General features: G+C 63.1%; 49 protein-coding genes (2 of these 49 running past the window's edge). 18 read left to right on the top strand and 31 right to left on the bottom strand.

Annotated elements, in window-relative coordinates:
- Positions 1–132, bottom strand: the 5' end (the start) of a protein-coding gene (locus tag LB520_RS05230; RefSeq protein ID WP_224636692.1) for a hypothetical protein. Its footprint begins 840 nt before the window's first position; 132 of the gene's 972 nt are visible here — the first part of the coding sequence; its start codon is at positions 130–132; its stop codon lies off the left edge, out of view.
- Positions 133–203: 71 nt separating this feature from the next.
- A complete protein-coding gene (locus LB520_RS05235) occupies positions 204–749 on the bottom strand; it encodes a DUF6650 family protein (RefSeq protein ID WP_224636693.1) in 546 nt (181 codons plus the stop codon).
- 274 nt (positions 750–1023) lie between these two features.
- On the opposite strand from LB520_RS05235, the gene LB520_RS05240 reads away from it, so the two are divergent.
- The 3 genes from LB520_RS05240 to LB520_RS05250 all read left to right on the top strand — a co-directional run bounded on the left by LB520_RS05240 (position 1024) and on the right by LB520_RS05250 (position 5795).
- Positions 1024–3786, top strand: coding sequence for a UvrD-helicase domain-containing protein (locus LB520_RS05240; protein ID WP_263483613.1), 2763 nt, complete (start codon positions 1024–1026; stop codon positions 3784–3786).
- A gap of 184 nt (positions 3787–3970) precedes the next feature.
- Positions 3971–4429, top strand: coding sequence for a MucR family transcriptional regulator (locus tag LB520_RS05245; protein ID WP_084025495.1), 459 nt, complete (start codon positions 3971–3973; stop codon positions 4427–4429).
- A 574-nt stretch (positions 4430–5003) separates the two neighbouring features.
- Positions 5004–5795, top strand: a complete 792-nt coding sequence (locus LB520_RS05250; RefSeq protein WP_224636694.1) for a hypothetical protein — start codon at positions 5004–5006, stop codon at positions 5793–5795.
- Positions 5796–5924: 129 nt separating this feature from the next.
- Here LB520_RS05250 and LB520_RS05255 read toward each other — a convergent pair whose 3' ends face one another.
- Positions 5925–7253: a hypothetical protein gene (locus LB520_RS05255; RefSeq protein ID WP_224636695.1), complete on the bottom strand. Its 1329-nt coding sequence runs from the start codon at positions 7251–7253 to the stop codon at positions 5925–5927.
- A 394-nt stretch (positions 7254–7647) separates the two neighbouring features.
- Between LB520_RS05255 and LB520_RS05260 the strand changes: the two genes are divergently transcribed.
- Positions 7648–8334 (top strand): hypothetical protein, encoded by a 687-nt coding sequence (locus LB520_RS05260; protein WP_224636696.1) that lies wholly within the window; start codon positions 7648–7650, stop codon positions 8332–8334.
- A 46-nt stretch (positions 8335–8380) separates the two neighbouring features.
- Here LB520_RS05260 and LB520_RS05265 read toward each other — a convergent pair whose 3' ends face one another.
- Together LB520_RS05265 and LB520_RS05270 are read right to left on the bottom strand one after the other, a co-directional pair.
- Entirely contained in the window at positions 8381–9679 is a 1299-nt protein-coding gene (locus LB520_RS05265) for an MBL fold metallo-hydrolase (RefSeq protein ID WP_224636697.1), read from the bottom strand.
- Positions 9680–9848: 169 nt separating this feature from the next.
- Positions 9849–10088, bottom strand: a complete 240-nt coding sequence (locus tag LB520_RS05270) for an RloB family protein (RefSeq protein ID WP_224636699.1) — start codon at positions 10086–10088, stop codon at positions 9849–9851.
- 171 nt (positions 10089–10259) lie between these two features.
- Here LB520_RS05270 and LB520_RS05275 point away from each other — a divergent pair, with 171 nt between their 5' ends.
- Positions 10260–10718, top strand: coding sequence for a hypothetical protein (locus LB520_RS05275; RefSeq protein ID WP_224636700.1), 459 nt, complete (start codon positions 10260–10262; stop codon positions 10716–10718).
- On the opposite strand, the gene LB520_RS05280 is transcribed toward LB520_RS05275, so the two are convergent.
- Both LB520_RS05280 and LB520_RS05285 read right to left on the bottom strand, forming a co-directional pair.
- The gene (locus tag LB520_RS05280) at positions 10699–11874 is read right to left on the bottom strand and encodes an acetate/propionate family kinase (RefSeq protein WP_224636701.1); all 1176 of its coding nucleotides are present in this window, start codon (positions 11872–11874) and stop codon (positions 10699–10701) included. The genes LB520_RS05275 and LB520_RS05280 overlap by 20 nt on opposite strands.
- A gap of 61 nt (positions 11875–11935) precedes the next feature.
- Positions 11936–14317 carry a phosphoketolase gene (locus LB520_RS05285; RefSeq protein WP_224636702.1) on the bottom strand — a complete coding sequence of 794 codons (2382 nt, stop codon included), beginning with the start codon at positions 14315–14317 and terminating at the stop codon, positions 11936–11938.
- Positions 14318–14490: 173 nt separating this feature from the next.
- On the opposite strand from LB520_RS05285, the gene LB520_RS05290 reads away from it, so the two are divergent.
- A complete protein-coding gene (locus LB520_RS05290) occupies positions 14491–14934 on the top strand; it encodes a divalent metal cation transporter (protein ID WP_224636703.1) in 444 nt (147 codons plus the stop codon).
- A gap of 40 nt (positions 14935–14974) precedes the next feature.
- Here LB520_RS05290 and LB520_RS05295 read toward each other — a convergent pair whose 3' ends face one another.
- The 3 genes from LB520_RS05295 to LB520_RS05305 all read right to left on the bottom strand — a co-directional run bounded on the left by LB520_RS05295 (position 14975) and on the right by LB520_RS05305 (position 17504).
- On the bottom strand, positions 14975–15730 hold the full coding sequence (locus LB520_RS05295) for an SDR family NAD(P)-dependent oxidoreductase (protein WP_224636704.1): 756 nt from the start codon (positions 15728–15730) through the stop codon (positions 14975–14977).
- A 74-nt stretch (positions 15731–15804) separates the two neighbouring features.
- Positions 15805–16575, bottom strand: coding sequence for an SDR family NAD(P)-dependent oxidoreductase (locus tag LB520_RS05300; RefSeq protein ID WP_224636705.1), 771 nt, complete (start codon positions 16573–16575; stop codon positions 15805–15807).
- 95 nt (positions 16576–16670) lie between these two features.
- Positions 16671–17504: a GNAT family N-acetyltransferase gene (locus LB520_RS05305; protein ID WP_224636706.1), complete on the bottom strand. Its 834-nt coding sequence runs from the start codon at positions 17502–17504 to the stop codon at positions 16671–16673.
- Positions 17505–17968: 464 nt separating this feature from the next.
- On the opposite strand from LB520_RS05305, the gene LB520_RS05310 reads away from it, so the two are divergent.
- Positions 17969–18835 carry a hypothetical protein gene (locus tag LB520_RS05310; RefSeq protein ID WP_224604026.1) on the top strand — a complete coding sequence of 289 codons (867 nt, stop codon included), beginning with the start codon at positions 17969–17971 and terminating at the stop codon, positions 18833–18835.
- A gap of 130 nt (positions 18836–18965) precedes the next feature.
- Here the strand turns inward: LB520_RS05310 and LB520_RS05315 are convergent, their stop codons facing one another.
- Entirely contained in the window at positions 18966–20168 is a 1203-nt protein-coding gene (locus LB520_RS05315) for an ROK family transcriptional regulator (RefSeq protein WP_224636707.1), read from the bottom strand.
- Between the two features lie 221 nt (positions 20169–20389).
- On the opposite strand from LB520_RS05315, the gene LB520_RS05320 reads away from it, so the two are divergent.
- From LB520_RS05320 to LB520_RS05345, 6 genes are all read left to right on the top strand, one after another.
- Positions 20390–21628, top strand: a complete 1239-nt coding sequence (locus tag LB520_RS05320) for an extracellular solute-binding protein (protein ID WP_224636708.1) — start codon at positions 20390–20392, stop codon at positions 21626–21628.
- A 186-nt stretch (positions 21629–21814) separates the two neighbouring features.
- The gene (locus LB520_RS05325; RefSeq protein WP_224626720.1) at positions 21815–22699 is read left to right on the top strand and encodes a carbohydrate ABC transporter permease; all 885 of its coding nucleotides are present in this window, start codon (positions 21815–21817) and stop codon (positions 22697–22699) included.
- Positions 22699–23544: a carbohydrate ABC transporter permease gene (locus tag LB520_RS05330; protein ID WP_224636710.1), complete on the top strand. Its 846-nt coding sequence runs from the start codon at positions 22699–22701 to the stop codon at positions 23542–23544. The genes LB520_RS05325 and LB520_RS05330 overlap by 1 nt, the downstream gene beginning before the upstream one ends.
- Before the next feature lie 2 nt (positions 23545–23546).
- Entirely contained in the window at positions 23547–24563 is a 1017-nt protein-coding gene (locus LB520_RS05335; RefSeq protein ID WP_224636711.1) for an SIS domain-containing protein, read from the top strand.
- Positions 24563–25501, top strand: coding sequence for a PfkB family carbohydrate kinase (locus LB520_RS05340; protein ID WP_095766418.1), 939 nt, complete (start codon positions 24563–24565; stop codon positions 25499–25501). Before LB520_RS05335 ends, LB520_RS05340 begins: the two co-directional genes overlap by 1 nt.
- A complete protein-coding gene (locus tag LB520_RS05345) occupies positions 25488–26564 on the top strand; it encodes an ABC transporter ATP-binding protein (protein WP_224636712.1) in 1077 nt (358 codons plus the stop codon). Before LB520_RS05340 ends, LB520_RS05345 begins: the two co-directional genes overlap by 14 nt.
- A gap of 80 nt (positions 26565–26644) precedes the next feature.
- Here LB520_RS05345 and LB520_RS05350 read toward each other — a convergent pair whose 3' ends face one another.
- From LB520_RS05350 to LB520_RS05405, 12 genes are all read right to left on the bottom strand, one after another.
- Positions 26645–28159 (bottom strand): aldehyde dehydrogenase family protein, encoded by a 1515-nt coding sequence (locus tag LB520_RS05350; protein ID WP_224636713.1) that lies wholly within the window; start codon positions 28157–28159, stop codon positions 26645–26647.
- 179 nt (positions 28160–28338) lie between these two features.
- Positions 28339–29613 carry an RNA polymerase sigma factor gene (locus tag LB520_RS05355; protein ID WP_224524412.1) on the bottom strand — a complete coding sequence of 425 codons (1275 nt, stop codon included), beginning with the start codon at positions 29611–29613 and terminating at the stop codon, positions 28339–28341.
- Positions 29610–29984: a YciI family protein gene (locus tag LB520_RS05360; protein ID WP_095766415.1), complete on the bottom strand. Its 375-nt coding sequence runs from the start codon at positions 29982–29984 to the stop codon at positions 29610–29612. Before LB520_RS05360 ends, LB520_RS05355 begins: the two co-directional genes overlap by 4 nt.
- A gap of 110 nt (positions 29985–30094) precedes the next feature.
- Positions 30095–31186, bottom strand: coding sequence for a DNA topoisomerase IB (locus tag LB520_RS05365; RefSeq protein ID WP_224636714.1), 1092 nt, complete (start codon positions 31184–31186; stop codon positions 30095–30097).
- A gap of 63 nt (positions 31187–31249) precedes the next feature.
- Entirely contained in the window at positions 31250–31993 is a 744-nt protein-coding gene (locus LB520_RS05370) for a hypothetical protein (RefSeq protein WP_095766413.1), read from the bottom strand.
- Positions 31990–32334, bottom strand: coding sequence for a hypothetical protein (locus LB520_RS05375; protein ID WP_224636715.1), 345 nt, complete (start codon positions 32332–32334; stop codon positions 31990–31992). Before LB520_RS05375 ends, LB520_RS05370 begins: the two co-directional genes overlap by 4 nt.
- Complete coding sequence (locus tag LB520_RS29340) at positions 32283–32861, bottom strand: glycosyltransferase (RefSeq protein ID WP_224636716.1); 579 nt, start codon at positions 32859–32861, stop codon at positions 32283–32285. The genes LB520_RS05375 and LB520_RS29340 overlap by 52 nt, the downstream gene beginning before the upstream one ends.
- Positions 32861–33697 carry a glycosyltransferase family 2 protein gene (locus LB520_RS05385; RefSeq protein WP_224636717.1) on the bottom strand — a complete coding sequence of 279 codons (837 nt, stop codon included), beginning with the start codon at positions 33695–33697 and terminating at the stop codon, positions 32861–32863. Before LB520_RS05385 ends, LB520_RS29340 begins: the two co-directional genes overlap by 1 nt.
- A 208-nt stretch (positions 33698–33905) precedes the next feature.
- Entirely contained in the window at positions 33906–34790 is an 885-nt protein-coding gene (locus LB520_RS05390; protein WP_224636718.1) for a transglutaminase N-terminal domain-containing protein, read from the bottom strand.
- A gap of 124 nt (positions 34791–34914) precedes the next feature.
- Positions 34915–37326: a circularly permuted type 2 ATP-grasp protein gene (locus tag LB520_RS05395; RefSeq protein WP_224636719.1), complete on the bottom strand. Its 2412-nt coding sequence runs from the start codon at positions 37324–37326 to the stop codon at positions 34915–34917.
- Between the two features lie 6 nt (positions 37327–37332).
- The gene (locus tag LB520_RS05400; RefSeq protein ID WP_224636720.1) at positions 37333–40683 is read right to left on the bottom strand and encodes a DUF2126 domain-containing protein; all 3351 of its coding nucleotides are present in this window, start codon (positions 40681–40683) and stop codon (positions 37333–37335) included.
- Between the two features lie 106 nt (positions 40684–40789).
- The gene (locus tag LB520_RS05405) at positions 40790–41986 is read right to left on the bottom strand and encodes an acyl-CoA dehydrogenase (protein WP_224636721.1); all 1197 of its coding nucleotides are present in this window, start codon (positions 41984–41986) and stop codon (positions 40790–40792) included.
- A 106-nt stretch (positions 41987–42092) separates the two neighbouring features.
- On the opposite strand from LB520_RS05405, the gene LB520_RS05410 reads away from it, so the two are divergent.
- Positions 42093–43004: a LysR family transcriptional regulator gene (locus tag LB520_RS05410; RefSeq protein WP_224636723.1), complete on the top strand. Its 912-nt coding sequence runs from the start codon at positions 42093–42095 to the stop codon at positions 43002–43004.
- Here the strand turns inward: LB520_RS05410 and LB520_RS05415 are convergent, their stop codons facing one another.
- From LB520_RS05415 to LB520_RS05450, 8 genes are all read right to left on the bottom strand, one after another.
- The gene (locus LB520_RS05415; RefSeq protein WP_224636724.1) at positions 43005–45326 is read right to left on the bottom strand and encodes a Tex family protein; all 2322 of its coding nucleotides are present in this window, start codon (positions 45324–45326) and stop codon (positions 43005–43007) included.
- A gap of 122 nt (positions 45327–45448) precedes the next feature.
- Positions 45449–46627, bottom strand: a complete 1179-nt coding sequence (locus LB520_RS05420) for a serine hydrolase domain-containing protein (protein ID WP_224636725.1) — start codon at positions 46625–46627, stop codon at positions 45449–45451.
- 29 nt (positions 46628–46656) lie between these two features.
- Positions 46657–47850, bottom strand: a complete 1194-nt coding sequence (locus LB520_RS05425) for a serine hydrolase domain-containing protein (RefSeq protein WP_224636726.1) — start codon at positions 47848–47850, stop codon at positions 46657–46659.
- Positions 47851–48085: 235 nt separating this feature from the next.
- The gene (locus LB520_RS05430; protein ID WP_224636727.1) at positions 48086–49120 is read right to left on the bottom strand and encodes an extracellular solute-binding protein; all 1035 of its coding nucleotides are present in this window, start codon (positions 49118–49120) and stop codon (positions 48086–48088) included.
- 28 nt (positions 49121–49148) lie between these two features.
- Positions 49149–49952 carry an ABC transporter permease gene (locus LB520_RS05435; protein ID WP_224636728.1) on the bottom strand — a complete coding sequence of 268 codons (804 nt, stop codon included), beginning with the start codon at positions 49950–49952 and terminating at the stop codon, positions 49149–49151.
- Positions 49945–50868 carry an ABC transporter permease gene (locus LB520_RS05440; RefSeq protein ID WP_224636729.1) on the bottom strand — a complete coding sequence of 308 codons (924 nt, stop codon included), beginning with the start codon at positions 50866–50868 and terminating at the stop codon, positions 49945–49947. Before LB520_RS05440 ends, LB520_RS05435 begins: the two co-directional genes overlap by 8 nt.
- A 9-nt stretch (positions 50869–50877) precedes the next feature.
- Entirely contained in the window at positions 50878–51978 is a 1101-nt protein-coding gene (locus tag LB520_RS05445) for an ABC transporter ATP-binding protein (RefSeq protein WP_140842027.1), read from the bottom strand.
- A gap of 141 nt (positions 51979–52119) precedes the next feature.
- A complete protein-coding gene (locus tag LB520_RS05450; RefSeq protein WP_224636730.1) occupies positions 52120–53787 on the bottom strand; it encodes an amidohydrolase in 1668 nt (555 codons plus the stop codon).
- Between the two features lie 250 nt (positions 53788–54037).
- Between LB520_RS05450 and LB520_RS05455 the strand changes: the two genes are divergently transcribed.
- The 4 genes from LB520_RS05455 to LB520_RS05470 all read left to right on the top strand — a co-directional run.
- Positions 54038–54691 (top strand): TetR/AcrR family transcriptional regulator, encoded by a 654-nt coding sequence (locus LB520_RS05455; RefSeq protein ID WP_140689327.1) that lies wholly within the window; start codon positions 54038–54040, stop codon positions 54689–54691.
- Between the two features lie 41 nt (positions 54692–54732).
- The gene (locus LB520_RS05460; protein ID WP_224636731.1) at positions 54733–55764 is read left to right on the top strand and encodes a histone deacetylase family protein; all 1032 of its coding nucleotides are present in this window, start codon (positions 54733–54735) and stop codon (positions 55762–55764) included.
- A 432-nt stretch (positions 55765–56196) separates the two neighbouring features.
- Positions 56197–56907 (top strand): helix-turn-helix transcriptional regulator, encoded by a 711-nt coding sequence (locus tag LB520_RS05465; RefSeq protein WP_140842032.1) that lies wholly within the window; start codon positions 56197–56199, stop codon positions 56905–56907.
- Positions 56904–57671 carry the 5' portion of a helix-turn-helix transcriptional regulator gene (locus tag LB520_RS05470; protein WP_140541759.1) on the top strand. Its footprint extends 3 nt past the window's final position, so the window shows 768 of its 771 coding nt (coding positions 1–768); it begins with the start codon at positions 56904–56906; the stop codon falls past the right edge of the window. The genes LB520_RS05465 and LB520_RS05470 overlap by 4 nt, the downstream gene beginning before the upstream one ends.

A 57671-nucleotide genomic window follows, 5' to 3' on the forward strand; every position in this document is an offset into this window, starting at 1 on the left:
GAATATGAACAGAAAAGCGGCTACGATAGCGACGGCCGTGAACGTCGCACTGACGATAGACAGCACATACCAATGCTTTTCGGTTATAGTTGGCCACTCGCCGGTTGAATCCTTGCCCCTACGTTCGGTCACATAATCCCCCAGCCTTGACGTTTATCCGCACGCACATGTCAGCATAGCGGCAGTGTTGTAGTGCTACAGATTCAATCCTGGCGCTCGACAGCAACGGGGAAGATCGACGCAAGGTCCTCCTCCACGTCTATCTCGAATTCGGCGGCAAGCGCCGAAAGCTGCAATCCAAAGATTGCCCGCAACTCCCCCAACGCCACGAAATAGCCGGGCGTCAACGGGCGCTCGCTATGATCATGCCACCGGATTGGTGATCCATGATCGACGTCGTTGCGCAAGCGATAGGCGATGTTTCGGTAGTCCGGTGGCGCATCCTCCAAAAAACGCCGGGAGGCTGTGCGCAGATGCCGGACGCGCCGTGCAGCTGGCGAATTTTCGGGAAGGTCGTTCAAGATTTGCGTAAGCTCATTGCGAATCTGAATCACCGACTGATCAACTTGGCCCGGAACTTCGAAATGCATCGGCACGTAGAGCACACGCCGATTCTCCAGGAAATTGAACAGCCGCAAGACCACCGTCCGTTGTGCGACTGGCGGATCCCAACTCGCGCTAATACTGAAGAACCCGATGCCCGTGAGCCTGCTTCGAATGGTGTCGAAGCTTCGCCGAACGATTGCCATCTACTGCCCCTCCACTTCAGATTCGCATCATTGGCGCGGTAGAACGTAAAAGGAAAGCCCGGCGCTTGGCAGGGTGTAATTCGCCGCAACCATCTAATGAGATCATTGACGCGCAGCCGGGGTTGGGTTGTTTCCCGTGACGGGCAACGGAAAAGAGCCGCGACCTACATCGCGGCCCGATCAATTTCCAACCATGATGATTTGGAACATCTCAATCTGTTGCTGATATTCGCTCCTGAGGACATCTTGCTTACCGAGCGTATTGAACGTGGCCTTGACCAAATTGCTATCTGGCCGCTCGCGGACCTACCGGCCAGGTTTCTTGGCGCGAATGTTTCCAGCGGGAAAATGGAAGCTGACCCTAGACCCAAAAAACTCGGGGCATTTCCGGCTGGCTCAAGATAGCGAGGTCGAGCTCAGCTGCCTCGATATCGTGTCGATTTCCACCAGCAAGGCTCTCTTGTGGCACACTGTGGAGATCCGCGCTCGTGGCAGAACAGACTTGCTATCGGCGCTGTCAGGTGACGCGGCCACACAACTGGCCGCAGACCTTCATGCCTTCATCAACACTCACCTTTTTGGGCTGCTCGCCACCGAGAAGGATCGCCTGCTGGATGTCGACGAAAGGCTTCGCGAGATTACCGAAGGCAACAGACAGTATCTTGCACAGGCCGATCTGGGCAGGGCTGTTGCCGGCGTCCCTGGCGCCGCGGCGGCTGCCCTGTCTCACCCGCTTCTAAACCAGGACATGATGCCGGCAGGGATCAAGGCCTCCCTCCCGGCCTCGTTCGCCATGATAACGGACCCGGGCGTTCGCCATGCCTACAACGAGGCTTTCGTCAGCGCGGAATTGACAAGGTTCCAGTCATTCTTCGACGATCTCGACCGGCGCTCGTTTTCCGATCAGCAGCGCGAGGCCTGCATCCGCCTGGAGGACAACAACCTGCTGGTCGCCTCGGCAGGGTCTGGCAAGTCCGCGACCATGGTGGGCAAAGTCGCCTACGTTCTTCAGAAGCAGCTCTATCGGCCCGAGGAGATCCTGCTCCTGGCTTTCAACAGAAACGCAGCCGATGAACTCAGGACGAGGATCGCCGCCCAGTTACAGGTCGCGGAGGACGCTCTGGGGTGTCGGGTCACTACATTTCATGCGCTGGGACGCGGAATCATTGAGGAGGTCGAGGGTCGGCCACCGCAGCTCGCCAACTGGGTGGATCATCCCGCTGGCGAAACCAGGGTCATCGAGGCGATAATCCAGAACCTTGTAGAGAGCGATCCGGAATTTGCCCGGATGTGGGCCGAGCTTCTCGTCGTGCATCCCAAGGCCGACATCCCGATAGAGGTATTTGACGGGGAGGCCGACTACCGGCGCTACGTATCGGACACCCTTAGAAAGGGTAGCGCCACGATCGGTTCCTTGTCCGCCGTGATCGTAAAGTCGTTGCAGGAGAAGAAGATCGCCAACTGGCTTTGGCTGCATTCAGTCGCCTTCGAATATGAGCGACAAATTGCGGTGGAGGAAGACGGTGGCGACATCCGCCATCTGCATCCAGATTTCTACTATCCGCAGACCGAAACTGTGCATGAGCATTTCGCGCTCGATGCGGACGGAAGCTCACCCTTTGCGGACTACGCCGAGCACGCCGAGAACAAGCGGCAGGCATATCGCCGCAATGAGATCGATTTCTTCGAGACTACTTCCGCTCAAGCCAGCGACGAGACGCTGCTCAGCACGCTGGAGTCCGAACTGACGCGTCGCTCAATACCTTTCGAGCGAAAGAGCTACGCCGAAATCACCAAGGCGCTCGATCCGGTCGTTATCAAGCACTATCACCAGCTGATATCCACCTGCTTGAAGCACATACGTGCCAGTCACCTCACGCTCGACATGCTGCTCGAACGTGCCAAAACCTTGCATGACAAGGAGCGCGGGAGGCTGTTCGCGCGCGTGGTCTGGACGATCACTCAAGGGTATTCCCGGAAGCTTGAGGAAACCAGGCGGATCGACTTCGATTCGATGATCGCGGATGCGGTTCGGCTGGTCGAGACAGGCCGATATCGAAGTCCCTACTGCCTGATTCTGCTGGATGAGTTTCAGGACATTTCCGAGCCGCGCGCCAACCTCATCAAGGCGCTCAAACAGCAGAAAGCGTTCAGCAAGGTGTTCGCGGTCGGAGACGACTGGCAGTCGATCTATCGCTTTGCCGGATCCGACATCACGATCTTTACCCGGTTCGAAGCGAATTTCGGGACCAGTTGGCAGGGACGCCTGGAGCAGACGTATCGCTGTAACCAGCTCATTGCCGAGACGGCTGCCAAGTTCGTCCAGCGCAATCCTGAACAGATCAAGAAGTCCGTCCGCTCGACGCGCCCGGCCGTCTCGCGATCGATTCGTGTCATTCCCGTCGATGATAAACGCGACAAGCCTGACTTCGCAGCGGCCTGTCAACGCCTGCTCGAACGGCTTGATGCCGCTCTGGGTGACATCGCCAACCGGTGGCGCGACAAAAAGCGCGACAAGCTCAAGGTTCTGGTTTTGTGGCGCTACAACGTCCTCGATCTCTTCGAAGGAAGGCCGCCGTCCTTTGCCAACATCGAAGTGACCGGGCTGTCGTTTCACCGGGCAAAGGGCCTTGAGGCCGACTATACGATCCTGCTCGATGTCAGCGAGGGCAATTACGGCGTACCAAGCCGCATCGAAGACGACGAACTGCTGAACTTGGTCATTCCCCGACCCGAGACCTTCACCTACGCGGAAGAACGACGCCTGTTCTACGTAGCGCTCACGCGTGCCAGCCGAGGCGTCTACATGCTTACCAATCGCCGTCAGCCATCCCGCTATATTCAGGAACTTTGCGAGATCGCCGGCGACGAAGTTCGCTTCGAGACGGTTGAGGGAGCGGAATTGAGCCAATGTCCAGCCTGCCTCGTCGGCCAATTGGTGGAGCGGCGCAACAAAGACGGATCGAAGTTTCGTGGGTGCAATCAATTCCCGGATTGCAAACACACTGAACCGAAAAGCTTAGTCCGAAGACGGTAACCGCCTGCACTCATTGTGACGGCGAACAGGGACCCTCAACGACCTCGCGCTCCTAACGAGCATTGAGCCGTGCTGTGGCCGGACGGGGAAAGGACCGGCTGGTAGATTTATCTCGGCATCGCTCAAAATTGCGATATACGAAAAGTGGGCGATGCGCATTTGACCCCATACCAGGAGCGAATACTTGAGTGATCAAAACGAAGCCGTGACGGCTGATCTGGTCGGGCTGACTGCAGACATTGTCTCTGCCTATGTCAGCCAAAACCCCCTGCCCGTCGCTGGGTTGCCGGACCTCATCGCGTCGATACATTCGTCGCTTACAGGCCTTGGTCAGCCGAATGTGCCCGAGCCGTCTCAGCATGAACCCGCCGTCAATCCGAAAAGGTCGGTGACGCCAGATCACATCATCTGCCTTGAAGACGGGAAGAAATTCAAATCGCTGAAACGCCATCTCGCGGTACACTACGGACTCACTCCAAACGAATACCGCGAGAAGTGGGGGTTGAAGCCAGACTACCCGATGGTTGCGCCAAACTATGCGGCCCAAAGATCCACGCTAGCAAAGGCGGCGGGGCTTGGACGCAAACCGCAACCTACCCCGACCCGAAAGGCGCCTGCAAAACGAAAGCCAAGGGCTTCGTAAAGGCGGCGCCGTTGGTGGGTCAAACCTCGGGCGCGCCGCGACGGGCATTAGCCTATCGAGAACGTGGTCCATGCCACCTAATTTCGAGCGATCTTCGGCGACGTTGCGAGGTATGCAGAGCGTCGCCGATAGCAGAAGAGTGCTTCCTCGATAGTGGGTCTCGCGATGTAGTGGTCTTCCGACTGGAGCGCCGAGATAAAGGCTTCGATCAAAGTCGCACTGCGGATCGAGACCCGCCAATTTCCTTTATCAGCGCGCGCAATTCGGCTGGAGGCTCAAGGCAGAAAGTTCGAAAAGCTTCCAACAACCCCAGTCGATTCGGATTCGCTTTCCTACCTTAAAACGGCAGAAGTTTTGCCATGGCACTCGTATTTATGCATTAAGTCAATAGCTTAGACCGATATTGGGTATCCGCCGCCTTCAAGCAGATTGGAATCCAGCGCCGGTTGCGTCCGCAAGCCATGCAGCTGGTGCCTTTTGAGCTAAATTTGATATCTAGAGCAGATTGCCCTGCCTTTCTGGTATATCCACGGCGTAGTGCTCCATCCCGGCTTCTCACATCAGAATCGAGTCCATGTACGTAGACGCACAAACACGACGGAAAGTCCTCGTCCTAAAGGATGTTGCGGTTGAACACTTCAAGCATGAAAACTGGCTGGAGCTTGGCACTCTCACCGGCTGCTACGACTTGATCAGCTCGCACTCCCGGCTCCTGCGCAGCCTCAGCTTCGGGGACGACGACTACGCTGGCTGTGCCTTGGAGGTGTTGATGCGCATTGTTGAACGTGAGGAAGCCAACTTTTCCGAAGTTGACAATTATATCGGCGGCAAATTTGGGGGCGGAGGCCAAACGATCTCGAGCGCCGCGAACACCGGGCCTCGCATCTATTTTCAGCCATCTGCCTTCACTTTGCCGGCGGAATTACCAGACCCCTATCTGGTTTCGGTGATGATGCCGTTCTCCGCCGGCTTGAATGGCGTATATAGTGCGATTCAGCAAGCCTGCAGCCAAAGCGGCATGAGCTGTGAACGGGCCGACAATATCTGGAAGGAGTCGGCCGTCATCCAGGACATTTTCGGTCTCATCTACCGATCGTTCGTTGTCGTTTGCGATTTCACCGGCAAAAATCCCAACGTCTTTTATGAAGCTGGGATTGCTCACACGCTGGGTAAGCACGTCATTCCGATCACCCAGTCTGCCGACGATATCCCTTTCGACCTACGTCACCATCGGTTTCTTCCTTATCTCAACAATGGTGAAGGGCTAGCGGCTCTCACAAATGCTCTCGCAAGCAGGCTCAGAACATTGCATGCCAACCGTGATTCAGCCACTTCGGCGGCCGCGAATGTCGGCGTTTTTGGCTGACGACCAGGCGCTGCCCGATAGTCCCGCAGACTGTTCAGCAAGCTCGGCGCCGCTCATGGCGTCGTGACAGAGTACAACGCCGATCGGAAAGCTATAAATCGATCAAATACTTAACTTGCATAATATCCATTATGTTAAATCACCGTGTCCGGGAGAGTCGGGGATCACTCTTCCCATGCCGTCAGCCAATCCCTGTTTGTCGCTCATCGTAGCCCGCAAGAGTTCGATGCCAGCCTTGCTGGGGACGCTATAACCTGCCGGTAGCCCTACTTGATGGATAGACCCCGCATCGTGCGCAAAAATCAAGGTCCTCCGCTCGGCCCGGAAATGTCCGCCAAGATGGTGTGCCGTCCCCCAATTGGCAATCAATTCAAGCTTCGCAGGTTGGAAGAGGGCAGGCAGTTCGGCGAGGCGGTCGATCTGTTCCTCAATCCTCTCGAGCAGCACAGAAACTTGCTTGAGAAGCGTGGCCATGCCTTTGTTGCTGGTGTCGCCAAACCCAAATGCCAACCGCATGAAGCTGCCCCGGGCGTCCTTCCTGCCATTGTAGCCGAAATAATGCAGCTTCTCGAATGCCGACATTGCACTGACCGGGTCAACGGCAAGGCTCTCGAACTGAGCGGCGATGTCCTCCAGGTCGCGACGCGGAGCGTTGGTAGACGAAAAGAAAGTACCGGCGCCGACTGACCCAATCGGGCGGGGTACTGTCTTATAGATTGGTGTCTGCGGTTTCCGCGGCGCCGCACCTTCCCGCCGCCAGCGCTTCCGCTCTGTTAATGTGGCTTGCTGCCAGTCTTCCATCTCCCTTTCATAACGGGCTTCATCCCGCGCTTCGGCTTCGAAGTCGCGCACCCGCTCTTCTATGTGGAGGATACCTCCGCTGCGCTCGGTCGCTGCCCGTAGGCCGCCCCATAGCCTCTGCATGCCGCTCCGCAGGGCTTGCCGGGTATCGCTATACTGCTGGAAGGCGGAATCCCGCTTCAGGTCTGCCAGATAGCGAACGAACCCAGGCAAGGCCTGTTTGAGTTTCGCTACTCTATGGAGAAGGGATGCACGATCTCTCGCCTGGGAATAATCCCGGTGCAACGCCTCAAAGTCTACGCCATAAATCTTGGCCCCGCACCTATGGCCACATAGAAAGCGGCTGCCATCGTCAACGCGGATGACAAATCCCGCTAGATGATTGGGGTACTTGCAATGTGCACACCGGATCATTGACCGCTTTGAGCCTCGAAAATCGTATCCGAACTCCACGAAAGGCCGGCTATCGACGGGGGGAACACTGTGGATCAGCCCCTCCAGGCCTTCCGGGTCGTCGGTGGTGAACCTGATCCGGATGAGTTCCTCGTCAGAAAGCCGACCCCAGCGCCCTGCCGGCTCGATAGGTTTGTTGAGTTGTGTCGCGGCCCTCAATTCGATGCACCTCGCGAAAACTGATTCTCGCGACATCTGTACCATATAATGTGTCGTCAAGCGAATCGGTTGCCACATGTGGTGGGTGAATGGGTATATTCACAGAAAGCGACCCATTTAGGTGTATCCGTAACGTAATGCGCCCTATAGTTGCACAGCACAAAGACTGCCGCCGTCCCTTGGCCGAGGCCGTTCGATCACCTACAGCGCTATGGTCGGCAAGCCCCCTGGGGTCATTGAACCAAGTATGGCGTCAAATATTTTCACTAGGCGCCACCTGGGTTTAACAGAAATACGGCGTCATATTCTAACGCCTCCCCTTGTAGAACAGGAGGAGCCGGGGCCATCTCGATATAGTCGAGAATGACCAGAGGCATTTCCAACCCCTTGAGGTTGGCGCCTTCCGAGCAACACTTGTTATTTCTACGGAGGAGTTGAAATGACTACCGTTACTCTCGAAGAGACCCTCAACCCGGCCAATGCCAAGGCGCATTTCCCACCGGATATGAGCGTCGCATCTAGCCCGGCAACGGCCGCGCCGCGCAAAACGCGCGGCCGGCTCATTGTCGCCGGCCTCACCACGCTGCTGGCAACGGCAGCGTGGTACGGGAAGAATTTGGATGACGCCAGCAAGGGGGTTGGCTTGGTCGGCAAGGTGGTCGATTTCGTTAAAGGTCAGGACCAGACGGCTTCGGCCGAAGCTGCCTTCAACGCGAAAGTCGACGCTCTTTATGCAGACACCCTGAGTCCGGCCCTTGCCGGCGTGACGCCGTCGATCCACACCATTGTCGCGGCTGCGTCAGATCCTAAACGTCAATTGGAGCTGGTCGACATGCGCCAGGCGCGTGTCGACACCAGGTTGATGTCCAAGGTGGACTACAAGACCGCTGCGTTCGAACTTGTGAACGAGTTCGATGCCGCTGGCGTTTGCCTCAATTCGGGCGGCTGCAAGCCGGCAACCTGGCATGCGCAGTTCGATGACGCGTTTTGCCAGTTCCAGCGGTCGTACGGGCTGTTCGTTGTCAAGCAGCGCCAGCTCGTGTGGAGCTATGCGCAGGATTTCGAGAAGGCACTGACTACAATCGACTGCAAAAAGGCTCTGACCCCGCCGGTCGCGTCTTCATGAGCCAAGCGCTCGCCACGCGTCGCTCATGCAGGCAATAAGAATGGCATCACTCTACGGATGCCCACTCCCATGCCACAGAACTTTCACTCGACGTCACCACGGACACGAAGCGGCCAGCTGAGGCGACTTCCTGCACGACGTGCGAACCTGGATGGCGCCAAGTACCATAACGGGCTGCGGCCACCACAAACATCTCGGCAGCAGTCGCCGTAAGCAATTCGCGGTCGAAGTTGTGATCCGAGCCATGGTGCGGCAAAGTCAGTGTTACGACCCTCGCCAAAAGTTTCCCGAAATGCTCCAAAAAAGACTTTCGTCGGTGCCTTTCTTTCAGAGCGGCATCCCCGGTCGTTAGCCATCCGATCCGCTCGCCAGCGCCAGCATCGCTGTGCTGCCAGTGTCCCGAATGCCAAGCGTAGAGTCCTTTCAGGCTCGAGCTTTGCGGGGCCAGCCCCGAATATAGACACAACGAGGTCACGTTGAGGTTTTTGGCGATGCTCGCATAGGCCGCTGAGAGGGCCGCCGTGTGCTTTTTGACTATCTGCGCCACGTCGCCCGCGCTAAGGGAGTTGATCTTCCGCGCCAGGGCATGCGCACCCGATGATCGCAACTCCGCGGCCAACGCACCTTTGAAGCGCTTCTGCTCCACCCCCACGGCCGGATCGACATAGGGCGCAAGAAGCCAAAATTTCGAAGCCTTGAGCGGCACCGCCACTGCGACGGTGTCGTCCACCAAAGCCACCAGAGGATCCGACCCCCCCTGATCTTTGCGATCCTCGATCTGGACCGAGCCTCGCCCAGCTGCTTTCCAACCCAGCCGGGCCTGGGACGGATCGATGCCGATGTGACGTCCCCCATCCGGCCCGCCAAATCCGTCACCGTCGCTGCCGGGCGCCCCTGGGCCGTCGTGGCTAGGCCGTATCATGAGGATCTGTCGCGGGTTAAATCGTCCGAGGGCCGAGGCTGGATCAACGATGAAATCACGATAAAAGACGTTTTGAGCAGACGCAGCGTCTTCCACCAGATCGCGGCCGAAGGCAAGCAAGCGATCGACGGCATCAAGTAGCGGCATGACAATGGTGTCGACCCCAAGACCTGGCGCCAGAAGTTGTTCCAGGCCGTTCAAATGGTCGGCATGGGCATGGGAGATAAACAGGACGTCCAGGACTTGGGATGGTGCCACTGTTTTACGATAGGCTTTTATCCTAGCGTTCCGCGCGGCCTTGTAGGTAGACATCGACCCACAGTCGAAGACGTAGTGGAATACCGAGCCATCCTCCACAAGCATGGCTGTATGGAAAAAGCCCTGACCGACGGGCTGTTGAATGCGATGATGCGTCAAAACCATAGATATCTCTCGAACGCACAATGTTTTTCCGGTGTGGGGTTACGGGCCAGAGTGTTAAAAAGGGCGTAGCTGAGGTCTTGAACACAGTCTACCCAGGCACACCAAAGAGCTGGCTAAGGCAATCGCCTTGAACGGCACCGGCACGCCGCCATCGTTCTTGTAAGCCCCGCTAAGGTGCCCTGCCCGGCTCGGCGTTGTGGAAATGAAGATGGTCGTCGCGGTCGAAGACCGCGTAGACTTGGTCGAACGCCCTGCCCTCGCTCAAGAATCGATCGAAAGCGTAGTTCATTACGCTCAAAGGATCGGTCCCGTAATCGGAGGGCATGATCCTGACCCGCGCTGAGCTGATACGGCGCTCGCGACGGATGGCGTTGAAATAGTCGGTTTCGGTCTTTTCACCTTCGCACACGATGAGGATGCGCGGCGCGCCTTTCTTGCGGCCCTCACGGCGGGGGGCTTTAACTTGCTGTCAGGCCACACGCCGATGATAGCAAAAGAGCGCCTCCTCAATAGTGGGTGTTGCGATGTAGCGGTCTCCCGCTACCATTGCTCTCCCTGTACGGCCGAAATGCTTAGAGGAATGCTGATCGCGGTGGCGACCCTCGCAGCCGATCCGGCCGATGGGCGTGGCGAAGTCGCCATCTGCATTCGCGAGGACCGTAAGCATCTCGGCGTCGGCTGGGAATTTCTCGGCTATATCGCGCACTATGCCGACGACCATGGCATCGAGACGCTCGAGTCGATCGAAAGCCGCGAGAACCGTGCGGCGATCGAGCTTGAGCGCGAGATAGGCTTCACTGTCGCGATGGTTCCTGACGATCCGACGCTTGGTCCAGCGGAAGCTCGGCGCCACGTTGGCGAATTAAGATCTTGCATTTCCAGCCGTATGGGAGCCGCTACACGGTCGCGGAGATCGGCAGCGGGCGCAAATGGCTGCCTCCGAGGGATCAGCCATCCACCTCAATCGACAGCTCAGGCATGCGAGGGGCGTTCCACCAATGAGCGGGAGACTGTTCCGCTCAAGCCGTTTCGACGCTGAGCAGTTCTGCCGCCACCGCTCGTTCTTCGTCGGCCGGAATGACAAGCACATCGACACGGGAATTCGCGGCACTCACAAGGTCTTCGCCGCTGCCATTCAAACCGTCATCCATAGCGACGCCCAGCCATGCGGCAGCCTCGCATATCCGTCGCCGGATCGCCGGCGCATGCTCGCCTACGCCGGCGGTAAACACCAGCGTGTCTAGCCCGCCCAGCGCAGCAGCCAGCGAGCCGATTTCGCGCCCGACCCGATAAACGAACAGATCGACAGCCCGCATTGCCGCCGGATCCTTCGACGCCAGCAGCGTCTGCATGTTCCCGGAGATGCCGGACACGCCGAGCAGACCGGATTTCTCGTAAAGCAAGTCGGTCAGCTCGTCGGACGACAGCTTGCGGTCTTGCAGAAGGTGCAGAAGGACGCCCGGATCGATCGCGCCGCAACGCGTGCTCATGACCAGGCCGTCGAGCGTCGAGAAACCCATGGTGGTGGCCTGGCTTACTCCCGCCTTCATCGCACAAAGGCTCGCGCCACTTCCAAGGTGGGCGACGACGGCGCGGCCACCCGCGCCGGCGCCGTAACGCGTGCGGAGCTCGTTGGCGATATGGCTGTAGGAGAGCCCGTGGAACCCAAAGGACACGATGCCCTGCTCCGATATCTCGTGCGGCAGGCCATAAAGTCTTGCGATCTGAGGCTGCGTGGCGTGAAAGGCGGTATCAAAGCAGCCGACCTGCATGGCGCCGGGCAAAAGACGGTGGGCCAGATCGACGAGCTCCAGGTTGATCGCCTGATGAATCGGAGCGAGTGGCTCGAGCTTATGCAAGGCATCGAGCGTGGCCTGGTCAAGCAGCGTTGCGCGGGCAAACTCCCGACCGCCATGGACGATGCGATGCCCGACCCTGCTCACGCGGCGCAACAGGCCGCGGTCCGCCAGATAGGACGCAACGGCTTCGAATGCCTCGCCGACGGAGATCGCTCGTTCGCCGAGGCTCCTGTCGAACGGCGGCGTCGTTGCAGTCGGCGCGACATGGAGTCTGGGCCGCTCGCCGATCGACGAGACGCTGCCCCGCATCAGCAGGTGAAGCTCGCGGCGCCCTTGAAAGGCGGCGAACTTCAGGCTCGATGAGCCGCCATTGAGGACAAGGATGACATCAGTCATGTCCGACCGTTCCAGCCACTTTTGCGGGTCGGATCCTGTCGGCCTGGCGCTTCGGCATCGGCTACTGCTCCCATTTCCAGCCGAGGATCTCCGGCATGTCCTGCCCGTGCTCGCGGATATAGGCCCGGTGCTCGATTAGCTTGCCTTCCATGGCCTGTTTCAGCTGGATGTGCGCACCGGCCGGCTCGGGAATGCGGTCGAGCACGCCGAGCACCAGATGATAGCGGTCGAGCCCATTAAGCACGGTCATGTCGAAGGGCGTCGTCGTCGTCCCCTCCTCATTGTAGCCGCGCACGTGGATGTTGTCGTGATTGGTCCGCCGGTAGGTCAGGCGATGGATGGTCCAAGGATAGCCGTGATAGGCGAAGATGACGGGCTTGTCCCTGGTGAACAAAGCATCGAATTCGCGATCCGACAGTCCGTGCGGATGGTGTTCCCTTGGCTGCAGGGTCATCAGGTCGACGATGTTGACCACACGCACCTTGAGGCCGGGAATGTGGCGCCTCAGGATTTGAACGGCGGCCAGCGTCTCGAGCGTCGGCACGTCTCCGGCGCAGGCCATCACCACATCCGGCTCGGCCCCGCCGTCGGTCGACGCCCAACCCCATATGCCGATGCCGACGTTGCAATGGACTTTCGCCTCGTCGATGGACAGCCACTGCCAGGAATTGGCTTTCCCGGCGACGATGATGTTGATGCGATTCCATGTCCGCAGCACATGATCCGTCACGCAGATCAGGCTGTTGGCATCCGCCGGCAGATAGACGCGCACGACATCCGCCTTCTTGTTCAACGCCACGTCGATGAAGCCCGGATCCTGATGGCTGAAGCCGTTGTGCTCCTGCTGCCAGACATGGCTGGACAACAGATAGTTCAGCGAGGCGATCGGCCGCCGCCAGGCAAGCTTGCGGCAGGCATCGAGCCATTTCGCATGCTGGTTGAACATGGAATCGACGATGTGCGTGAAAGCCTCGTAACAGGAAAAGAAACCGTGGCGCCCGGTGAGCAGGTAACCTTCCAGCCAGCCCTGGCAGGTATGCTCGGATAGAATTTCCAGAACCCTGCCTTCTCGACCGAGATGCACGTCCTCGGGCAGGATCTCTTCCATCCAGGCGCGCTCCGTCACCTCGAAGACGTCCTGCAGCCGGTTCGATGCCGTTTCGTCGGGCCCGACGATGCGGAAGTTCCTGGTGCCTTGATTCAATGCCATGACGTCACGCAGGAAACGGCCCATCACACGGGTCGACTCCGCCTTGACGCCGCCGGGCCGCTCGACCGGGACGGCGTGCTCTTGCAAGGCGGGCAGTTCCAGAGACCGGCGCAGCAGGCCGCCATTGGCATGCGGGTTGGCGCTCATGCGCCTTTCACCTTTTGGCGCGGTAGCGCGGACCGCAGCCACCGGCGCGCCGGCGGCATCGAAAAGCTCTTCGGGCCGGTAGCTTCTCATCCATTCCTCGAGCATCCTCAGATGCGCGGGGTTATCGGCGAGGCCGGAAAGCGGGACTTGGTGGGCGCGCCAGAATCCTTCGGTCTTCAGTCCGTCGACCTCCCTGGGACCGGTCCAGCCCTTCGGGCTTCGCAGCACGATCATCGGCCAGTCCGGCCGCGGCCGCGCGGTCTTCGCGCCGCTACGAGCCGTGTCCTGAATAGCCTTGATGCGGTCGAGCGCATTGTCGAGCACGAGCGCCATTCGCTCATGCATCCATGCCGGATCGTCGCCCTCGACGAACAACGGCTCGTAACCATAGCCGACGAACAAGGCACGCAGCTCTTCTTCGGGAATGCGGGCGAGAATGGTGGGATTGGCGATCTTGTAGCCGTTGAGATGGAGGATCGGCAGCACCGCGCCGTCAAACGCCGGGTTGAGGAACTTGTTGGAATGCCAGGACGTGGCGAGTGGTCCGGTTTCCGCCTCGCCGTCGCCAACCACGCAGGCAACGACAAGGTCCGGGTTGTCGAAAGCCGCGCCATAGGCATGCGAGAGCGCGTAGCCAAGCTCGCCGCCTTCATGGATCGAGCCGGGCACGTCGGGAGCGGCATGGCTTGGGATGCCGCCCGGAAAGGAGAATTGCCGGAAAAGCTTCTTCATCCCAGCCTCGCCCGGCGCGACGTCCGGATTGATCTCGCTGTAGGTGCCTTCGAGGTAGCTGTTGGCAACCATCGCGGGTCCGCCATGACCCGGACCGCAGACATAGATGACATTGGCGTCGCGTTGCCGGATCACTCGGTTCAAATGCGCATAGATGAAACTGAGGCCCGGCGACGTGCCCCAATGGCCGAGCAGCCGCGGCTTGACGTGCTCCAGCCGAAGCGGCTCGCGAAGCAGCGGATTGTCGAGCAGATAGATCTGCCCGATGGTCAGATAATTGGCGGCACGCCAGTAGGCATCGATGTCGTGCAGTTCCTGTGCGGACAAGCGATTGGTGCTGGGACGCTCGGTCATTTTCCGACTCCTTCGCTGGTGCCAGACCCACCCGGCTGAAGCTGAACGCTTGAAGGCCGCCACCGGTTCATCACTGGTCGGTGTCAACAACGGGCGAGCTTTGATCCAGCGCAGATGCCGGTCGTGTGCGACCCGAATTCCAAAGCCCGGTTGTGTGGCAAGACAGCGCCGTCTTGGTTTCAGAGCCGCTGGCGGGCGATTTCGCGTTCGTGCTTTTTGCCGCCGGCATACTGGGAGTAGGATTGATCGGCGTGCCCGTCCTGGCGGGCTCGGCGGCTTACGCACTGGCGGAGGCCATGGGCTGGCAGGAGGGGCTTGAGCGCAAGGCGGGCGATGCGCGTGGCTTCTATGGCGTCATTGCGGTAAGCATCCTGGCGGCGCTGGCCATCCAATATCTGCCCATCAGCCCGATGAAGGCGCTGTTCTGGAGCGCCGTCATAAACGGCGTCGTCGCGGTGCCGCTCATGATAGTGGTCATATTGCTGGCCTCAAGCCGATCGGTTGCGCGGACAACCCGTTCAGGACAGCGTGGAGAGCGGCCCTATTTTGCGGGTCCCTCTGATTACCGGCCAGTTCCTCGTGTTCCTGGGTTCGCATTTCATCCTGTTATGAGCTGAGTACCAGAGCGTCCCTGTATTTTGACTTTCGCGCTCGCGGTCATGCCTTGCGTTCCTGCAGGATGTTGCCGCCGTCCACGACGAGAACGGCGCCGTTGACATAACTGGCTCCGTCGGACGCCAGGAACAGCACGGCCGCCGCGACTTCCTCGGGGCTGCCGGCACGGCCAAGCGGTGTGTTGCGGGCAGCGACAAGCTCCTCAGGCGTCGAGGCGCCCGTCGCGATCCATCCCGGCGCCACGGCATTGACCGTGACGCCGCTGCGGCCGACCTCCAGGGCAAGCGCATGCGTCAGCCCGATCATGCCGGCCTTGGCCGCCGAGTAGGCGGCCTCGCCTTCATTAGATACGTAAGGCCCCGTCACCGATGCCATGTTGACGACGCGTCCATGGCCGCGCTGCACCATGCCGGCCAGAAAGCCGCGCGTGCTCAAAAAGGCGGTCTTCAGGCTGACATCGATGCCGCGATCCCAATCGCTTTCTGTGAGATCGAGAAACCGCCGCTGCAATGCCGGCTGGGCAACGGTGCCCATCCCGGCATTGTTGACGAGGACGTCGATCTCGCCGGTCTCGGAGCGTAAACGATCGACGTCGCCCGAGAGCGTCAGGTCGGCCGCGAAAGCGCGGACATCGAGCCCCTCGCCCCGCAGTTCCGCCGCTCGTTGCTCGACGCGTGCGGATGAAGCGGTGATGGTGACCGAAACACCGGCCTCGGCCAACGCACGCGCGATCGCCACACCGATGCCGTCGGCGGCGCCCGCGCCGGTCACCAGTGCCTTGCGGGATTTGCGGAACACGACCATTTGCCCTCCAGAATGCAGGCGCCGACATGCCGGCGCGGCCAATCACAGCCGCGACGACCCGAACCGGCTCAATAGCCGGCGCTGACGCCGAAATCGATCGAAAGCGCGGCCCCGGTGATCGGCGCCGCGCCCCGCTGGCACAGATAGTGGATGAAGGAAGCAATCTCCTCCACCTGGATGAACCTTGCTTTGTCCCCTTGCGGATAGTGCCCCAGGAGCCGGCGCTTGTAGCCGTCGGGGTCGTCCGCGCCATAGGTTTTGGCCTGGTATTCGATCATCGGCGTTGCCGTGTCGCCAGGACAGACGGCGTTGACCCTGATGCCTTGCGGGGCGAGTTCCAACGCGAGAGCCTTGGTCAAGAGCACCAGCCCGCCCTTCGAGGCGCAATAGACGGAAGCCCCGTTGTTGCCGACGATGCCGGCATCGGACGCAATGTTGACGATCACGCCCTGCGCCGTCGACAGATGCGGTATGGCTGCCGAGATCAGGAAGAAGGCTCCCTTGAGATTGATGTCCAGCACCAGGTCCCACTGATCTTCCTCGACCTCGCGTGCCGGTCCCTCGAGCCAGACCCCGGCGGCGTTGACGAGAATGTCGATCGCACCGCCCCACTCCCTGGCCTTGCCCACCACGTCGCGGCAGGCAGCGACGGAGCGGATATCGAGCGGCAAGCCGATCGCCTCCGCCCCGGCCGCGGCAATCTTGGCCACGGCGCCGTCGAGCTTGGAGCCGGGAAGATCCGCGAGCACGATCCGCTCGCCGTCGGCGGCGAAACGCAGTCCGGTCGCCAGACCCATTCCGCCGGCGCCGCCGGCGATCAGAACAGTCCTTCCAGCCATTCGATAATCTCCGAAACGCAGCTCGGCAAAGGCAACCACGTCATGAAGCCATGTCGCATGGACCAGCCAGGCAAAACAATGATCTCAGCACGCGATCATCCCAGCTCGAGCGTCGTGACGCCGAAAACCGTCGACTGGTCGTTGCCGGGCTTGCCGCCCTTGTACATGCGTGTCGTCGTGAAGCCCGGAACCATGCCGGCGGCCTGCAGCATGGCGGTGAATTGAACCTGGCCGGCCGGCACGTCGATATGCATTGCCTCATTGCCGATCCTGCTTGAAAGGTCCGCCATCAGGGCCAGGGCCAGGTCCGTCCGGTCGGCGAACAGCGGCCCGACCTTGAAACCCTGCCTGCAGCGGCGCGCCACGCCGTAGCCGGTAATGCCGTCCGATCCGGCTGAGAGCCGCGCAATCCGCGGCGGCCGCAGCCACTCGCCAAGGAAGGTTTCGCGCAGTGCTGGAAAGCACTTGCGATCGTAGGCAAAAATCTCAGCCATGTCCCCGGCGGTCACCGGCAGCATGTCGCCGCCCTCGGGCAAGCCGGCGGGGCGACCGCTGTAGCGGACGGTCTCATAGGCAGGCACGAAGCCCATACGCCGGTAGTTCGCCTGCTGCTCGGCCACGCCGTCGAGACCGATGATGCGGTTGCCCAGACGCGCCATGCCGGCGTCCCAGACCGCCTTGCCGTGACCTTCGCCACGCCGGTCGGGCCGGCAAATGTAGAGGCCGATGAAGCCGAAGCCGGGGCCGTATGCGACGGCCGAAATGCCGGCCGCCATCTCGCCGCCGACAAAGGCGCCGATGAACCCTTGCGGATCGACCGCCCGAAACGCCGCGGCATCGCCGGTGCCCGGATTCCAGCCCTCCTCCGCTGCCCAGCCAACAAGCGTTTCCACCTCGCTGGCGGTCAGCGTCCTGATTGTTCTCGGCATCGTTTCACTCAGGGTTGGCCATCACCGACCAGGATAGGCCGCCCTCCGCAGGCTGCAAAGGGCTGGGCGGATTCTTCGTCAGCCATACGTTATCGATCGGCGCCGACCGGCGTGGCCGACGCCAAGGCGCATGTGTTGGAGACCGTCGCGCTGGCCCGACAGAATGCGGCATCCTCGAAGCGCGGATCCTGCAGGATTGTCTGCGAATCGGCACCAGGGACGGAGCCCGGCCCCGGGAAGCACTCCCCGCAGCCCCGATGGCGCGGAACCTATGCTCGCCTGGCGGGACTCGTCAATTCAACGCAGGAGCTGCGGGCCCGACGGCTTTCCCGAACCGATACAAAGAGTTAGCAGCGAATTCACCGCCTGATCGTTCGTTGTTCCAATGGGCAACTGGACACGACCGGCGAAGACTGGGAATCTTCATTTGTCGTTGCTTGGAATCGCATGGAGTGCCGTAGGAAATGCCGCTGAGTGCCGCAGAAATCGCCCGTCATCCGGCAGCGCTTCGCGGTGTCCAGGAGCAGTCCAAAGCGCTCATCCATATTTATCAAACGAGCCCGCGGCTGGCTGCCGTGTTTGCCACCCAGCAACGCTGGCTGCTCGCTCATGTCGGCTTGGCTCTGCATTTCCGGCGCGATCCCAACGACCGCCGTACCGACATGACGATGGCGCGTTTCATCGAGGTCGTGCGCCGCAATTCCGTGGCCAGCCGCAACACCGCCGAGGCCTTCGTCAAGGAGATGCTGCGCTACAACATCGCCGAATATATTTCGGCCAGCGGTGATGGCCGCGCCCATCCGTTGCGGGTCACGGCGGGCACCATAGAGACCTTCACCGGCTGGATTTACGCGCATCTGCGAACGCTCGACCGCATAGATGGCGCGAACCGGCTGGAAAACTTCCTCGAGCGACCCGAGATGCTGCCCATCCTGCAGCCTCTGATCGCCGATGGATTGCTGGCCAGCGGCGCAGTGCGGGAGCCTGGGCAGACCTTTTCATTGTTCATCTGGCTAAACAACGGCGGCATCGTCATGGACTGGCTGATGTCCGGTATCGATCCTGAGGATGTCCATCTCGACAGGATACCGACCGGCGTCATCTCGGTCAGGGAATTCGCCCACTGGCTGAAGCTCTCACGCACCCATCTGGCGCGCAAACTGTATGATGCCGAGGCGCTCGGCAGCATCGGCTGGATCGGCCAGCGCGGCCATTCCGTGATGTGGGTTTCGAGGGCTTTCTTCGACGAATACATGGCCGTCCAGGCAGCCAAGCTCGCCGTCGTCGACGAGGCGTTCGAAGCCTGTATCTCAGCTCTGAAGAATCGCTGACCGTCAAGACTCCGCCCGGCGCCGCGCGAGACCGGTGCCCGCGCTGGCGGGCGGCGCGCAGGCGGTCAAGCTCGCCATCATCGACGCGGCTTTCGCCACAAGCATGACGCAGGCGACGGGCCGACCGCTTCTATCCGGCCTTCAGGATCGCGGAAAAGCGCGGATCGAAGGCCCGGCTGATCGGCTCTGCCGCGGCGCCAACCGCGATCGCCCAGGGATCGGTGGTGCCGAGTTGCAGCCGTGGCAGGCGCCGGACCGGGCGATCCGCGATCGACGGCAGCAGCGGATGCATGGCCCGAAGCAGGAGCCGCGCGAGCGCCTCCGGCGCGCTGGAGGTGAGGATGACGGTTTGCGGATCGAAGATCGTTTCGATCAGATGCACGCTCCAGCGCAGGTCGGACGCGGCTCTTTCGACCCAGCCCATGACCCGCGGGTCCTGCGCAAGCGCCAGTGCGCCAAGCGTCTCGTAAAGCCCCCTCTCGGTAGGGTCGAGGCCGAGATGCTGATAAAGCGAGGCCAGCGATGCACGGTGTTCGAGCGGCGTGGAACCGGGGCCGGCCGGCGAAAGCAGCGCCATGCCGACCTCGCCCGCATTGCCATTGCCGCCGCTGTAGAGTTCGCCATTGAGGATCAGCCCGGCGGCTATGCCGTAACCGACATAAAGGCAGACGGCGTGGTCGACGCCATGCGCCGCGCCGACGATCCGCTCCGCCGTCGCGCAGGCGGCCGCATCGTTCTGCAGGCCGACATCGAGCCCGGTGCCGGCCGAAAGCGCCTCCACCAGCGGATATTGCTGCCAGGCGGGCATCATCCATTTGTTGTCGGGGTTCTTCAGCCCGAAGGGTCCCGGCATGGCGACGCCCAGTCCGACCAGTCGCCGCTCGGACTGGGCAAACAAGGAAGCCAGCTCGCCTCTGACACGATCGACCAAGCCGAGGATTATTTCCACGCCCTCTGAGGGCACGTCGAACGGCAGCCCCGCCTCGGCGCGCGCGATCACCTTGCCGACGAGGTCGACCACCACCACGCGCGTCAGATGCCGGTCGATTTGCAGCCCGATGGCGAAGGCCCCTTCGGGAACCAGCCGGTAGGGCGTGAAAGGCTGTCCCCTGCCCTTGCGCACCGCATCCAGCGCCACGACCAGGCCATCGCGCTCGAGATCCTCGATGATGTTGGAGACCGCCTGCTTGGTAAGCTGCGTCGCCCGCGCCAGGTCGGCGCGCGAAAGCGCGCCGTTGAGCCGCAGCGCCTCGATCATGACGCGCCGGTTATGGGCGCTCGTCCCCTCTTGGTTGGTGCCACTTTTGGCGCGGATCGGGCTGATGTCGTGCACCGTCGTTTCCCCTCTTGACTCCATTAAAGGATTGATCGACTAATTAAGTCAAGCGAATTGACTTAATAGGTGAGACCTCCGCGGTTTTAAAAAAGACGGCAAAAGCTTTCGAGCTCCGCCGCACACCGTTGGGGATGGACCGGTCAGACGCGATGCGAATTCGAGAAAGCGGCACAGCCTTGGCCGCCCACTCGCAGCCGTCGAAAATGGGAGAAAGACAAATGCTGAAATCGATCGGTAAGACACTTCTGGGCGCGGTGTTCGTTGGCGGGCTGCTCGTCCCCCACGCCTTTGCTGAAACCACCGTGAACGCGCTCTTCATGGCGCAGGCCGCCTATAGCGAGGCCGACGTGCGCTCGATGACGGAGGCCTTCACCAAGGCCAATCCGGACATCAAGGTCAATCTCGAATTCGTTCCCTATGAAGGCCTGCACGACAAGACCGTGCTCGCTCAAGGATCCGGCGGCGGTTATGACGTGGTGCTGTTCGACGTCATCTGGCCGGCCGAATACGCGACCAACAAGGTGCTGGTCGATGTCTCGTCGAAGATTACCGATGACATGAAAAAGGGCGTTCTGCCCGGGGCCTGGACCACCGTCCAGTATGACGGCAAGTACTATGGCATGCCGTGGATCCTCGACACCAAATACCTGTTCTACAACAAGGAAATCCTGGAAAAGGCCGGTATCAAGGCGCCGCCGAAGACCTGGGAAGAACTCGGCCAGCAGGCCAAGATCATTCAGGACAAGGGCTTGCTGAAGACGCCGATCGCCTGGAGCTGGTCGCAGGCCGAAGCCGCCATCTGCGACTACACCACGCTGGTCAGTGCCTATGGCGGCGACTTCCTCAAGGACGGCAAGCCCGACTTCCAGAACGGCGGCGGCCTCTCGGCGCTGAAATACATGGTCGACAGCTACAAGTCGGGCCTGACCAATCCGAACTCCAAGGAATTCCTGGAAGAGGATGTGCGCAAGGTCTTCGAGAACGGCGACGCCGCTTTCGCGCTGAACTGGACCTACATGTACAACATGGCCAACGATCCGAAGGACTCCAAGGTCGCGGGCAAGGTCGGCGTCGTGCCGGCGCCGGGCGTTGCCGGCACCAGCGAGGTCTCGGCCGTCAACGGCTCGATGGGGCTTGGCGTCACGGCGGTGTCGAAGCACCCGGACGAAGCCTGGAAATATATCGAGTTCATGACCTCGCAGGCGACGCAGAACCAGTATGCCAAGCTGTCGCTGCCGATCTGGGCCTCGTCCTATGACGATCCGGCCGTCACCAAGGGCCAGGAAGAACTGATCGCCGCCGCCAAGCTCGGTCTTGCCGCGATGTATCCGCGCCCGACCACGCCGAAATACCAGCAGCTGTCGACGGCGCTGCAGCAGGCGATCCAGGAATCGCTGCTCGGCCAGGCGACACCGGAAGACGCGCTCAAGACCGCTGCCGAAAACAGCGGCCTCTGATCTGGCGTTCCTCCACGCGGGCGGCCTCATCCACGAGCGCCGCCCGTGCTGTTTCTAGAGCAATTCCAGGAAAAGTGTGAAGCGGTTTTCCGTCCGGAATTGCGTCAAAACAAAGAGATTGAGCGGTTCGCCGTTTCCGTGAAACGGTGAACCGCTCTGACCGGATGACAGGAGAGAGGCGCTCTGATGTCGGGCACCTGGATGACGACGCGCGCGTGGCTGTTGATGCTGCCGCTTCTGATGATCATGGTGGCCGTCATCGGCTGGCCGTTGGTCGATACTGTCAGGCTTTCCTTCACCGACGCCCAGTTGGTCGGCACGGCGGGCAACTATGTCGGCTTCGACAACTATACCAAGATGCTGACCAGCTCGAACTTCACCCGCACGCTCTCGACCACCACCTGGTTCGCGGTTATCTCGGTCGCCGCCGAGATGGTGATCGGCGTGCTTGCGGCCCTTCTGCTCAATCAGGAATTCCGCGGCCGCGCCGTGCTGCGCGGGCTGATGATCCTGCCTTGGGCGCTGCCCACCGTCGTCAACGCGACGCTCTGGCGGCTGATCTACAATCCCGAATATGGCGCGCTGAACGCGGCGCTGACGCAGCTCCATATCATAGACGATTACCGCTCCTGGCTAGGCGAGCCGGGAACGGCCCTGGCGGCGCTGATCGTCGCCGACTGCTGGAAGAATTTCCCGCTGGTCGCGCTGATTGCGCTCGCCGCCCTGCAGGCCGTGCCGCGCGACATCACCGCAGCGGCGCTTGTCGACGGCGCGGGCCCGCTCAACCGCTTCCGCTTCGTCATCCTGCCCTATTTGGCAGGCCCGCTGATGGTGGCACTGGTGCTGCGCACCATCGAGGCCTTCAAGGTCTTCGACATCATCTGGGTCATGACGCGCGGCGGCCCCGCCAACAGCACGCGCTCGCTGTCGATCCTGGTCTACCAGGAAGCCTTCTCCTTCCAGCGCGCCGGCTCCGGCGCCTCGCTGGCGCTGATCGTCACCCTGCTCGTCACCGTGCTCGCCGTCGCCTATGCGACGCTGGTCAAGCAGACCGCGGGGAGCGCGGCCTGATGGAACGCAAGAGCCCGGTCTTCACCGCTTTCATCTACGCTTGCGCCATCCTGCTCGCCGTCGTGATCCTGGCGCCGCTCGCCTGGCTCTTCGTCATGAGCATATCGCCGGCCGCCGACCTCGCCGCCAAGCCGCTACGCTGGTGGCCGCAGGCCGCCGACTTCTCCCGTTACACGCAGCTTCTATCGAGGGCGGAGAACAGCGCCGGCGCCGCCTTCACCGCATCGCTGCGCAACAGCCTGCAGGTCGCCGGCATGGCGACGCTCGCCGCTGTTGTCCTTGCCGTGCCGGCCGGCTGGGCCGTCTCGCGCACGCCTTCGGTCGGCTGGTCGCTGTCGATGGTGATCGCCACCTACATGCTGCCGCCGGTGGCCCTCTCTGTACCCCTTTACATGGGCCTGTCCCATCTCGGCCTGCTCAACAACGTCTTCGGCTTGGCACTGATCTATCTGACGATCCTCGCGCCCTTCACCACCTGGCTGATGAAATCGGGGTTCGATTCCATCCCGCACGAGATCGAGGCCGCGGCGATGATTGACGGGGCGGGACTGTTCCAGACCTGGCGCATCATCACCTTGCCGCTGGCGGCGCCCGTGGTGGCGACATCGGCGCTGTTTGCCGTGCTGCTTGCCTGGGACGAATTCTTCTATGCCCTGCTCTTCACCTCGGACCAGCGGGCAAAGACGCTGACGGTCGCCATCGCCGATCTCGCCGGCGGCCGCGTCTCCGACTACGGACTGATCGCCACCGCCGGCGTGCTCGCGGCCTTGCCGCCGGTGCTGATCGGCCTCGTCATGCAACGCGCGCTGATCTCGGGCCTGACCAGCGGCGGAGTGAAAGGATAATCATGATTGCGCAAAAGAACCGCCCGGCAGGGCTTGTCGCGATCGACCGCGAGATGGCGCGCCAGCATGAGGATGCGCTTGCCTCGTTCGAGAGCAATCGAGAAGTAGCCGCCGAGATCGCTGCCTCGATCAGCAAGAACGGCAGGCTCCTCCTGCTCGGCATGGGCGCCTCGCATGCCGTCGCCCGCGCGGTCGAGCCGCTCTATCGCGCGCACGGCATCGACGCCATCGCGCTGCCGCTGTCGGAGCAGCTCGGCCAGCCGCTGCCGCTGACCGGCAAGACGGTGATCGTCACCTCTCAATCCGGCGAAAGCGCCGAGGTCTTGCGCTGGTTTGCCGAGACCGGCGATCGCACGGAGACCTTCGGTCTGACGCTCGAGGCCGGCTCGTTTCTTGGCCGTACGGTGCCTTGCCTCGTCGGCGCCGGCGGTAGCGAGCTCGCCTTTGCCGCGACCCGCAGCCTGACCGTGACCTTCGCCCTGCATCTCGCCATCCTGACTGCGCTAGGCGACGATCCCGCCGGCGCGCTCGCCGGGCTCAAGGCGCCCCAGACGGTCGAGATCGATGCCGCGCTCGCGGCGCTGAGAATGGTCACGACCATCGTCACTTCCGGCCGGAAGCTTCAAGGCGTGGCTGAAGCCCTTGCGCTCGGCTTCACCGAACTGTCGCGCCTGCCTTGTTTCTCGCTCGAAGGCGGTCAATTGCGCCACGGGCCGATGGAGATGCTGGGTCCAAGCATTGGCGTCGTGCTCTTCCGCGGCAACGACCCGACCGCCGACCTCGTCACCGCCATGGCCGCTTCAGCGGTCGAGACCGGGGCGCCGCTGATCGTGTTCGATGCTTCGGGCAAACCGTCGGTCGCAGGCGCCGTCACATTGAGGTTCAAGCCCGCGTCCGGACTGGCGGCGATCTTTGCCATGCTGCCGGTGGCGCAAAGCCTGATGATCGCCTTCGCCGATTCCCGCGTCGAGAATGCCGGAACGCCGGTGCGCACCACCAAGATCACCAGGAGCGAGTGATGCGGCCGCTCGCGGTGATCGGCAACGTCAACGTCGACCTGATCGTCGGGCCGGTCGCGCCATGGCCGAAGGCGGGCACGGAGACCGTCGTCGACCACGACGACCTGCGTGTCGGCGGCCAGGCCGGTAACACGGCGCTTGCCTGGCAGGCGCTGGGCATCGATTTCGAGATTGCCGCCAATCTTGGCGACGACCAGTTCGGGCGCTGGCTGCGCGAAGCATTCGGGGGCCGCGCCGCGAGATGGCCGGTCCACACGGAGGGCACGACGCTGTCGGTCGGCATGACCCATCCGGACGGCGAACGCACCTTCTTCACCACCCGCGGTCACCTGCCGCGCTTCAATCTCGACGACGTGCTTTCGGTTCTGGACGGCAAGCGGCTCTCGGGCGGCTACGCGCTGCTTTGCGGCTCCTTCCTGACCGACGACCTCACGCGCCAGTACGATGCTTTTTTCGATTGGGCGGAGGCACACCGCATCGCCGTCGCGCTCGACACCGGCTGGCCGATGGATGGCTGGACGGCGCAAAATTGTGCCGCGGCGCGCGCCTGGCTGTCGCGTTGCGAGCTTGCGCTCTTCAACGAGGTCGAGACGACGACGCTGGCGGGGTTGAAGAATCCCACGGACGCGGCACGCAAGATCCGCGACGGCATGAAAAAAGCCGCGACCGTGGTCGTCAAGCGCGGACCCGAGGGCGCGATCGCTATCGGCCCGGACGGCCAGATCATCGATGCGACCGCGCCACGCGTCAACGTCGTCGACACGATCGGCGCCGGCGATGTCTTCAACGGCGCCTTTCTGGCGGCGCTTGCTCGGGAGCACGCTCTGGCACGTTGCCTTGCAGCGGCTGTTCAGGTGGCATCGCGGGCCATTTCCACCCTGCCCCGCGACTATGGCGGGCCGATTTTCTTCGAGGAAGCCATCCATGAGCGCGCTTGAAATCCGCGATATCCGCAAGAATTACGGCAGCGTCGAAACGCTGAAAGGCATCGACATCGCGCTTGAGAACGGCGAGTTCCTGGTGCTGCTCGGCTCCTCCGGCTGCGGCAAGTCCACCCTGCTCAACATCATCGCTGGTCTTGCCGAGGCGACCAGCGGCGACGTGTTGATCGGCGGCCGCTCCGTGCTTGGCGTGCATCCGAAGAACCGCGACATCGCCATGGTCTTCCAGTCCTACGCGCTCTATCCGAACCTGACGGTGAGCCGCAACATCGGCTTCGGCCTGGAGATGCGCAAGGTTCCCGTCGCCGAACGCGACAAAGCCGTGCGTGAAGCGGCGAAGCTCCTGCAGATCGAGAATCTGCTCGACCGCAAGCCCGGGCAGCTCTCCGGCGGCCAGCGCCAGCGCGTCGCCATCGGCCGGGCGCTGGTGCGCAAGCCGCAGGTCTTCCTGTTCGACGAGCCGCTCTCCAACCTCGACGCCAAGCTGCGGCTCGAGATGCGCACCGAGCTGAAGCGCCTGCACGAGATGCTGCGCACCACGGTCGTCTACGTCACCCACGACCAGATCGAGGCGATGACGCTGGCGACCCGCATCGCCGTCATGCGCGACGGCCGCATCGAACAGCTCGGCACGCCGGAGGAAATCTACAACCATCCGGCGACACTCTATGTGGCAGGCTTCGTCGGCGCGCCTGCGATGAACATGCTGGAAGCTTTTGTCGAGGACGGCAAGCTCGCCATTGCCGGCACGGATGCGCGGCTGGCGCTGCCGGCGCGCTACGCCAACGCAGGCCGCGATGGTGCTCAGGTCATTGCCGGAGTGAGGCCGGAAGCGCTCCGGCTGGGGCCGGGCAGCGGCGCGGATCTGTCGCTGCCGGTCGAGATCGATGTCGTCGAACTGACCGGTCCCGAACAGGTCACCACGGCCCGGATCGGCGCGCAGAACTTGACGGCGACCTTGCCGCCGCGCGCCCGCGTCGCCAAGGGTCAGTCATGCGCGTTCGTCTTCGATGCGGACGCGCTCCGCCTCTTCGATCCGGCTACCGGCAAGGCTTTCTGAGCAATCGGCCGCCTTCCGCCCGCATGGCCTGATCTCGAGCCGGGTCAGCTCGCGGGCGAGGCTGACCCGTCGCTTCGTCCTCAATCGATGTCGAACGACACGCCCTGCGCCAACGGCAGCGCTTTCGAATAGTTCACCGTGTTGGTGGCGCGGCGCATATACGCCTTCCAGGCGTCCGAGCCGCTCTCGCGGCCGCCGCCGGTCTCCTTCTCGCCGCCGAACGCGCCGCCGATCTCCGCGCCCGAGGTGCCGATATTGACGTTGGCGATGCCGCAATCCGAACCGTCGACGCCTAGGAAGCGCTCTGATTCCTGCAGGTCGCGCGTGAAGATCGACGATGACAGGCCGGCGCCCACGGCATTGTGCTGCTCCAGCGCCTCGTCGAAATCGGAGTATTTCATCACATAGAGGATCGGCGCGAAGGTCTCTTCCGTCACCGGCGAGACCTGGGCAGGCATTTCGACCAGTGCCGGATGCACGTAATAGGCGTCCGGATGGCCGTTCTCGACGCGCGTGCCGCCGGTCACCTTGCCGCCATGCGCTTCAGCCTCCTTCAATGCCTTCTGCATGTTGTCGAAGGCCGCCTTGTCGATCAGCGGACCGACCAGCGCCTTGCCTTCCAGCGGATTGCCGACCGAAACCGTCTCATAAGCCTTCTTCAAGCGCGGCAAGAGCGCGTCATAGACGCTGTCATGCACGAACAGGCGCCTGAGCGTCGTGCAACGCTGGCCGGCCGTGCCCATGGCGCCGAAGGCAATCGCCCGCAGCGCCATGTCGAGATCGGCGGTGGGCGTGACGATGCCGGCATTGTTGCCGCCGAGCTCGAGCACGGCGCGCGCAAAACGCCTGGCGAGCCTGGGGCCGACCTCGCGGCCCATGCGCGTCGAGCCGGTGGCCGAGACCAGCGGCACCTTCGGATGATCCACCAGCACCTCGCCGGCGGCACGGTCGCCGATCAGCACCTGGAGCAGTCCTGCCGGCGCATCAGTGCCGAAACGCTTGGCGGCGCGCTTGAAGATCGCCTCGCAGGCAAGCGCCGTCAGCGGCGTCTTTTCCGACGGTTTCCACACCACCGCGTCGCCGCAGACGAAGGCCAGCGCCGCGTTCCAAGACCAAACGGCAACCGGGAAATTGAAGGCCGAGATCACCCCGACGACGCCGAGCGGATGCCAGGTCTCCATCATGCGGTGTCCGGGGCGCTCGGTGGCGATGGTGAGGCCATAGAGTTGCCGGGAAAGGCCGACGGCGAAATCGCAGATGTCGATCATCTCCTGGACTTCGCCCAGCCCCTCGGACGGGATCTTGCCGACCTCGATCGACACCAGCCGGCCAAGCTCGTCCTTATGCGCGCGCAGCTCCTCGCCGAGCAGGCGCACCAGCTCGCCGCGCTTTGGCCCCGGCACCAGCCGCCAGGCCTGGAAGGCCTTATGCGCGGCATCGATGGCCTTGCCGGCGTCGGCGGCCGAGATCGACTTCAGCGCCGCGATCTGTTCGCCCGTCACCGGGCTGCGCACGATCAGGTCGCCCCCCGAAAGAGCATCTTTGGCGACGCCCAGTTTCTCAAGAAGTGAAGCGGTTTCCTTCGCTAACGTCATTTTTGTCCCTTTCATATCCCGCCGCTCATAGGGCGGGCGTGGAAGCCACGCGCCATGTCCGTGCCGTCGGGCACAGCCGGGCGCTTTCATGGCGTGGCATTACGCGTTTCGGGGGAAAACCGCTACCCCGGCATGGTCCAAGGCCGGATTGCGAAATTGGGCCAGACGGCGAAGCCGGATCAGCGCGCTTTTTGGAAGGAAGACTTCTCAGTGCTTTCCTTGATCAGCCGGTCGATATGCATGCGGATATGCGCCGCCTCGGCCGCGGTGTTGGCCAGGGCGATGGCGCGGTCGAAGGCGACACGCGCCTCGTCGTTGCGCCCAAGCTGCATCAGCAGCCCGCCCCTCAACCCGAAGAAGTGGAAATAGCCCGACAGCCGCTCTTCCAGCGGCTCGATCATGGCAAGCGCGGCTTCCGGGCCGCGCACCTTGCTGACCGCGACGGCGCGGTTGAGCGTTACCACCGGCGATGGCTGCATCTGCTCCAGCAGACCGTAGAGCAGGTCGATCTCGGTCCAGTCGGTATCCTCGGCCGTCGCCGCCCGCGCATGCAGCGCCGCGATCGCCGCCTGCACCTGATAAGGGCCGGGCTTGCGATGGCGCAGCGCCTTGTCGACCAGCGCCAAGCCCTCGTCGATCATCTTGCGGCTCCAGAGCGAGCGGTCCTGGTCCTCGAGCAGCACGATCTCGCCGTCTTCGTCGAAACGCGCCGGTGCCCGCGCATGCTGGAGAAGCAGCAGCGCCGTCAGCCCCATGATTTCAGGTTCCTGCTGGAACAGCCTGAGCAGCAGCCGGGCGAGCCGGATCGCCTCCTCGCACAGCGGCGCGCGAGCCGGCGCCTCGCCGCCATTGCTCGAATAGCCCTCGTTGAAGATCAGATAGACCATTGCGGAGACTGCGGCGAGCCGCTCCGAGCGCTCAACCGCGCCCGGCGTCTCGAACGGCACGCCGGCATCGGCAATGCGCGCCTTGGCGCGGGTGATGCGCTGTTCCATGGCGCTCTCGCCGACGAGAAAGGCGCGCGCGATCTGCTTGACGGTGAGGCCGGACACGATGCGCAGCGCCACCGCGATCTGCTGCGTCGCCGGCAAATCCGGATGGCAGCAGATGAACAGAAGCCGCAGGATATCGTCGCGATAATGCGCACCGTCCAGCCGCTCGGCCATATCGCCTTCGGCATCCTCGAGATCGGAAATCTGGTCCTCTTCCGGCATCGGCGCCTGCTTGGCGCGCTTGCGCACGGCGTCGATGCCGCTGTTGCGTCCAACGAAGATCAGCCAAGCCGCGGGATCGCGTGGCGGCCCGTTCTTCGGCCAGTTGTTGAGCGCCCTCAGGCACGCGTCCTGGAAAGCCTCTTCCGCGGCGTCGAGGTCGCGGAAGTAGCGCAGCAGCGCGCCCATCGCCTGCGGGCGGGCATTGCTGATCGCGGCGTTTATCCAGGCGAGTTCCGTCATACCGCGACCTTTGTCGGATTGAAGACCGAAACCGGCCGGATCTCGTAGGAACCGCCGCTCGGATTGACTTCGGAAAGCTCGCGCGCGAATTCGACGGCTTCGTCGAGATCGTTGCATTCGAGCGTGTAGAAGCCGAGGAATTGTTCCTTGGTCTCGGCGAATGGGCCGTCGAGCACGATCGATTCCCCTTTGACCTTTCGCAGCGTCGTGGCCGCCGTCGTCGGCAACAGGCGCGCCACCGGCCCCAGCCGGCCCGCCTTGGCGTATTTGTCCTGCACGTTGAGGAGCTTTGCCATGACCTCGTCGTCCTGTTCCTTGCTCCAGGAGCAGACGACGTCTTCGGAGGCGTAGCAGAGGATGGCGTAAAGCATGGCAGGTCCTTTCCGTATCAAAGGACGCGACACTAGGACCCTTCCCGACACCAGGTCGATAAAAAAATTTATCGAGGGATCACTGACTTGACGATCTCCGCAACCGCCTGTCAGGCGCCGCGAGCCTGCAGCCATCTGAGCACCAGCGTTTCTTCCTCGTCGAGACCGGGTATGACGCGCTTGCGCTTATTGGCTTCGGCCATTTCGTCGAGCAGGCGCCCGTTGCTCCACGCCTCGAACACCAGCGGGTGGATGTAGCATTTGCGACAGACGGCACGGGTGTTGCCCAACCGCTCGGCGACCTTGTCGACGATGCTGTTCATCACCCGGTTTTGCTGCGTTTTGCTTTCCGGCAGTTCGGTCTGCGCAAACAGCGAAGCGGCGTGGATGGTGCCGCCCCAGGTGCGGAAATGCCTCGAGCTGAATTCGGCGCCGGAGGCCTCGCGAATATAGCGGTTGACGTCCTCCGAGCGCACCGGCCGCCGGTCGCCGTCTTCATCGAGATACTGAAACAGCTTCTGTCCCGGCAGGTCCTGGGCGCCGCGCACGACCTTGGCTATCCGTCGATCGGCCAGCTTCAGCTTCCATTCCTTGCCCGACTTGCCCTTGAAGGCGAAGCGCAGGCTGGAGCCCGTGATCTCGACATGGCGGTCACGCAGCGTGGTCAGTCCGAAACTCTTGTTGTCGCGCGCATAGGCCGCGTTGCCGATGCGGATCATGGTGTTGTCGAGCAACCAAACCACAGAGGCGACGACGCGCTCCATCGGCAGCCCGCGGCGGCGCAGATCGGCATCGATCTGCCGCCTGAGAGTGGGCAGGCTTTGCGCGAAAGCAACGAGGCTGGAATATTTGACGCCGTCGCGTTCCTCGGTCCATTGCGGGTGATAACGGTACTGCTTGCGGCCCCGCTGATCCCGGCCTGTTGCCTGGATGTGGCCGTCCGGATCGGGTGATATCCATACATCCGTCCAGGCCGGCGGAATGACGATCGCCTTGATGCGGGCAAGTGTCTCCGCGCTGACCTTGCGCCCGTTCGGACCGACATAGGAAAATCCCTTGCCTTTTCTCAATCGTCGGACGCCGGGATCGGTGTCGCTGACATAGCTGAGCGACGCGCGCTCGGCCGAATCCTGCGCACCGTCTTTCCGGCTTCGGTCCTCGCCTGCCGGCCGGTCGACGCAGGATCGCGATTGTTGCAGCATGATGGCTCCACGGAAGTTCCCGTAGATAAGCCGCGTAACCGGCGGCTGGTTCCGAAACAGCTTTCAGTCCCGCCGCATGGCGGAGAGATCCGCCATCCAGAGCCCGCCGTCGTCGGCATGAGCGGGAACGTACTCTCGCCCGGCCGGCACGGCCTCGAGAACCATCCCCGACTCGTCCGCCAGATAGTCGTAGCCGATCTGCTGCAGCCGGCGATCCGGGTCGAGGCAATTGTAGAGGTCGCGACGCGCTGCGCGCCGCTTTGGCTCGATCATCTTCAAATGATAAAGATTGAGACCGCTATCCTCGAGCCTGAAGCCGATATCGTCGGGAAACCAGGCGCCGTGCAGTTCTTTCGATCGATAACGGTCAGGGGGATAGGCGGCAAAAAGCCTGTGCTGCATCTTCTGGCCCCAGCGACCGTCGATCCTGTAGCTGGCCGGCGTATACAGCTCCCGACAGCGGAACCCCCAGGCGATGCGCCTGGACCCGCTGGTCAGGCGGCCGATCCGGCCGGCAACGGCTTGTTCCAGCCTTTCATCAGGATCCATGGCCAGAACCCAATCGGCGCCGGCCTCATGGGCCGCGGCGATAAGCGCACGCCGCCTCTGCGGCTCGCTGCTGAAAAGCCCCTCCGAGGCGCGGTCGTCATAGGCGATCCAGCCGTCGACGACAGGCTCGAGATTGGCGATAAGGTCGGGCACGAGATGCTGATCGTAGCGGTAGCTGAAAACGGCGACGATTTTGCGCTGTGACCAAAACCATCGGCCGCGCCGCCGACGCGGCGGCTTCATCTCGATGGTGATCATCGCCGGTCCTCCGTCGTGTCGCCATGCCGGGCGCCGGCGGACGCCCCCAGCGATTTGGCGAACAATGCCAGCCACACGATTGGCAGCGACAGCCTTGCGAAGGTCCTGTCCTTGCCGGACAACCCCTCCTTGATCAGCTTGCCGACATTGCGCCGGTCGCGGAACACCTTTCGGAACGGACGCATGGGTTTTCCTGTGTCGAGGGACCGGAGATAGGCGCCATAGCGGCGCCCGCGGCGATACTGGTCGGCAAGCAAGCCGGACAGGCTCATCTCGTTGCGGTGAACGGTCAGGACCCTCGGTTCCCAGACCGGCCGCAGAGCCTCCGGCAGTCTGGCCATGAATTCGGTGTCTTCTCGGCCTTCAGCCCCTCGTCGAACGCTCCATATCGCTCGAACAACTTCCGGTCGAACGAAACGCCGTAGCACTGCGCCTTCCCGGCCGGGAGACCGGGCAGGCGTCGCATATAGGTGACGAGATGCGCCGCGCAGGCGACCAGATTGCGCGGATGGCTGTTGAGGACGGCGCTCGCCACAGCCGCGGCGCCCTCCCGGTGACGCTGCAGCCGGATTTCGGCCCATTGCGGACAGGCCAGGCAATCATCCGCGAGAAAGGCGATGAACGGAGCCTGCGTTGCAGCGATGCCGCGATTTCGCGCGGCCCCGGCAAACAACCGCTCCTCGACATCGATGACAGTTACGCCGATGCCGCAATCGGCAAGCAGCGCCATGGCGTTGCCGCCGCCGGAATTCACCACCACGATCTCGAGCGGAACATTCTGGTCGAGCACCGACCTTACCGCAGCCGCCAGTGAGGCGGGTGCCCGCAAACCAATCACCACGACCGCGAGATCCGGCCTTGCGGCCATCAGGCGCGTTGCAATTGGGCGGCCGGCGCCGAGAACCGGCGCCGCAACGCGATCTTCAGCCGATAGCGCATGCACCGCCAGACAGCCGCGCCCGTCCGTGGCGCAGCTTCGGCCACGCTGAGGAATCTTCCCGCCATATCGAAATCACCGCGCGCATAATGAACGCGCGCGATCTTCAAGGCGACGAGGCCTTCCCTGGTCTTGAGCGACCGCTCCGCGATGCCGCAGGACCGGAGCCGGCGCAGCGCCAGACGCCATTCGAGAAAGCAAGCGGCGGGCCTGATCGTGAAACGGTCGTCGGAACGCTCCGCCGAGACGAAATAGATGAAGATCGGTCGTGTCAGGACCGCAAGCGAGGCTTTGGCCATCAGGCGCGCCCAAAACAGCGTGTCCTCGTCATAGGCGAGCCCGGTGGGGAACCTCGTGTCGCCGACAACCCGCCGCGACACCAGAGCGCTGCCGACTGCGATCGACCGTATCCGCCCTTCGAGATAGGCGCAGGCATTGGCCGGTCCGCTTGCCATGTAGCCGCCCGGCAGCTTGGTCGACCGCTCCTCGCCGCTGACCTGTCTGCGGTAGGCGCCGACCACCATGTCTGCTCCTCGATCCCCTACGGCCTTGGCCAGCAGTGCGCGCAGGCCGCCTTCCAGATGAATATCGTCGGCATCGATCAGATAGATCCATGGAAAGCGGGCCTGCTCCAGAGCCAGATTCCTGGAGCCGCCGGCGTCACGGCAGCTCGATTTGACGACGCGCAGCGGCAACCCGCACCGTAACGACAAATCCGAGGCGACGGCCGCGGTGGCGTCGGACGACGAATCGTCAACCAGCAGCACCTCGCCGATAACTTCTTTTCCGAAACCAGTGAAGCGAGCGTCCGGGCAATCGTCCGAGCCGCATCATGTGCTGGTATGATGACGCTTACCGCTTCCAAATCTGTCTCCGCGCGCCATACCCACGCAGGCGCGCGCCCCCATCAATCCCGTGCCCAGGATACCGACGGCAGGCGCATTTGAGAAGCGCCCACGGGCAATCGGGTTGTCGTTACACCTTTTCGACGACGACCGGAATGACGTCGACCGCTTGCTCGCCGACCTGGCCGCCGGTGGTCTTCAACACGCCGACGATCGGCGCAACGTCGGAATAGTCGCGGCCGTAGCCGACCGTGATATGATCGTTGCTCGCCCGCATGCCGTTGGTCGGGTCGAACTCCTGCCAGCCGGCATCGCGTCCGCACCAGGCCTTGACCCAGGCATGCATGGCATCGGCGCCCTCGAGCCGAGGCTTGCCCTTGGGCGGGATCGTGCGCAAAAAGCCGCTGACATAACCGGCGGGAATGCCAAGCCCGCGCAGGCCGGCGATCATGATATGCGAGAAATCCTGGCAGACGCCGCGTTTCAGCGCGAAGGCGTCGCTTGCCCGCGTCTGCACCGTGGTTGCCTTGCCGTCATAGGTGAAATCCCGATGGATGCGGTTGCAGAGATCGGCCGCCGTTGCCACCGCCGAGCCGGCCAGGCTTTCCCGCGCATAGGCCGTGATCGCCGCTTCGATGCCGGCATGGTCGCTGGCGGCGAGGAAATGATGCGGCGCGGACGGCAATAGCGAGCGTACCAGATCGAGCTCCGACCTCAGCCCGCTTATATCGGGCGAGACATCGAGACCTGGCTCGGGCCGCGAGACAGACACGCGCGCGCTCATGCGGATGTCGAGCGTCTCATGCGCGTCGCGAAAAGCGATCGAGGTGACGTTGTTCCCGAAGAAATCGGAAAAATCGGCACGCTCGGCCGGCGACGGCTGGAACGACAGCGAGGCGGCGATCACGCGCTGCACTCCGGCGATCGTCTGCGGCATGACGCGCACCTGGTGCCGTCCGCCACCGGCGGCAGCGGCGTAGTCGTAATGCAAATGGAGTTTGATGTCGTAGAGCATTAGGGCAATTCCAGCAAAAAGGCGCAGCGGTTGGGCTCGGCGGCTTCGCCGTAGCCTTGCGTCCGGAATTGCGCAAAAACAGAGAGATAGAGCATTGAAGGCGATCCTTTTCGCTGGAAATGCTCTAACCGAAATAGGCCTTGGAGAGGCTGTTGTAGAGATCGCCGATCTGGCCGGCGAGGTCGTCGAGCGCCTTGGCGCTCATGTCCGATGGCTCCATGACGGCTATTGCCGTGTTGAGCCGCAGGATCTCCTTGGCGGCGGGTGACATGTGCCCCTCGCCGCCGATCGAAGGCAGCATGCCGATCTCGGCCTTCAGCCGCTCCAGCTGGAACAAGATCGAGCGAGGATTGAGCGGGTCGAGCGCGAGCAGGTCGATAACCGTGTGCCGCCCGGCCTGCACCGGATATTGCCGGCGATGGGTCATGACGCTGTCGCCGATCTCCAGCATCATGTCCAGCGCCCCTTCCGGCGCCTCATTCCTTGTCAGCTGGCTGAGCGTGCGCGCGATCTGGATGCCGCGTTCCAGCCTGCGGCCGATCTCCAGGAAGCGCCAGCCGGTGAAGCGGTACATGTTCTCGTGCAGCAGGCCGGAAAAGCCGGCAAGCTTGCGCAGCATCACCGTCATCGCCCGCGTCGCGTCGTCTCCGGGCGCGACCGTCTCCGCGAATTTGTGGATGGTCTTGGACAGATCCTTCAGCGCCAGCCAGCCATCGGGAGAGAAGCGGTCGCGAATCTGGCCGGCGCTGTAGACCGCGCTGTCCAAAGTGCCGATCAACCCCGGTGGTATCGCCGTTTCGACGTCGATGCCGAACGGTTCCAGATAGTCCCTGATATCGGCAAGCAGCGGCATATCCGGATCGGATGTCTCGGCAAGCCGCACGTGATAGGCGCGCAGCACGCGCACCGTGTCTTCGGAGCGCTCGATATAGCGTCCGAGCCAGGTCAGGTTCTCGGCCGCGCGGCTGGGCAGGCTGCCCGGCATGGTGCGGGTGAAGCCGTCATGCTCCTGCGGCAACAATGTCTCGCGCTCGACCGGCCTGTCGCTGACCACCCAGACATCCGCCGCCTGGCCGCCGCGCTGCATGGCAATCGCCGTCGGGTCGAGCGAAAATCCGACACGGGCGAAGCCGCCGGGCATCACCGTCCAGCCTTCCGGCGTGCGCGCCAGATAGACGCGCAGGCTGGCAGGCCGCGGCTCCAGTAAGCCGTCGACGAACACCGGCGTGGTCGACAGCGTCACGGCTTCCTGGCCGACGAAGCCGGCGCCGTCCGCCTCGATGCGCGCGATGAGCTCGGCCCGCTCGCCGGCCGAAAGGGACGATCCGAGCCGGGTCGCGCCATCGTCCTCGAAGGCAAGCCGGGTCGAGAGCGCCGGGCCGACCACCATGCGGTCGATATTGGCCAGCACATGCGCGCGCTCCGCCTCTTGCCCGCACCACCAGGTGGCGATGCTCGGCAGCTTGAGATTGTCACCTTGCAGTTCTCGCGCGATCCTGGGCAGGAACGACAGCAATGCCCGCGTCTCCATCAGGCCCGAACCCAGCGCATTGACGGCCGATACGGAGCCGCGCCGGATTGCCTCGACCAATCCCGGTGTGCCGATCTGCGAGTCCGGCCTGAGCTCCAGCGGATCGGCGAAAGCGGCATCGAGCCTCCGCCACAGGACGCCGATCGGCATCAGGCCGGAAACGGTTCGCACCATCAGCCTGCCGCCGGAAACGGTCAGGTCCTCGCCCTCGAGCAGCATGATGCCCAGATAGCGGGCGATATAGGCGTGCTCGTAATAGGTTTCGTTGAGCGGTCCCGGCGTCAGGATGGCGACGCGGCCGCCCGACTCCCTTGCCATAGCGTTCAGCGCGTCGCGGAAGCGGCGGAAAAAGCCGGCAAGCCGATGCACATGCATCTCGCCATAGATATCCGACAGCGCACGCGTTGTGGCGACGCGGTTCTCCAGCGCGAAGCCTGCGCCCGACGGCGCCTGGGTGCGATCGCCCAGCACCCACCAGCGGCCGTCCGGGCCACGGCCGAGCTCGAAGGCGACCATATGCAGAAAATGCCCGTTGGCCGGCCGGACGCCGGCTATCGGGCGCAGATATTCCGGGCTGGCTGCAATCAGGCCGGCCGGCAGAATGCCTTTCTCGACCAACCGGTTCGGCCCGTAAATGTCGGACAGGATCGCCTCGAACAGGTCGGCGCGCTGGACGAGGCCGGCGCTGATCTCGGCCCATTCCTTCTCGTCGATCAGCAGCGGGACATGCGCGAGCGGCCACTCCCGCTCATTGGCGCCAGCCTGCTCATAGACACGGTAATAGACGCCCGCATCGCGCAGATACTGGTCGGCGCGGGCAAACCGCTGCCCGAGCCGATCCGCCCCGAGATCGTCGAGCGCGTCGATGAAGGAGCGCCAGGCCGGGCGCGGGCTGCCGGCCGCGTCGACCATCTCGTCGACGACGCCTTCGATCGGTCGGTAGCGTTCCAGCAGGCTCGGCGCCCGCGGCCTGCCGCCCGCCCGTCTCTGATTCCCCTTGGCCATTGTCGATCAGAATCTCGCCGGCTGCCTGAGGTCAAGGGTCATGGGGAACTCTTCAGCAGCTTCTTCGTCACGCAGCACATAGCCGCCCGGCGTGTGGCCGCGCGGTTCGAACCGGGCAAGCCGTCGCGCCTCGGCCTCGTTGCCGTTGACTGGGAAGGTGTCGTAGTTGCGGCCGCCCGGATGCGCGACATGGTAGACGCAGCCGCCGACCGAGCGGCCCGACCAGCGGTCATAGATGTCGAAGACCAGCGGCGTGTTGACCGGCAGCGCCGGATGCAGGCCCGACGCCGGCTGCCAGGCCTTGAAGCGAACGCCGGCCACCGCGATCTCGCGATTGTCGGTGACCTTCATCGGCACGAGGCGGCCGTTGCAGACGATGGCGTGACGCTCCGGATTGAGGCCTTCGGTTCGCACCTGCAGCCGCTCGACCGAGGAATCGACGAAGCGGACCGTGCCGCCGATAGCGCCCTGCTCGCCCATCACATGCCACGGCTCCAGCGCCTGCCTCAACTCCAGCTTGACGCCGGCATGTTGGACCTCGCCGCAGAACGGGAAACGGAATTCGAGCTGGGCCGCGAACCATTCGGGGCGGAAATCGAAGCCGTTCAGCTTCAGATCCTCCAGCACGTCGAGGAAATCCGCCCAGACGTAGTGCGGCAGCATGAAACGGTCGTGCAGCGAGGTGCCCCAGCGCACGAAGCGGCCGTCGAGCGGGTTTCTCCAGGCGCGGGCGATGATCGCGCGCACCAGCAATTGCTGCGCGAGGCTCATGCGCGCATTGGGCGGCATCTCGAAGCCGCGGAACTCGACCAGGCCGAGCCGGCCGGTCGGGCCATCCGGCGAGAACAGTTTGTCGATGCAGATTTCCGAACGGTGCGTGTTGCCGGTCACGTCGGTCAAGAGATTGCGGAACAGCCGGTCGACCAGCCAAGGCAAGGGCGCCTCGCCCTTGTCAGGATGCGGCACCTGCGCCAGCGCGATCTCGAGCTCATAGAGCGAATCGTGCCGCGCCTCGTCGATGCGCGGCGCCTGGCTGGTCGGGCCGATGAACAGGCCCGAAAACAGGTAGGACAGGGACGGATGCCGCTGCCATTGCAGCACCAGGCTCTTCAGAAGGTCTGGCCGGCGCAGGAACGGGCTGTCATTGGGCGTCGCGCCGCCGACCACGACATGATTGCCGCCCCCGGTGCCGGTGTGGCGGCCGTCGATCATGAACTTGTCGGTGCCGAGCCGCGATTGCCGCGCTTCCTCGTAGATAGCCGTGGTGGTGGCAACGCATTCCTGCCAGTTGGCGGCCGGATGGATGTTCACCTCGATGACGCCGGGATCGGGCGCGACGCGGATGACGTTGAGGCGTGGGTCGTGCGGCGGAGCATAGCCCTCGATATGCACCGGCAACCCGATGGCCTTGGCAGCATTTTCCGCCGCCGCCACCAGTTCGAGATAGTCCTCCAGCGCCTCGACCGGCGGCATGAACACACAGAGCCTGCCGTCGCGCGGCTCGACGGTGAGTGCGGTCCGCACCGCGCCGCCGATCTCGGTCAGTCGCTGCTCGACCCGGTCCTGCTGGGCCGTGGCGGCAGTGAAGGAGGCCTCCGCCTGCTGACGCGCCATTTCGTCCGCGCCGCCGGCCGGAGTTTCCGGCAGGATTTCGGTGCGCGCCGGCAGCGGGCCACGTGGCACTGAGGGGTCGACGGGGACGATGTAAGGGAATTGCGCCGGCGGAACATAGGGCAACGTACCGAGCGGCAAGCGGTAGCCGACTGGAGAGTCGCCCGGCACCAGAAACAGGCGCCCGCGCCTGGTCTTCCATTTTTCCGAGCGCCAGCGCTGTCCAGCGGCCTGGCTGTTCCAGCGCTGCACCGGCAGCACATAGCCTGACGGCTTGGTCAGGCCGCGCTCGAAGACACGCGCCATGCGGCTGCGCTCTTCCGGGTCCTCCAGCTTCGAATTGGACGGATCGACATTGTCCGGCAGCTTGCCTTCCTTGAGCAGCCACTCGCCCGGATCCTCATAGGCCTCGCCGACCATCGCCTTGTCGATGCCGAGCTCGCCGGCGATCGCCGTGAGCAGGCTTTCGGCCTGTTCGGGTCCGATGGCGGCGCTGCTCGTCTCGCGCGCGATCAGCGACGGATCGCGCCAGATCGGCTCGCCATCGGTGCGCCAGTAGAGCGAGAAGGTCCAGCGTGGCAGGCTCTCGCCTGGATACCACTTGCCTTGGCCGTAATGCAGGAATCCGCCCGGCGCAAAGCGCTCGCGCAGCCGGCGGATGAGCTGGTCCGCCTTGTCGCGTTTGGTCGGACCGACGGCCGCCGTGTTCCATTCCGCGGATTCGAAATCGTCGATCGACACGAACGTCGGCTCGCCGCCCATGGTGAGCCGCACGTCGCCGTCTTTCAGCACCGCGTCGACCTTTTCGCCCAGTCGATCGAGCGCCTCCCAGCTTTCGTCCGAAAATGGCTTGGTGATGCGCGGATGCTCGGCGATGCGGTCGACCCGCATGTCGAAGTTGAAATCGACATTGGCGAAGCTCGCCATGCCTGAGATCGGCGCGGCATTGCGGAAATGCGGCGTCGCGGCAAGCGGCACATGGCTTTCGCCGGTGAGCAGGCCGGAGGTCGGGTCGAAGCCGATCCACCCGGCGCCCGGAATATAGACCTCGCACCAGGCATGCAGGTCGGTGAAGTCGACAGCGGTTCCCGGCGGTCCGTCGAGCGAGACGAGATCCGGCTTCAACTGGATCAGATAGCCGGAGACGAAGCGCGCGGCGACGCCCAGATTGCGCAGGATCTGCACCAAGAGCCAGCTCGAATCCCGGCAGGAGCCCTTGCCGGCGGCCAATGTCTCCTCGGGCGAATAAACACCCGTCTCCATGCGCACGATATAGGCGATCTCGCGCTGCAGCCTTGCATTGAGGCCGACCAGGAAATTGACGGTATTTGTCGGGCTGCGGTCGATCGTCCGAAGGAATCCCGTCAACAGCGGCCCGGCCGGCTCCGGCGCGCGGTAGATGGCGAGGTCTTCCCTGATCTCCTCCGGATAGTCGAACGGGAAAGTCTCGGCGCTCTCCTCGACGAAGAAGTCGAACGGGTTATAGACCGTCATGTCGGCGACGAGGTCGACCTCGATCTTCAATTCCGTCACCGGCTCCGGGAAGACGAAGCGGGCGAGGAAGTTGCCGTAGGGATCCTGCTGCAGGTTGACGAAGTGGTTTGCCGGCTCGACCTTCAGCGAATGGCTGAGCACCTTGGTGCGCGAGTGCGGCGCCGGCTGCAACCTGATCACCTGGGGACCGAGCACCACCGGCCGGTCATATTTGTAATGGGTCAGGTGATGAACGGCTGCCTGAATTGCCATGGTGCCCCGGAGTTCGGCGTTTCAATTCGCCGAACCCTGACATAGATGCTGGCCATTCTCCAAGCAGAGATGTTGCGCTGCACCTCATTTAAGCGGCCTTGCCGGCTTAGAAAAACGCCTGGATCCCCGTCTGCGCCCTTCCGAGGATCAGCGCATGCACGTCATGCGTGCCCTCATAGGTGTTGACCGTCTCCAGGTTCTGCGCGTGGCGCATCACGTGATAGCCGATCTGGATGCCGTTGCCGCCATGCATGTCGCGGGCCTGGCGGGCGATGTCGAGCGCCTTGCCGCAATTGTTGCGCTTGACGATCGAGATCATCTCCGGCGCCATCTTGCCTTCGTCCATCAGCCGGCCGACGCGCAGCGAGCCCTGCAGTCCGAGCGCGATCTCGGTCTGCATGTCGGCGAGCTTCTTCTGGAACAATTGCGTGCCGGCGAGCGGCTTGCCGAACTGTTTTCTGTCGAGGCCGTATTGCCGCGCCCGCTGCCAGCAATCCTCGGCCGCGCCCATCGCTCCCCAGGAGATGCCATAGCGCGCCCGGTTGAGGCAGCCGAACGGACCGCCGAGGCCCTTGGCGTTGGGCAGCAACGCGTCTTCGCCGACCTCGACGCCTTCCAGCACCACCTCGCCGGTGATTGACGCCCGCAACGACAACTTGCCGCCGATCTTCGGGGCTGACAGTCCCTTCATGCCCTTTTCCAGTACGAAGCCGCGGATCTCATCCTTGCCGCTGTCGCCCTTCAGCTTCGCCCACACGACGAAGACGTCGGCGATCGGCGCGTTCGAGATCCACATCTTGGAGCCGGAGAGCCTGTAGCCGTTCGCGGTCTTCTCGGCGCGCGTCTTCATGCCGCCTGGATCGGAGCCGGCGTCCGGCTCGGTGAGCCCGAAACAGCCGATCCATTCGCCCGATGCCAGCTTCGGCAGGTATTTCTTGCGCTGCGCTTCCGAGCCATAGGCATGGATCGGATACATGACCAGCGAGGACTGCACGCTCATCATCGAGCGATAGCCGCTATCGATACGTTCAACTTCCCGCGCGACCAGCCCGTAGGTCACATATCCGGCGCCAAGCCCGCCATATTCTTCCGGAATGGTGATGCCGAGCAGGCCCGCTTCGCCCATCTCGCGGAAGATCGACGGGTCGGTCTTCTCGTCGGCATAGGCTTCCTCGATTCGCGGCGCCAGCTTGTCGGCGGCGAAGGCGGCAGCGCCGTCGCGCACCATGCGCTCGTCCTCGGAAAGCTGGTCCTCGATCAGGAAAGGATCGTTCCACACGAAGGCGTTCTTCTCGGCGGCCATGGCCTCGATCTCCCGACATATTGTTGAGGTGGCCGGCTTATCGGACTCCGCGTGCAAAAAATCAAACGAAATTGCATCACGGATCAATGATCGTTAGTAATGGATCATGAATGTCCAGCGCCGCCTTCTACCCAACACCGCCGCCCTCGCCGCCTTCGAAGCGGTTGCGCGTCTCGGCTCCTTCACCGCCGCCGCGCGTGAGCTCGACCTGACGCAAGGGGCTGTCAGCCGGCAGATCAGCCTCCTAGAAGAGCAATTCGGTCGCCGGCTGTTCGAACGCGACAGCCGCAATGTCCGGCTGTCGCCGCCCGGCGAGATCTATGCCGAAGCGGTGCGCTCGGCGCTTGGCCAATTGCGCGACGCAGCACTTGGATTGATGAGCAATCGGCATAGCGGCGTTCTCAACCTCGCCATCCTGCCGACCTTCGGCACACGCTGGCTGATGCCGCTGATCCCGGATTTCGTCGCCCGCCATCCCGATATCACCATCAACTTCGCCACCCGCATCGGACGCTTCGACTTCGCCCGCGAGCGGCTGGATGCCGCCATCCATCACGGCATGCCCGACTGGCCGGACGCCGATTGCACGCTCTTGATGCGCGAGACCGTAATGCCGGTGGTTTCGCCCGAATTTTTGGCCAGCCGCGACATCGCCACAGCGGCCGACATCAGCCGTCTGCCGTTGCTGCATATGGCAACCCGCCCCGGCGCCTGGAGCGAGTGGTTCGAGCATCAGGGGCTCGAGGCCCCGACCGGGCCCGGCATGCAGTTCGAGCAGTTCGGCACGGTCGCGCAGGCTTGCATGGCCGGCCTCGGCGTGGCGCTGCTGCCGGAAATCCTGATTGCCGGCGAATTGCAGCGCGGCCAGCTGATGCCGGCGCCGGGCACGCCGATGCAAAGCCACAGCGCCTATTACCTCGTCGTGCCGCACGACAAGCGCGGCCACCCGCCGGTCGCCAGCTTTCGCGACTGGCTGCTGGGCCAGATCGGCAAGGAGCCAGCAGTGCTCGCGTGGTAGCTATTTGCGCTTCATCGCCTCGGCGAGCGCCGCACCGAGCGCGCCCTGCGACGGCCGCTCCAGCTGGCGCTGCGGCGCTGGCGAGCGCGGCGCCGGCTTGCTGCCGCCGTGATCGCGCTGGCCGCCACGGGGCGCCCAGCCCTCGCCGCCATCCTTGCGCATCGACAGGCCGATGCGCTTGCGCTTGATGTCGACATCGACGACCCGCACCTTCACGACATCGCCGGCCTTCACCACTTCATGCGCGTCCTTGATGAAGCGGTCGGCCAGTTGCGAGACATGCACCAGCCCATCCTGGTGCACGCCAATATCGACGAAAGCGCCGAAGGCGGCGACATTGGTAACGGTGCCTTCGAGCAGCATGCCCGGCTTCAAATCCTTGATGTCGTCGACACCCTCGGCAAAGGTCGCCGTCTTGAAGCCGGGGCGCGGGTCGCGTCCGGGTTTTTCCAGCTCGGCGATGATGTCGCGCACAGTCGGCAGGCCGAAACGCTCGTCGACGAAGACGCGCGGGTCGAGCGCCTTCAGCGCGGCGCTGTCGCCCATCAGCGCGCGCACGTCGCGGCCGCAAGCGGCGACGATCTTCTTCGCCACGCCATAGGCTTCCGGATGCACCGATGACGCATCGAGCGGCTCTGTCCCGTTCGGAATGCGCAGGAACCCGGCACTTTGCTCGAACGCGCGCGGCCCGAGCCGCGCCACCTTGAGCAGGTCCTTGCGGCTGGCAAACGGCCCGGCCGCGTCGCGATGCGCAACGATCGCCTCGGCCAGCGACGGCCCGAGTCCCGACACGCGCGCCAAAAGCGGCGCCGACGCCGTGTTGAGGTCGACACCGACAGCGTTCACCGCATCCTCGACCACCGCCTCCAGCGAACGGCCGAGCCGGTATTGGTCGACATCATGCTGGTACTGCCCGACGCCGATCGATTTCGGCTCGATCTTGACCAGCTCGGCCAACGGATCCTGCAGGCGTCTGGCGATCGACACCGCGCCGCGCAGCGACACATCCAGGCCCGGGAATTCCGCCGCTGCCGTCGCCGAGGCCGAATAGACCGAGGCGCCAGCCTCGCTGACGATCACCTTGAGCGGCTTCGGCCCGGCACCTGCCGGCAGGTCCGAAAGCATGTCGGCCACCAGCTTCTCGGTCTCGCGGCTGCCGGTGCCGTTGCCGATGGAGATCAGCTCCACCTTGTGCTGGCGGATCAGGGCGGCGAGCTCGGCCTGCGTGCCGCGCACATCGTTCCTTGGCGGGAACGGATAGACGGTGGTGGTCGCCACCAGCTTGCCGGTGCCGTCGACCACTGCAACCTTGACGCCGGTGCGGATACCCGGGTCGAGTCCGATGGTCGGTCGCGAACCGGCCGGCGCCGCAAGCAAAAGATCTTTCAGGTTGCGGGCAAAGACGTGGATCGCCTCCTCCTCGGCGCGCTCGCGCAGGTCGCGCATCAGATCAAGCGTTAGATGCAGCGACAGTTTTATCCGCCAGGTCCAGCCGGCTACCTCCATCAGCCACTTATCGCCGGGAAGGCTGCCGCCAATCGCATAGGCGTTGGCGATCATGCGCTCGACCGGCTTCACCGGCGATTGATCGTCCGCATCGACCTCGATGTCGAGCGACAGCACCTCTTCATTGCGGCCGCGCAACATGGCCAAGGCACGGTGGCTGGGCACGCCAGACCAGCGCTCGACATGGTCGAAATAGTCGGAGAATTTCGCGCCGGCCTCCTGCTTGCCGTCGACGACTTTTGCGCGCAGGAAGGCGCGTTCCTTCATATAGGCGCGCAACTTGCCGACCAGATCCGCATTTTCGGCGAACTGCTCCGACAGGATGTCTCGCGCGCCTTCAAGCGCCGCCTTGGCGTCGGCCACCTCTTCCGTGACATAGGCGAGCGCAAGCTCGGCCGGAATTTTCGAGCGATCAGCGAGGATCGCCTCTGCGAGCGGCCCGAGCCCGCGCTCCCTGGCGATTTCGGCCTTGGTGCGCCGCTTCGGCTTATAGGGCAGATAGATGTCCTCGAGCTCCGCCTTTGTGCCGGCCGCGGCGATCTTGGCTTCCAGCTCCTCGGTCAGCTTGCCCTGCTCTCGGATCGAGCTGACGATCGTCTCGCGCCGTGCGTCGAGCTCGCGCAGATAGCCGAGCCGCTCGGAAAGGTCGCGCAATTGCGTGTCGTCAAGCCCGCCGGTGACTTCCTTGCGGTAACGCGCCACGAAGGGGACTGTCGCGCCTTCGTCGAGCAGCCCGATTGCCGCCGCGGCCTGTTCCGGCCGCGCGCCGATCTCGGCCGCGATGATTGCTGCGATGCGTTTGATGTCCGATGCCATGCTGGTCCCTGCGGAAAAGAGCGGCGACCATAGGCCGGGATGCCGGCTGCGCCAACCGCAATGGTTTCATCACGCGCCGAAGGTCCACAGAAAACAGCCCTTGGAACCAGCCTCTGGCCGGCTCAAACCATGCCGCTCAACGCCTCGAAGAACGCCACGAGCTCCCCATCCAGCTTATCGTCCACGGGCTCCCGCTGTGACGACATCTTGGCGATGACCACTTCCGTCTTCGGATTGACGTAAAGCCACTGGCCGTGAATGCCGATGCCGCAGAAGGCGCCGCTGTGGTGGCCGGTCTGATACCATTTGTTGCGGTAGCGTCCCTTCGGGAACAGGAACGCCATCGTGCCGCGTTGCCAGGCCTCAAAGCTGCCGCCGGTGGCGACCGTATCGCGCACCCAGGCTTCCGGCACGATGCGGCGGCCATTAGCCGTGCCGCCCTGCCGCATCATCTCGCCGATGCGGGCAAGGTCGCGCGGCGTCATCGACATACCGCCGGCGGTGCGCGCCGTGCCTTCCATGTCGACGGTCACCGACATCTCGCTTCCAGCACCGAGCGGCTGCCACAGTTTCTCGCTGAGCAGGTCGCTGACACGCCTGCCGGAGGCCCGTTCGATCAGGATGCCGAGCACGTCTGAATTGGGCGAACGGTAGCGATAGGTCTGGCCATGCGGCTCGGCAAGCCGCCGGATGGTCATAAGGAACGCGGCGAGGCTTTCGGACCCGCCGCCGGGGTTCCACAGTGTCGAGCGGCGGTAGCGGGCGAAGGCGCTTTCCGGATCGAGATAGGCTTCCTCGAAATCGAGGCTGACCGTCATGTCGAGCACGTTGCGCACGCTCGCGTCGCCATAGGCTGAGCCCTTGGCTTCAGGGATGTAGTGCGTTACCGGCGCGTTGGGATCGAACAACCCCTCGCCCTCCAGTATGCCTGCGAAGATCGCCGTCACCGACTTGCTGATCGAAAAGATGATGTGGCGCGCTCCGAACGGCATATGCGGCGCCGACCAGTCGCCGAAAGGCTTGCCGGCCTTCAGGATCGTCAGCCCGTCCGTGTTGGAACGCTTCAGGAAGCTCTCGACGGTCTCGCTGCCACCGGCGAGCGATATCTTTTCCTCAAGCAATGCGCCGAGCGATTTCGCTTGGCTCTCGCCGGCGGGCGCCGCCGCGATATGCGCGCTCGGCACCAGCTCGCCGACATTCTGGAACGACCATCGGTTGAACGGCGAAAGCCGCCAGTTGTCGAGCCGCACATCCTTGCGGGCAAAGCCGTATCTGGCCTCGAACGCGGTCTTGCCGCTCATGATGCTCTCCCGGATCTTGTTTTGCGGTTTCAGGCCAGCGCGGCGGCGATGGCATGCACCGCCTTCTGCGTCGCCACCGAATAGGCGGAATTGACGAAATCCGGATAGCTCGAAAGCTTCATAACGACCATCCTGTGTTCCCAGCTCATGTGGATCAATTGGCCGAACACGCCGCGGCACATCAACGAGCGTGAGTGCGGATCCTCGATCCAGAACTGGTTGCGGTAGCTGCCGTCGGGAAGGCTCGGGCTGAAATTCGGCCAGTGCTTGCCGCTGCGTGTCGCCTCGATCCAGTCGGCCGGGATCACCCCGCCGCCATTGTCGAGGATCAATTGCCCGAAGCGGCCATAGTCGCGCAGCGTCGCATTGAAGCCGCCATCGGCCAGCGCATAGCCGGCGCTGTCGACGGTGAAGCAGGCGCTCTCGTCGGCGCCGAGCTTCTGCCAGAGCTCTTCCGAGACCAGCTGCGCCAGGCGCTTGCCGCTCACCCGTTCCATGATGAAGGCGAGCACGTCGGTCTCGATCGAGCGGTATTCGAACGCTTCGCCATGCGGGCGCACTCTGTCCTTCAGCCGCAAGATCAGCTCGAACAGGTGCGACGGCCACGCGAAGTGATCGCTGCCCGGCGGGATCGGCTTCCAGCCGGTCGCGACATCGACCTGGCCGATATCGGAATAGCGGTCGGTATATTCCTCGGAAAAGCGCACACCCGTCGTCATGTCGAGCACATGCTGCACCGTGGCGCCGGCCCAGCCGGTCTCGCCGAGCTCCGGCAGATGGTCGGTGACCAGCTTGCCCGGATCGATCAGGCCGCGCCCGACCAGGATGCCGCACACCGCTCCGGTAACCGACTTCGCCATCGATTGCGACAGATGCAGCGTGCGCTCGTCCATGCCGTTGAAATAGCGTTCATAGGCGATCCTGCCGTCCTTCAGCACCAGAAAACCGTCGGCATAGGTTTCGTCGAGTAAGCCGGCAAGCGTCGTCGGCGCTCCGTTGCTGTCGGCCACCGGCAGATCGTCGAGGTCCACCTCCGCGCGCTCGAGGCGATGGCGATGGCCGCTGCCCCGCCACACCTCGATGGTCGGCAGGAATTCGCGGATGTGCTGGAAGGCCCAGCGGTTCCAGGGCGGCCGATCCCAATCGAGCTTCGGCGGCACCAGCCTCGGCGGCGAGCCCTGCATGATCGGCGGCCGCGGATCGGAATTGCGATAGGATTGCATGAGACCTTTCCTGCCGCCCTATGTGGCTGCCGCACTCCATTTGCCGGGAGAGAGCCTCAGCACGGCGGACGAGAAGCCCAAATGATTTTCGGGTGAAGAAGGCCAGAAGACATGGCGATGGGCAGCGCCAGCGGGCGGTCTGGGGCGGCGCAAACGCTGCGAATTCACGCCGCCCCATATCTGACCCTTTGTCTGGCTCCGCCTCTCCTGCAGCTGGGAAGAAGCAAGAGTGCCGTTACTTCTGAAGATCCGTCCAGATGCGCGTGTAGATTTGCTGCACCTCGGGCGAGCAAGGGGTCATGAACTCGCCCACCTTCTCGAACTCTGGCGGCACCACCAGTTCGGGCGCATTCTTCATGTCCTCGGGCATGAATGCCTTCGAACCCTTGATGCCATTGGCATATTTGGCGAAGGCGGAGATCATGGCGGCGTTCTGGGGATCCATGATGAAGTTCATGAACAGCTTTGCGTTCTCGACGTTCTTCGCGTCCTTCAGGATGGCGACACTATCCATGAAAAAGGGGAAGCCCTCCTTCGGATAGCCGAACTTAATGTCGGGGTTCTTGATGCGCGAGCGCATGATGGCGCCGTTCCAGTAGTAGACGGCGGAATAGTCGCCGGCCGGCAGCTTCTCGGTCACGCTGTAGTCCATGGCCAGCCATTTCGGCTTGGCCTCGACCAGCTTGTCACGCACCTTCTTGAGCAGTTCTTTGTCGTCGGTGCACCATTTGCCGCCCAGATACTTAATAGCGGCGAACATCACATCGTTCATTTCCGGCGCGACGTTGATCTTACCCACTAGTTCCTTCGGAGGGTCGAGGAAGATGGCCGAGGTATTGATGTCGCCGCCATAGACCTTGGTGTTGACGCCTATGCCGGTCAGACCCCACTGCCACGGGACGGTATAGTGGCGGCCCGGATCCCAAGGGACATTTACCCAGCGCTCATCGACATTCTTGAAGTTTTCCATCTGGTCGGGCCGAGCCTCGAGCAGAAGTCCTTCCTTGACCCAGATCGGCACGTAATTGGCCGAAGGCACCACGATATCAAAGCCGTGACCGCCGGCGCGCACCTTGGCGAGCGCGGTATCGTTGGAATCGTAGTCGGTGACCGTTACCTTGATCTTGTATGTGTCTTCGAACTTCTTGATCATCTCGGGGCTGGTGTAGTCACCCCAATTGAAGATGTTGAGTTCGCCGTCGGCGTACGCACTGCCCGCAAAGGCAAACAATGCAAATACCGCCGTGGCGGCCGTTGTCTTCCATTTCATTGCGATTCTCCCGTTTGGCAATGGTTGGTTATGGTTTGCGACGATTGACGAAGTAGAAGATGGTCACGAGCACCACTGACAGCGCCAGGAATACCGTGGCGATGGCATTGATTTCCGGACTCGTTTCGCGCCGCAACTGGCCGAGCATGTAGGTGGGCAACGTATCCTGCCCGCCGGACTTGACGAATTCGGTAATTACGACGTCGTCGAGCGAAATGACGAAGGCCAGCATGAAGCCGGCGATTATGGCGGGCCTCAAGAGCGGTAGCGTCACGAAACGGAAGGCTTTCCAAGGCGTGGCGTATAGGTCGGCGGCGGCGCGCTCCAGCGTCAGGTCCATGTTCTCCAACCGGGCTCGGATCGGCAGATAGGCGAACGGGATGCAGAAGGCGGTATGCGCGGCAATCAGGTAGCCGAGACCAGAATAACCGGTCCAGACCTTGATGCGCGAGAACACGATCAGCAGTGCTACCCCGGTGACGATTTCCGGCACCATAAGCGGCTGGTTTATGAAGGCATATTTGAAGGTCAGGCCGGGATAAGGCCGCGTGCGGGTCGTGGCCAGCGCCGCCATGGTTGCAACAATCGTCGACAGCGCGGCCGCTGAGACCGCCAGCACGAGCGATCGGACGGAGGCATCTTGCACGGTCGAATTGTGCCAGGCCGAAATGAACCAACGCAGCGAGAAGCCGTCCCAGCGCGACAACGAATCCGCCGCGTTGAACGAATAGGCGACGAGCGCAGCGATCGGCAGGTAGAGCGCTGCGAAGGTCATAAGCGCGATAAGGCCGAAGCCGGGCTGCGCCTGTATGTCGAACGAACGCTTAGCCATGGACACCTTCCGACCGGGAAGCGTTGCGCACGTAAAACAGCAGCGCGATCATCACCACCGCCATCAGCGTGATCGAGATGGCCGCGCCCAGAGGCCAGTTGCGACCCGCGCTGAACTGCAGTTCGATCAGGTTGCCGAGCATCATGTTCTTGCCGCCGCCCAGCACGCGAGGAATGACATAGGCGCCGAGCGAGGGAATGAAGACCAGGATCGAGCCAGCGATGACGCCTGGCTTGATGAGCGGGAATATGATCCGGCGCAGAACCTGCAAACGGCCGGCGTAGAGATCATATCCGGCCTCGACCAGCCGGAAGTCGAGCTTTTCCATCGAAGCGTAGAGCGGCAGGACCATCAGAGGCAGGTAGATATAGATCATGCCGAGCAAGATGGCGGTGTCGGTATTCATGATCTGCAGCGGTTGCTTGATGATGCCGAGCGCCATCAGCGCCGTGTTGACCAGCCCTTCGTTGCGGATCACCTGCTGCATGGCGAAGGTGCGGATCAGGAGATTCGTCCAGAACGGAATGGTGACGAGGAAAACCCAGACCTCACGTGTCTTCGGCGGTCGCGTGGCGATGAAATAGGCTGTGGGGAAGCCGAAGAGCAACGTCAGCACGGTGGTGTAGAAGGACAGGCTTATCGAACGCCAGAAGATGGACAGATGCGCGTCCGCCAGGCCCAGCGTGTCGTCGAAGATGTCACGCTGGAACAGGACCGATGTCCATCCGTCCAGCGAGAAGGTGCCGAACTGCACGTCGCCATAGTCGCCCTTCAGCATGAAGGAATAAGCCAACATCACGAAAAGCGGCCCAGTGGCAGCCAGAAGGATGATGACGAGCGCCGGCGCCGAGAGCAGCCAGCGGTCGCGTATGTCCCTGGCGTCGGCGGCGCGAGCAATTTCCTCGGCGTTGGCCATGATTGTCCTCTAGTCCTTCAGCGCCTGAGCGGCATTCGGGCCGATCGCGACGCCCACGCGGTTGCCCGGCGCAAGCGCTTCGCCACCGCCGCGGCTGTTCTGCCGCCGCACGATGAAGGCGCTGCCGTCGTCGAGCTTGAGATGGAGATGCGTGTCGGTGCCGAGATAGACGACGTTCTCGACCGTGCCCCTGAGCGAAGCATTGGCGTCGGCCGGACCGATCTGGGCGTGCTCCGGCCGCACCACGAGCGTAACGCTGCCCGACGGCGTAAAACCTTCCGGCAACGATGCCGGGATTTCCGCACCGGTCGATAGCCTGACGGTGGCGCGCCCATCGGCCGCGCTTTTCACCTCGCCCTCGATGAAATTCGTCTCGCCGATGAAGTCGGCGACGAAGCGTTCGGCGGGCCGGTCGTAGATGTCGCGCGGCGTGCCGACCTGCAGGATCTTGCCGGCCGACATGACCGCGATGCGGTCGGACATCGTCAGCGCTTCTTCCTGGTCATGGGTGACGAAGATGAAGGTGATGCCGGTTTCGTGCTGCAGACGCTTCAGTTCGATCTGCATCTCCTTGCGCAGCTTGTAGTCCAGCGCCGACAACGGCTCGTCGAGCAAGAGCACCTTGGGCTGCGGCGCCAGCGCGCGGGCCAGCGCCACGCGCTGCTGCTGGCCGCCCGAGATCTGGCTGGTGCGACGCGCCTTCAGCGCCTCCATCTTGACCAGCTTCAGCATCTGGGCGACACGCGCTTCGGTCTCTCCTTTCGGCTTGCCGAGCATCTCCAGCCCGAAGCCGATATTCTGCGCCACCGTCATGTGCGGGAAGAGCGCATAGCTCTGGAAGACGGTGTTGACCGGACGCTTATAGGGCGGCAGCGGCGCGATGTCCTGCCCGTGCAGCAGGATCTCGCCGGCGGTCGGAAAATCGAAACCGGCAATCAATCTCAGCAGCGTTGTCTTCCCGCATCCGGACGGGCCGAGCAGTGTGAAAAACTCGTTCTCGCGGATCGACACCGACACGGTGTCGAGAGCGGCTACCTGGTTCTCGCCTGTTCCAAAGACCTTGCGAACACCGCGAACTTCGATCGCGTTCTTACCCGGTTGTTCCGGCACGATTACCCCATTGAGAGCGCCTGCTCTTGTCGGCAGGTGTGTTCCTGTTTTGATTGTCACCACAAGCCGGTCGGCTTGGCAACTGCGCAGCAGTGACTCGATCCCGAGTCCCCATTCAATTAAGCAATTCCTATGCCATCGTTAGGCTTGGTAGGTGATCCTCCCTCCACAGATGGTGGTCACCGGATGCACGGTGTGCAGCGCCTCCGGCGCGATCGCCTCGATATCCGCCGACAAGACGACGATATCGGCGAGATATCCGGTTTTGAGGCGACCCTTGCGATGTTCATTGAACTCCGCATAAGCGCCCTCGAGCGTGTAGCCCTCTATTGCCTCCTGCAACGAGAAGCTCTGGTCCGGCATGCCTTCTGCCCAAGGCTTGCGCATTACTGCCGCCTGGATCGACAGGATCGGATCGACCGGCGAAACCGGCCAGTCGGAAGCGAACACCACGCGCGCGCCGGCGTTTTTCAGCGTGCGCCAGGCATAGCTCAACGGCCACTTGTCGCGGCCGATGCGCGAGATCGTCGGCTCGAGCGGGAAGTTCATGGCGCCGGGGGGATGCGCCGGCTGCATCGACGCCAACACGCCGAGCTCGGCGAAGCGCGGCACGTCGGCGGCCGTGATCACCTCGATATGCTCGACGCGATGCCGGCTGTCGCGCCGACCGTTCTTCTTCAGCGCCGCCTGGTAGCCGTCGAGCACTGCCCGCACGGCGCCGTCGCCGATCGAATGCACGGCAATCTGCAGCCCGCGCCTGTCGGCCTCGACCGCCACCTCGGCGAAATGTTCAGGCGAAAACAGCGGCTCGCCCCGCCATCCGGGCCGATCGGCATAGTCGTCGACCATCACCGCCGTCCAGGAATCCAGCACGCCGTCATAGAAGAGCTTGACCATGCCGGACGACAGCCACTCGGAATTGTAGCTCGCGGCCATCCGCGAGGCTTTCTCAAGCATGTCCAGCTTCATGAAATTCTTGAAGTGGAACGGGATCTTGGTGCGGCAAAGGAGCCGCCCCTCTTTTTCCAGCCCGGCCAGCAGCTCGAGCTGATAGAGATTGCCGTCCATGTTCTGAATCGAGGTGATGCCATGCTTGGCGCACCATTCAAGGCCGCGATGCATCAGGTCCCGATCGGCAGCCAGTTCCTTCGCCGAAGGATAAGGATCGGGCTCCGCGCCTTCCAGGCCAAGCCGCGTCCGGTTCGCCCCGTAATGGTCGAGGACCGGTCCGAAGGCCTCGCCTTCGCGCAGCTCGCCGGCGGCGAGCCCGTCGGCCCCCATGACGATCTCGTTGCCTTGTCCGACCTCTCTGCCATGCAGCAGCCCGGCCTCTTCCAGCGCCTTGGTGTTCGCCCACATCGTATGGTGGTCCGAAGCCGACATGGCGAAGGGACGGTCGGGAATGATGCGGTCGAGATCGTGGCGCGTCACCGGCTCCGGCAGGATGGCGTAGTCGACGCCGGCGCCGATCAGAAGCCTGGCGTCCGGGCGCTTCGCCGCGAAATCCTGGATCGCGTCGCGCAGCGCCTCGAAGCCGTGCACGCCCGCCAGATGCAGATTGTCGAGCTCGGCCGCGCCGCCGAACAGATGCATATGCGCCTCGATGAAGCCCGGCAGAACGGAGCCGCCCTGTGCATCGACAACCTTTGTCGTCGGACCTTTGAGCTCCTCGATGGAAGCGCGGCTGCCAATGGCGATGATGGCGCCGTCTTTGACGGCAACGGCCTCGGCAGCGGGATTGTCATTGTCCATGGTCAGCACGCGGCCGTTGACGACCACAAGATCCGCACCACCATCCGCAACCGACATCGCGACTCCACATTTTGCTGAGGGACCGGCAACGCCAGATCCAACGAGCCGCCGCTCCATATGGACAGCGCCGTGGGACAAATCGATGCCGATGCGCCGTCTTCGAAATTCCCCTTGTTATCGTGGAAGACAGCGTGGATAAAGAATGCGACTGATTATTCGCGTTTGTCAACATGCCGGATTTAGAATGTACTGTGGACTGCACCGCACGCCGATGGCGAGGCCGAGCGGGGAACGGGGGCAACAAGCAGTGAAGCGCAGTCTCGACCGCAAGACCAGAATAGCGCTCGAACCGCGCAAGCAGCCGCGGCAACAACGGTCAAGCAAGGTGGTCGACAGGATCCTCGATGCGGCCCTGATCCTGACGCGAGAGCAAGGAACCAGAACGCCGACGACGCTCGCCATCGCGCAGCGCGCGGGCCTGTCGGTCGGTTCGGTCTATCAGTACTTTCCCAACAAGGAAGCCATTCTTCTGGACCTGGCCCGGCGCTGGCTGTCGTCTTTTCCCGAGGTGATCCGGAAACGCATCAACGTCCCTCGGCCGACCAACCGTGACGAGTTTCGGCGCGAGGTGCGCAAGCTCTTCGCCGACACATCGAGGCTCTATCTCGAAAACGCCACGCTGATGCCGGTGATCGAGGCAATATCCGGCAACGCCGATCTGAGGCCTATCCAGGACGAATACGACAAAGAGATCGTCGCCCTTTACGCCGCGTGGCTGCGGCATGTGAATCCGGCGCTTGAGGACAAGATCGCCAGTCGGCTCGGCGTGCTGATGATGGAAGTCGGCCATGTCTGCCGGCTTGTCGGGCTGAAGAGAGACCGCAGGACCTACGACCTCATCGAGGACGATGTGGAAACCATGTGGCTCGCCCTGGTCAGCCCCCATCTCAATCTCGAGTGATTTCGCACTTCCAACCGATTTCGCACTTCCAGGGAGTTTCCATGAAAACTGTCTATTCGCCACGTCATGCCGGCCATTCAGGCCAGATGGAACTGGTCACGTCGGCGATCGTGCCGGGTTTCGAGAAGCCGTCGCGGGCGGAATTCATCAAGGCGCGAGTTGAGAGCGAGAAGCTCGGGCCGATCATCGGACCGGCCGAGCACGACCTCGCCGCCGCCAAGCGTGTGCATGAGGCTCACTACATCGACTTCCTGCCGACGGTGTGGCCGCAATGGGTCGCCGCCGGCTTCACGGGATCGGCGATGGGGTTCACCTGGCCGACGCGCGGCCTGCGCGGCGATGTGCCGCCGAAGCGCGTCGATGCCTTGCTCGGCTATTATTCCTTCGACGCCGGGGCCACCTTCGTCGAAGGCACCTGGGCGGCGATCAAGTCGTCCTATGATGTAGCGCTGACCGCCGCCGCTTTGGTCAAGGACAGCGAGCGCAGCGCCTTCGCGCTTTGCCGCCCGCCCGGCCATCATGCCGGCGCTGCCTTCATGGGCGGCTACTGTTTCATCAACAACGCCGCCGTCGTCGCGCAGTGGTTCCGCGACCACGGCGCCAAGCGCGTTTCAATCCTCGATGTCGATTACCATCACGGCAACGGCACGCAGGAAATCTTCTATCGCCGCGGCGACGTCCAGGTGCTCAACCTGCATGGCGATCCGATGGTCGAGTATCCCTTCTTCCTCGGCCATGCCGACGAGCGCGGCGAAGGCGACGGCGAAGGTTTCAACGTCAATTACCCGATGCCTTTCGGCACCGATTGGGACGGCTGGAGCGCGTCGCTGGAGGACGCCTGCGCCAGGCTCGCGGCCTACGCCCCTGATGTCGTCATCGTCTCGCTCGGCGTCGATACTTTCGAGAAGGACCCGATCAGCCAGTTCAAGCTGAAGAGCGAGGATTATCCCAAGATCGGTCGCCGTATCGCCAAGCTCGGCCTGCCGACGTTGTTCGTCATGGAAGGCGGCTACGCCGTGGAAGAGATCGGCATCAACGCCGTCGGCGTGCTGACCGGCTTCGAGGATCGCTAAGCCCCTGTTCAAGGCCATGCGCTCCCGGATGCAACCGGGGGCGTATTTTTTTTACGACCTCGCCTCGAAATCATCGACTCAATTCAGCTTTGAACTACCGCCAAATAACGCGAAGACCGGCTGCTGAGTCGCAATGCGAGTCCATCGGATTCGATTTTGTCAAATCGCGTTTGATGTCAGATTCATCTGCGGGTAGATTAGACCCGAATCAGCCGGTCCACGGGGGCGCGGCGACCACCCAAAGTCTCGAGTCCGGCGCCAGGCCGGCACCAGACGCGGACGGTTTCGCGTTCCCTAGAAGGATTCGGCGCGGTTGGGCGCCGTTCGCGCCCGTGAGTGTGTCTTCGTAAACGTGACGCGTTTCGGGTCCGGCCGTTGGCTTCGCCAGCACCGGGCACAAGGATCGATTCCGGCAAGAATCCAAGAATTAAAATGAGCAGTCCCGCCGCGCTTCTCCAACCCGACGCTTCAGGCTCGCGCCTGACGTCGCGCGGCGATCTCACCAGCTTCTTCATGCAGCTTGCCGCCGATATCGGCGCCGACAGCTACATGCTGGTCGCCATCGTGCATGACCAGGACCGTAACGATGCGCGCATCGTCTCCTCCAACTGGATCTTCGACGCCATCGAGCTGATCGGCAAAAGGCTGATCGCCAATTTGGCGCTAGGCCCCTTGACCGTGGCGCCGGGCGTACGCCCGAAGCCGTTGGTGGCGGCGCACGCGCCCGACGCCGGTGCGTTGCTGAACGGCGAGGAAGCCCGCCTGCTCGACGTGCTCGGTCACGCCGAAATCTATTCGCTGCGGCTCAATGTCGGCCGGCAGCGCCTGTTCGTGCTGTTCTCGGCTGCCGAGGCAGGCAGGATCGACCTGGCCGCCCTGATGAAGGCGCAGATCAAATGCTGTTATGCGCTTTCCAGCATTCCGCAGCTGATCGCGGCGGCATCCATGCAGGACCCGCTGTCGGACCGCGAGCGCGAATGTCTGTTCTGGGTTTCGGAAGGCAAGACCACCGATGAGGTGGCCGTCATCCTCGGTGTCTCGTCGAACACCGTCAACAGCTACATCACGCACGCCATCCAGAAGTTCGCGGCCAGCAACCGCGCGATGGCGATCGCGACCGCGATCAGGAGCGGCATCATTTGAAGCACGCACAGGTCAAAGAGGCGGCCGCCGCCCTTTTCAACGATCAGCGCAATCCGTTCGGCGCCTTCTCGCTCGGCTCGGAGACCCATCAAGCGGTCACCATTCCGGATGCCGTGCGTCGCTGCCGCTGGATTGCTGTCGATATCAACGCCTCGGCCTTCGGCCTCTATTTCGTCAGCCCCTCGCCCGAGCGCGCGCGTCTCGTGGCGTGTTTCGATTCCGACTATCCCGGCACCGCGGTCGCGACCAAGTTCATCTCCGGCGCCAATGGCGAGGACATGGTGCGCCACAGCCGGCTCTCGACGGCGCCGCGCTGGTGGGCCGACGACGGCAGCGCCGGATCGCGGCAGGTCTTCCACTCGCTCGCCTGGGCCGAGCCGACCACGCCGCTGGCGCCCGGCACCAACGGCATCGCCTTTCCGGTACATGCCGATCGCGGCCAATGCGGGCTGGTCGTCTTTCTCGGCTCGGAGATCGCGCTGTCCGACGAAACGCTGTGCGAGATCCACGCCCGCTCCTTCGCGCTTTTCGCGGCGGTCGCCCGCATCCGCCCCGGCGACACCGGCAGGGCGCGTTCGATCTCCAAGCGCGAGCTGGAATGCCTGAAGCTGACCGCCAACGGCAACACCAGCGAGGAGATCGCCAAGCTCCTCAAGCTCTCGGTGCATACCGCCAACCAGTACCTCACCCAGTCGACGCAGAAGCTCAACGCGGTCAACCGCAACCAGGCGGTCGCCAAGGCGTTGCGGCTCGGTTTGATCGAG

The organism is Mesorhizobium sp. CA12 (genome assembly GCF_020165255.1).
GTDB lineage: Bacteria > Pseudomonadota > Alphaproteobacteria > Rhizobiales > Rhizobiaceae > Mesorhizobium.

Coding starts and splice junctions, on each gene's coding strand:
- LB520_RS05440 (WP_224636729.1), bottom strand. CDS start 50,868: ATGGCCAACGCCGAGGAAATTGCTCGCGCCGCCGACGCCAGGGACATA.
- LB520_RS05430 (WP_224636727.1), bottom strand. CDS start 49,120: ATGAAATGGAAGACAACGGCCGCCACGGCGGTATTTGCATTGTTTGCC.
- LB520_RS05395 (WP_224636719.1), bottom strand. CDS start 37,326: ATGGCCAAGGGGAATCAGAGACGGGCGGGCGGCAGGCCGCGGGCGCCG.
- LB520_RS05300 (WP_224636705.1), bottom strand. CDS start 16,575: ATGGCTGGAAGGACTGTTCTGATCGCCGGCGGCGCCGGCGGAATGGGT.
- LB520_RS05420 (WP_224636725.1), bottom strand. CDS start 46,627: ATGAGCGGCAAGACCGCGTTCGAGGCCAGATACGGCTTTGCCCGCAAG.
- LB520_RS05255 (WP_224636695.1), bottom strand. CDS start 7,253: ATGGTACAGATGTCGCGAGAATCAGTTTTCGCGAGGTGCATCGAATTG.
- LB520_RS05390 (WP_224636718.1), bottom strand. CDS start 34,790: ATGCTCTACGACATCAAACTCCATTTGCATTACGACTACGCCGCTGCC.
- LB520_RS05405 (WP_224636721.1), bottom strand. CDS start 41,986: ATGGCCGCCGAGAAGAACGCCTTCGTGTGGAACGATCCTTTCCTGATC.
- LB520_RS05265 (WP_224636697.1), bottom strand. CDS start 9,679: ATGGTTTTGACGCATCATCGCATTCAACAGCCCGTCGGTCAGGGCTTT.
- LB520_RS05435 (WP_224636728.1), bottom strand. CDS start 49,952: ATGGCTAAGCGTTCGTTCGACATACAGGCGCAGCCCGGCTTCGGCCTT.
- LB520_RS05415 (WP_224636724.1), bottom strand. CDS start 45,326: ATGGCATCGGACATCAAACGCATCGCAGCAATCATCGCGGCCGAGATC.
- LB520_RS05360 (WP_095766415.1), bottom strand. CDS start 29,984: ATGCTTTACGCCATCCTCTGCTACGCCTCCGAAGACGTCGTCTGCTCC.
- LB520_RS05325 (WP_224626720.1), top strand. CDS start 21,815: ATGTCGGGCACCTGGATGACGACGCGCGCGTGGCTGTTGATGCTGCCG.
- LB520_RS05345 (WP_224636712.1), top strand. CDS start 25,488: ATGAGCGCGCTTGAAATCCGCGATATCCGCAAGAATTACGGCAGCGTC.
- LB520_RS05285 (WP_224636702.1), bottom strand. CDS start 14,317: ATGACCGAGCGTCCCAGCACCAATCGCTTGTCCGCACAGGAACTGCAC.
- LB520_RS05425 (WP_224636726.1), bottom strand. CDS start 47,850: ATGCAATCCTATCGCAATTCCGATCCGCGGCCGCCGATCATGCAGGGC.
- LB520_RS05235 (WP_224636693.1), bottom strand. CDS start 749: ATGGCAATCGTTCGGCGAAGCTTCGACACCATTCGAAGCAGGCTCACG.
- LB520_RS05250 (WP_224636694.1), top strand. CDS start 5,004: ATGTACGTAGACGCACAAACACGACGGAAAGTCCTCGTCCTAAAGGAT.
- LB520_RS05465 (WP_140842032.1), top strand. CDS start 56,197: ATGAGCAGTCCCGCCGCGCTTCTCCAACCCGACGCTTCAGGCTCGCGC.
- LB520_RS05280 (WP_224636701.1), bottom strand. CDS start 11,874: ATGACTGATGTCATCCTTGTCCTCAATGGCGGCTCATCGAGCCTGAAG.
- LB520_RS05305 (WP_224636706.1), bottom strand. CDS start 17,504: ATGCCGAGAACAATCAGGACGCTGACCGCCAGCGAGGTGGAAACGCTT.
- LB520_RS05335 (WP_224636711.1), top strand. CDS start 23,547: ATGATTGCGCAAAAGAACCGCCCGGCAGGGCTTGTCGCGATCGACCGC.
- LB520_RS05310 (WP_224604026.1), top strand. CDS start 17,969: ATGCCGCTGAGTGCCGCAGAAATCGCCCGTCATCCGGCAGCGCTTCGC.
- LB520_RS05275 (WP_224636700.1), top strand. CDS start 10,260: ATGCTGATCGCGGTGGCGACCCTCGCAGCCGATCCGGCCGATGGGCGT.
- LB520_RS29340 (WP_224636716.1), bottom strand. CDS start 32,861: ATGGCCGCAAGGCCGGATCTCGCGGTCGTGGTGATTGGTTTGCGGGCA.
- LB520_RS05370 (WP_095766413.1), bottom strand. CDS start 31,993: ATGATCACCATCGAGATGAAGCCGCCGCGTCGGCGGCGCGGCCGATGG.
- LB520_RS05460 (WP_224636731.1), top strand. CDS start 54,733: ATGAAAACTGTCTATTCGCCACGTCATGCCGGCCATTCAGGCCAGATG.
- LB520_RS05340 (WP_095766418.1), top strand. CDS start 24,563: ATGCGGCCGCTCGCGGTGATCGGCAACGTCAACGTCGACCTGATCGTC.
- LB520_RS05260 (WP_224636696.1), top strand. CDS start 7,648: ATGACTACCGTTACTCTCGAAGAGACCCTCAACCCGGCCAATGCCAAG.
- LB520_RS05350 (WP_224636713.1), bottom strand. CDS start 28,159: ATGACGTTAGCGAAGGAAACCGCTTCACTTCTTGAGAAACTGGGCGTC.
- LB520_RS05355 (WP_224524412.1), bottom strand. CDS start 29,613: ATGACGGAACTCGCCTGGATAAACGCCGCGATCAGCAATGCCCGCCCG.
- LB520_RS05375 (WP_224636715.1), bottom strand. CDS start 32,334: ATGGCCAGACTGCCGGAGGCTCTGCGGCCGGTCTGGGAACCGAGGGTC.
- LB520_RS05410 (WP_224636723.1), top strand. CDS start 42,093: ATGAATGTCCAGCGCCGCCTTCTACCCAACACCGCCGCCCTCGCCGCC.
- LB520_RS05365 (WP_224636714.1), bottom strand. CDS start 31,186: ATGCTGCAACAATCGCGATCCTGCGTCGACCGGCCGGCAGGCGAGGAC.
- LB520_RS05400 (WP_224636720.1), bottom strand. CDS start 40,683: ATGGCAATTCAGGCAGCCGTTCATCACCTGACCCATTACAAATATGAC.
- LB520_RS05330 (WP_224636710.1), top strand. CDS start 22,699: ATGGAACGCAAGAGCCCGGTCTTCACCGCTTTCATCTACGCTTGCGCC.
- LB520_RS05320 (WP_224636708.1), top strand. CDS start 20,390: ATGCTGAAATCGATCGGTAAGACACTTCTGGGCGCGGTGTTCGTTGGC.
- LB520_RS05450 (WP_224636730.1), bottom strand. CDS start 53,787: ATGTCGGTTGCGGATGGTGGTGCGGATCTTGTGGTCGTCAACGGCCGC.